Annotated in this window: 55 protein-coding genes (1 of these 55 running past the window's edge); 35 read left to right on the forward strand and 20 right to left on the reverse strand. The window is 59.8% G+C overall.

Annotated elements, in window-relative coordinates; translation table 11 throughout:
• From OIS53_RS19910 to OIS53_RS19920, 3 genes are all read right to left on the reverse strand, one after another.
• Positions 1–485, reverse strand: a 485-nt coding sequence (locus OIS53_RS19910) for a hypothetical protein (protein ID WP_264682443.1), incomplete at its 3' end; no start/stop codon positions are given.
• Positions 482–859, reverse strand: a complete 378-nt coding sequence (locus OIS53_RS19915; RefSeq protein ID WP_264682444.1) for a cupredoxin domain-containing protein — start codon at positions 857–859, stop codon at positions 482–484. The genes OIS53_RS19910 and OIS53_RS19915, both read right to left, overlap by 4 nt.
• A 12-nt stretch (positions 860–871) precedes the next feature.
• A complete protein-coding gene (locus tag OIS53_RS19920; protein WP_264682445.1) occupies positions 872–3,136 on the reverse strand; it encodes a heavy metal translocating P-type ATPase in 2,265 nt (754 codons plus the stop codon).
• A 234-nt stretch (positions 3,137–3,370) separates the two neighbouring features.
• Here OIS53_RS19920 and OIS53_RS19925 point away from each other — a divergent pair, with 234 nt between their 5' ends.
• From OIS53_RS19925 to OIS53_RS20010, 18 genes are all read left to right on the forward strand, one after another.
• Positions 3,371–4,129, forward strand: coding sequence for a hypothetical protein (locus OIS53_RS19925; protein ID WP_264682446.1), 759 nt, complete (start codon positions 3,371–3,373; stop codon positions 4,127–4,129).
• Between the two features lie 239 nt (positions 4,130–4,368).
• Positions 4,369–4,836: a hypothetical protein gene (locus OIS53_RS19930; RefSeq protein WP_264682447.1), complete on the forward strand. Its 468-nt coding sequence runs from the start codon at positions 4,369–4,371 to the stop codon at positions 4,834–4,836.
• Between the two features lie 126 nt (positions 4,837–4,962).
• Entirely contained in the window at positions 4,963–5,094 is a 132-nt protein-coding gene (locus OIS53_RS19935; RefSeq protein ID WP_264682448.1) for a hypothetical protein, read from the forward strand.
• 45 nt (positions 5,095–5,139) lie between these two features.
• Positions 5,140–6,081 carry a heavy metal-binding domain-containing protein gene (locus OIS53_RS19940; RefSeq protein WP_264682450.1) on the forward strand — a complete coding sequence of 314 codons (942 nt, stop codon included), beginning with the start codon at positions 5,140–5,142 and terminating at the stop codon, positions 6,079–6,081.
• A 47-nt stretch (positions 6,082–6,128) separates the two neighbouring features.
• Complete coding sequence (locus OIS53_RS19945) at positions 6,129–6,962, forward strand: DUF305 domain-containing protein (RefSeq protein WP_264682452.1); 834 nt, start codon at positions 6,129–6,131, stop codon at positions 6,960–6,962.
• A 40-nt stretch (positions 6,963–7,002) separates the two neighbouring features.
• Entirely contained in the window at positions 7,003–7,536 is a 534-nt protein-coding gene (locus tag OIS53_RS19950) for a heavy metal-binding domain-containing protein (protein ID WP_264682454.1), read from the forward strand.
• Positions 7,537–7,632: 96 nt separating this feature from the next.
• Positions 7,633–8,877 (forward strand): TolC family protein, encoded by a 1,245-nt coding sequence (locus OIS53_RS19955; RefSeq protein ID WP_264682456.1) that lies wholly within the window; start codon positions 7,633–7,635, stop codon positions 8,875–8,877.
• Entirely contained in the window at positions 8,877–9,488 is a 612-nt protein-coding gene (locus OIS53_RS19960; protein WP_264682458.1) for a hypothetical protein, read from the forward strand. The genes OIS53_RS19955 and OIS53_RS19960 overlap by 1 nt, the downstream gene beginning before the upstream one ends.
• On the forward strand, positions 9,472–10,620 hold the full coding sequence (locus OIS53_RS19965) for an efflux RND transporter periplasmic adaptor subunit (RefSeq protein WP_264682459.1): 1,149 nt from the start codon (positions 9,472–9,474) through the stop codon (positions 10,618–10,620). The genes OIS53_RS19960 and OIS53_RS19965 overlap by 17 nt, the downstream gene beginning before the upstream one ends.
• A gap of 3 nt (positions 10,621–10,623) precedes the next feature.
• Positions 10,624–13,845, forward strand: a complete 3,222-nt coding sequence (locus OIS53_RS19970; RefSeq protein ID WP_264682461.1) for an efflux RND transporter permease subunit — start codon at positions 10,624–10,626, stop codon at positions 13,843–13,845.
• Between the two features lie 7 nt (positions 13,846–13,852).
• Positions 13,853–14,473 carry a helix-turn-helix transcriptional regulator gene (locus tag OIS53_RS19975; protein ID WP_264682463.1) on the forward strand — a complete coding sequence of 207 codons (621 nt, stop codon included), beginning with the start codon at positions 13,853–13,855 and terminating at the stop codon, positions 14,471–14,473.
• A gap of 65 nt (positions 14,474–14,538) precedes the next feature.
• Entirely contained in the window at positions 14,539–15,603 is a 1,065-nt protein-coding gene (locus OIS53_RS19980; RefSeq protein ID WP_264682465.1) for an HNH endonuclease, read from the forward strand.
• A gap of 61 nt (positions 15,604–15,664) precedes the next feature.
• Positions 15,665–15,997, forward strand: coding sequence for a four-helix bundle copper-binding protein (locus tag OIS53_RS19985; RefSeq protein ID WP_125423349.1), 333 nt, complete (start codon positions 15,665–15,667; stop codon positions 15,995–15,997).
• A 142-nt stretch (positions 15,998–16,139) separates the two neighbouring features.
• Complete coding sequence (locus tag OIS53_RS19990; protein ID WP_264682468.1) at positions 16,140–16,349, forward strand: heavy-metal-associated domain-containing protein; 210 nt, start codon at positions 16,140–16,142, stop codon at positions 16,347–16,349.
• A 124-nt stretch (positions 16,350–16,473) separates the two neighbouring features.
• Positions 16,474–17,571, forward strand: a complete 1,098-nt coding sequence (locus OIS53_RS19995) for a DUF2231 domain-containing protein (protein WP_264682470.1) — start codon at positions 16,474–16,476, stop codon at positions 17,569–17,571.
• Between the two features lie 18 nt (positions 17,572–17,589).
• The gene (locus OIS53_RS20000) at positions 17,590–20,028 is read left to right on the forward strand and encodes a multicopper oxidase domain-containing protein (protein ID WP_264682472.1); all 2,439 of its coding nucleotides are present in this window, start codon (positions 17,590–17,592) and stop codon (positions 20,026–20,028) included.
• 26 nt (positions 20,029–20,054) lie between these two features.
• Complete coding sequence (locus OIS53_RS20005; protein WP_125423361.1) at positions 20,055–20,510, forward strand: DUF305 domain-containing protein; 456 nt, start codon at positions 20,055–20,057, stop codon at positions 20,508–20,510.
• 397 nt (positions 20,511–20,907) lie between these two features.
• Entirely contained in the window at positions 20,908–21,333 is a 426-nt protein-coding gene (locus OIS53_RS20010) for a DUF6122 family protein (protein WP_264682473.1), read from the forward strand.
• Positions 21,334–21,335: 2 nt separating this feature from the next.
• On the opposite strand, the gene OIS53_RS20015 is transcribed toward OIS53_RS20010, so the two are convergent.
• On the reverse strand, positions 21,336–22,208 hold the full coding sequence (locus tag OIS53_RS20015) for a toxin-antitoxin system YwqK family antitoxin (protein WP_264682474.1): 873 nt from the start codon (positions 22,206–22,208) through the stop codon (positions 21,336–21,338).
• Between the two features lie 318 nt (positions 22,209–22,526).
• Here OIS53_RS20015 and OIS53_RS20020 point away from each other — a divergent pair, with 318 nt between their 5' ends.
• The 7 genes from OIS53_RS20020 to OIS53_RS20050 all read left to right on the forward strand — a co-directional run bounded on the left by OIS53_RS20020 (position 22,527) and on the right by OIS53_RS20050 (position 28,801).
• A complete protein-coding gene (locus tag OIS53_RS20020) occupies positions 22,527–23,486 on the forward strand; it encodes a tyrosine-type recombinase/integrase (protein WP_264682475.1) in 960 nt (319 codons plus the stop codon).
• 15 nt (positions 23,487–23,501) lie between these two features.
• Positions 23,502–24,476, forward strand: a complete 975-nt coding sequence (locus OIS53_RS20025; RefSeq protein ID WP_264682476.1) for a hypothetical protein — start codon at positions 23,502–23,504, stop codon at positions 24,474–24,476.
• An 82-nt stretch (positions 24,477–24,558) separates the two neighbouring features.
• Positions 24,559–24,993, forward strand: a complete 435-nt coding sequence (locus OIS53_RS20030; RefSeq protein ID WP_264682478.1) for a hypothetical protein — start codon at positions 24,559–24,561, stop codon at positions 24,991–24,993.
• A 5-nt stretch (positions 24,994–24,998) separates the two neighbouring features.
• Entirely contained in the window at positions 24,999–25,370 is a 372-nt protein-coding gene (locus tag OIS53_RS20035) for a hypothetical protein (protein WP_264682480.1), read from the forward strand.
• 2 nt (positions 25,371–25,372) lie between these two features.
• Positions 25,373–25,753 (forward strand): hypothetical protein, encoded by a 381-nt coding sequence (locus OIS53_RS20040; protein WP_264682482.1) that lies wholly within the window; start codon positions 25,373–25,375, stop codon positions 25,751–25,753.
• A gap of 57 nt (positions 25,754–25,810) precedes the next feature.
• The gene (locus OIS53_RS20045; protein WP_264682483.1) at positions 25,811–26,152 is read left to right on the forward strand and encodes a hypothetical protein; all 342 of its coding nucleotides are present in this window, start codon (positions 25,811–25,813) and stop codon (positions 26,150–26,152) included.
• Positions 26,153–26,413: 261 nt separating this feature from the next.
• Positions 26,414–28,801, forward strand: coding sequence for an AAA family ATPase (locus OIS53_RS20050; protein WP_264682485.1), 2,388 nt, complete (start codon positions 26,414–26,416; stop codon positions 28,799–28,801).
• Here OIS53_RS20050 and OIS53_RS20055 read toward each other — a convergent pair.
• Both OIS53_RS20055 and OIS53_RS20060 read right to left on the reverse strand, forming a co-directional pair.
• Positions 28,798–30,981 (reverse strand): Mov34/MPN/PAD-1 family protein, encoded by a 2,184-nt coding sequence (locus OIS53_RS20055; protein WP_264682487.1) that lies wholly within the window; start codon positions 30,979–30,981, stop codon positions 28,798–28,800. The genes OIS53_RS20050 and OIS53_RS20055 overlap by 4 nt on opposite strands.
• 95 nt (positions 30,982–31,076) lie before the next feature.
• The gene (locus tag OIS53_RS20060) at positions 31,077–32,213 is read right to left on the reverse strand and encodes a ComEC/Rec2 family competence protein (RefSeq protein ID WP_264682489.1); all 1,137 of its coding nucleotides are present in this window, start codon (positions 32,211–32,213) and stop codon (positions 31,077–31,079) included.
• A gap of 376 nt (positions 32,214–32,589) precedes the next feature.
• On the opposite strand from OIS53_RS20060, the gene OIS53_RS20065 reads away from it, so the two are divergent.
• The 4 genes from OIS53_RS20065 (at position 32,590) to OIS53_RS20080 (ending at position 36,438) form a co-directional block, all read left to right on the forward strand.
• On the forward strand, positions 32,590–33,597 hold the full coding sequence (locus OIS53_RS20065) for a helix-turn-helix transcriptional regulator (RefSeq protein ID WP_264682491.1): 1,008 nt from the start codon (positions 32,590–32,592) through the stop codon (positions 33,595–33,597).
• A 238-nt stretch (positions 33,598–33,835) separates the two neighbouring features.
• Positions 33,836–34,195, forward strand: a complete 360-nt coding sequence (locus tag OIS53_RS20070; protein ID WP_264682492.1) for a hypothetical protein — start codon at positions 33,836–33,838, stop codon at positions 34,193–34,195.
• Positions 34,196–34,206: 11 nt separating this feature from the next.
• A complete protein-coding gene (locus OIS53_RS20075; RefSeq protein WP_264682493.1) occupies positions 34,207–35,061 on the forward strand; it encodes a phospholipase D-like domain-containing protein in 855 nt (284 codons plus the stop codon).
• 81 nt (positions 35,062–35,142) lie between these two features.
• Entirely contained in the window at positions 35,143–36,438 is a 1,296-nt protein-coding gene (locus OIS53_RS20080) for a patatin-like phospholipase family protein (RefSeq protein ID WP_264682494.1), read from the forward strand.
• A gap of 63 nt (positions 36,439–36,501) precedes the next feature.
• Here OIS53_RS20080 and OIS53_RS20085 read toward each other — a convergent pair whose 3' ends face one another.
• The 3 genes from OIS53_RS20085 to OIS53_RS20095 form a co-directional block, all read right to left on the reverse strand.
• A complete protein-coding gene (locus tag OIS53_RS20085; protein ID WP_264682496.1) occupies positions 36,502–37,587 on the reverse strand; it encodes a Fic/DOC family protein in 1,086 nt (361 codons plus the stop codon).
• Between the two features lie 68 nt (positions 37,588–37,655).
• On the reverse strand, positions 37,656–37,931 hold the full coding sequence (locus OIS53_RS20090; RefSeq protein WP_125423139.1) for an antitoxin VbhA family protein: 276 nt from the start codon (positions 37,929–37,931) through the stop codon (positions 37,656–37,658).
• A gap of 123 nt (positions 37,932–38,054) precedes the next feature.
• On the reverse strand, positions 38,055–38,411 hold the full coding sequence (locus tag OIS53_RS20095) for a hypothetical protein (protein WP_264682498.1): 357 nt from the start codon (positions 38,409–38,411) through the stop codon (positions 38,055–38,057).
• Positions 38,412–38,723: 312 nt separating this feature from the next.
• On the opposite strand from OIS53_RS20095, the gene OIS53_RS20100 reads away from it, so the two are divergent.
• Entirely contained in the window at positions 38,724–39,344 is a 621-nt protein-coding gene (locus tag OIS53_RS20100) for a hypothetical protein (protein WP_264682500.1), read from the forward strand.
• Positions 39,345–39,356: 12 nt separating this feature from the next.
• Here the strand turns inward: OIS53_RS20100 and OIS53_RS20105 are convergent, their stop codons facing one another.
• The 3 genes from OIS53_RS20105 to OIS53_RS20115 all read right to left on the reverse strand — a co-directional run bounded on the left by OIS53_RS20105 (position 39,357) and on the right by OIS53_RS20115 (position 40,446).
• Complete coding sequence (locus OIS53_RS20105; protein ID WP_264682502.1) at positions 39,357–39,689, reverse strand: hypothetical protein; 333 nt, start codon at positions 39,687–39,689, stop codon at positions 39,357–39,359.
• 104 nt (positions 39,690–39,793) lie between these two features.
• A complete protein-coding gene (locus tag OIS53_RS20110) occupies positions 39,794–40,084 on the reverse strand; it encodes a hypothetical protein (RefSeq protein ID WP_264682503.1) in 291 nt (96 codons plus the stop codon).
• 11 nt (positions 40,085–40,095) lie between these two features.
• Positions 40,096–40,446 (reverse strand): hypothetical protein, encoded by a 351-nt coding sequence (locus OIS53_RS20115; protein ID WP_264682505.1) that lies wholly within the window; start codon positions 40,444–40,446, stop codon positions 40,096–40,098.
• 1,267 nt (positions 40,447–41,713) lie between these two features.
• Between OIS53_RS20115 and OIS53_RS20120 the strand changes: the two genes are divergently transcribed.
• The gene (locus OIS53_RS20120; RefSeq protein ID WP_226271747.1) at positions 41,714–42,655 is read left to right on the forward strand and encodes a replication initiation protein; all 942 of its coding nucleotides are present in this window, start codon (positions 41,714–41,716) and stop codon (positions 42,653–42,655) included.
• Position 42,656: 1 nt separating this feature from the next.
• Here OIS53_RS20120 and arsB read toward each other — a convergent pair whose 3' ends face one another.
• The 8 genes from arsB to OIS53_RS20160 form a co-directional block, all read right to left on the reverse strand.
• Positions 42,657–43,751, reverse strand: a complete 1,095-nt coding sequence (gene arsB, locus OIS53_RS20125; protein WP_264682573.1) for an ACR3 family arsenite efflux transporter — start codon at positions 43,749–43,751, stop codon at positions 42,657–42,659.
• Positions 43,752–43,764: 13 nt separating this feature from the next.
• Positions 43,765–44,259, reverse strand: a complete 495-nt coding sequence (locus tag OIS53_RS20130; RefSeq protein ID WP_264682510.1) for a GNAT family N-acetyltransferase — start codon at positions 44,257–44,259, stop codon at positions 43,765–43,767.
• Between the two features lie 11 nt (positions 44,260–44,270).
• Positions 44,271–45,044, reverse strand: a complete 774-nt coding sequence (locus OIS53_RS20135; RefSeq protein ID WP_264682512.1) for a metallophosphoesterase family protein — start codon at positions 45,042–45,044, stop codon at positions 44,271–44,273.
• Positions 45,045–45,117: 73 nt separating this feature from the next.
• Entirely contained in the window at positions 45,118–45,576 is a 459-nt protein-coding gene (locus tag OIS53_RS20140; protein WP_264682513.1) for a DUF6428 family protein, read from the reverse strand.
• Between the two features lie 52 nt (positions 45,577–45,628).
• Positions 45,629–45,979 carry an ArsR/SmtB family transcription factor gene (locus OIS53_RS20145; protein WP_264682515.1) on the reverse strand — a complete coding sequence of 117 codons (351 nt, stop codon included), beginning with the start codon at positions 45,977–45,979 and terminating at the stop codon, positions 45,629–45,631.
• Between the two features lie 136 nt (positions 45,980–46,115).
• The gene (locus tag OIS53_RS20150) at positions 46,116–46,529 is read right to left on the reverse strand and encodes a hypothetical protein (RefSeq protein WP_264682517.1); all 414 of its coding nucleotides are present in this window, start codon (positions 46,527–46,529) and stop codon (positions 46,116–46,118) included.
• Between the two features lie 135 nt (positions 46,530–46,664).
• Positions 46,665–47,573, reverse strand: coding sequence for an ArdC family protein (locus OIS53_RS20155; protein ID WP_264682519.1), 909 nt, complete (start codon positions 47,571–47,573; stop codon positions 46,665–46,667).
• Positions 47,574–47,605: 32 nt separating this feature from the next.
• On the reverse strand, positions 47,606–47,833 hold the full coding sequence (locus OIS53_RS20160) for a hypothetical protein (RefSeq protein ID WP_264682521.1): 228 nt from the start codon (positions 47,831–47,833) through the stop codon (positions 47,606–47,608).
• A gap of 367 nt (positions 47,834–48,200) precedes the next feature.
• Here OIS53_RS20160 and OIS53_RS20165 point away from each other — a divergent pair, with 367 nt between their 5' ends.
• The 4 genes from OIS53_RS20165 to OIS53_RS20180 form a co-directional block, all read left to right on the forward strand.
• Entirely contained in the window at positions 48,201–48,530 is a 330-nt protein-coding gene (locus tag OIS53_RS20165) for a DUF6660 family protein (protein ID WP_264682523.1), read from the forward strand.
• Positions 48,531–48,707: 177 nt separating this feature from the next.
• On the forward strand, positions 48,708–53,102 hold the full coding sequence (locus tag OIS53_RS20170) for a CusA/CzcA family heavy metal efflux RND transporter (RefSeq protein ID WP_264682524.1): 4,395 nt from the start codon (positions 48,708–48,710) through the stop codon (positions 53,100–53,102).
• 24 nt (positions 53,103–53,126) lie between these two features.
• Positions 53,127–54,323 carry an efflux RND transporter periplasmic adaptor subunit gene (locus OIS53_RS20175; protein ID WP_264682526.1) on the forward strand — a complete coding sequence of 399 codons (1,197 nt, stop codon included), beginning with the start codon at positions 53,127–53,129 and terminating at the stop codon, positions 54,321–54,323.
• Positions 54,324–54,393: 70 nt separating this feature from the next.
• Positions 54,394–56,375, forward strand: partial view of a heavy metal translocating P-type ATPase gene (locus OIS53_RS20180; protein ID WP_264682528.1) — the 5' portion only. It continues 127 nt past the right edge of the window; only the first 1,982 of its 2,109 coding nucleotides appear in the window; its start codon is at positions 54,394–54,396; its stop codon lies off the right edge, out of view.

A 56,375-nucleotide genomic window follows, 5' to 3' on the forward strand; every position in this document is an offset into this window, starting at 1 on the left:
TCGCCGTAGCCAATCAGCTCTTTGGCCCGCTCCACCTTCTGGCGGATGATAAACTTCTCGATGGTGAGGCCCTCGGAAGCGGAGAACAAATGGGAAAGATAGTGGTAGTCCTTGCCCAGGTGCTCCACCAAATAATCCGAGTAATTCAACAGGCGCGGGCCCGGCGGCGGGTAATGAATTAGGGCCACCAGCAGGGTTTTGATGCGGTCCACGAGTTGGGCGCGGGGGTCTTCCAGCAGTTCGAAACCGGCCTCGTGCAGGCTGGTGCGGATGGCGGCGTAGTCGGGGGCCGCGCCGTCGGGCGTCGATACGTCGGCCTCGCCCAGGGCCACGCGGTGCACGTGCAGGCCCAGCGCCGCCAACTCTTCCTTGACCACCCGGATGCACTGCGGGCACACCATGTTCTTAATCAGCAGCCGCTGCGAATCGGGCAAGGGCAGTACGTGGGCAACGCTGATGTCCGCTTTCATGGGATGCGTACTCATTTCACGACTAGGCTGCCCCGCAGCATGCCCATGCCGCAGGTAAACTCGAACTTGCCCGTCTGCTGCGGCAGCAGTTCCACCAGGGTGGTTTTGAAGGCCGGCAGGTCGCGGCGAATGTTGAAATCGGGCATCAGCAACTCCTCCGAACAGCTGTTTTCTTCGTCGCGGTAGAAGCTCAGCTGCACGGGCTTGCCGTGCTCCACCTCGATGACATCGGGCGAGTAGCCGCCTTTTACGGTAATGGCGACTTCCTGCACGCCCCCCGAGGTGGACACAGCGCTGGCCGTTTGGCGGGCCGAAAAGAAAAAGTACCACAGCACGAAGGCAGCCAAGCCGACGCCGGCGATGGTCACGATGAGGGCAGTCGCATCCATGGCAAAGAAGAATTAGTGATGATTGAAGGCGCGCAAGCGCAGCGAGTTGGTCAGCACCGATACCGAGCTCAGGGCCATGGCCCCGGCGGCCAGCATGGGCGAGAGCAGAATGCCGAAGAAGGGGTAGAGCAGGCCGGCCGCAATGGGAATACCCAGCGTGTTGTAGATAAAGGCGAAGAACAGGTTCTGCTTGATGGTGCGGATGGTTTGCCGGCTCAGCTCAATGGCCGTCACGACCCCGCGCAGGTCGGAGCGCATGAGCGTGATGCCGGCGGCTTCCATGGCCACGTCCGTGCCCGAGCCGATGGCTAGTCCAATGTCGGCCTGGGCCAGCGCCGGGGCGTCGTTGATGCCGTCGCCTACCATGGCCACGGTGCGGCCCTCGCCCTGCAGCTCCTTTACCTTGCCGGCCTTGTCCTGAGGCAGCACCTCGGCGAAGTAGCGCCTGATGCCCACCTGACCGGCCACCTGGGCCGCCGTCTGCGGGTTGTCGCCCGTCATCATCACTACCTCGATACCCAGGGCTTGCAGCTGCTTGATGGCGGCAGCCGAGGAGTCGCGCACAGTATCGGCCACGCCGACCAAGCCAACGGCCTGCCCGGCCACGGCCACATAAAGCACGGTCTTGGCCTGGGCCAGCAGGTGCTCGGCCTGGGCGAGCAGTTCGGGTGAAAGTTGCACCCCTTCTTCGGTAAGCAGACGGCGGTTGCCGATAAGCACCGCCTGGCCGTCTACAGTAGCAGCGGCACCCTTGCCCTCCACAGCCCGGAAACTGGTGGCCGCTAGGCTGCCCGCGCCCTGCGCGTTGGCGTAGCGCACCACGGCTTCAGCCAGCGGGTGCTCACTCTGCCGCTCGACGGCGGCCACCAATTGCAGCAAGCGCGCTGGCTCCTGGTCCGGGGCGACGAAGTCGGTCACGGCCGGCTCGCCGCGGGTAATGGTGCCGGTTTTATCGAGCAGCACGGTGTTCACCTGATAGGCTTTTTCCAGCGCCTCGGCGTTGCGAATCAGCACGCCGTGCTCGGCACCTTTACCGGTGCTCACCATGATGGCCGTGGGCGTGGCCAGCCCCAGCGCGCAGGGGCAGGCAATGATGAGCACGGCCACAAAGTTGACCAAGGCTAGCGGCAGGCGGTGCTCTACGGGCGCGAGGTCAAACCAGAGCACGAAGGTGAGAATGGCAATGACCACCACCGTGGGCACGAAGATGGCACTGACCTTGTCGGCCAGGCGCTGAATAGGGGCGCGGCTACCCTGGGCGTCTTCCACCAGCTTCACAATCTGCGAGAGCATGGTATCGGCGCCTACTTTGGTCACCCGGAAGCGGAACGAGCCGGTCTTGTTGAGCGTGGCCCCGAAAACCGGGTCGCCGGTTTGCTTCTGCACCGGCAGGCTTTCGCCCGTGAGCATGGCCTCGTCGAGCGCCGAACTGCCTTCCGTAATCAGGCCGTCGGTGGCCACCTTCTCGCCCGGCCGCACCACCACGATGTCGCCCAGCTGCACCTGCTCAATGGGCACGTCCACTTCGGCCCCGTCGGGACGGACCACGCGGGCGGTCTTGGCCTGCAGGCCCATCAGGCTCCGAATGGCGGCCGAAGTTTGCGTTTTGGCGCGCATCTCCAGCACCTTACCCAGCAGAATCAGGGCGATGATGGTGGCCGTGGTGTCGTAGTACACCTCCGGCATCAGGCCCCGGCTCGTGAAAAAGCCGGGTACCACGGTGGCCGCCACGCTATACAGGAAAGCGGCTCCGGTGCCCACGGCAATCAGCGTGTCCATGTTGGCCGCGCGGTGCTTGAAGCCGTTCCAGGCCGACTCGTAGAACTCGCGCCCGCTGTAGAGCAGTACCGGCAGCGTGAGCATCAGCAAGGCGTAGTTGAGCCACTGCATGTTCACGCGCGCCATCATGGCCGGCCAAAGCATGAGCATGCTCAGGGGCATAATGATAACGGCCAAGCCCACGGCCACCCAGAAGCGGCGCTTGAGTTTCTGGTAGGCCAGGGCCTTTTGGCGGTCAATCTCGGCACTGCGCTCGGCGGCGCTGGTGTCGGGGGCACGCTCGGCCACGCCGTAGCCAGCGTTGATGACGGCTTGCTTCAGGGTGGCCGGCGAGGCTTGCGCGGGCTCATAGTCCACCGTGGCCTTCTCGGTGGCAAAGTTGACCATGGCCCGCTGCACGCCCGGCGTGCGGCTCAGCGACTTCTCCACGAACGCCGCGCACGAAGCGCAGGTCATGCCTTCAATGTCGAGGGTTTCGGTCTTGGTGGTCGGCTCCATAACTAGTAGGTTATTACGCAATTACTAGGACCAGCTACGCAGTAGCCAAGGCCCATAATCACCCTACAAAGGAACGGCCCTCTGTGAAGGAAGTTGGTACTAAATACCGCCTCAGATTTGCATAATTTGACGGCTGGCCGGGTCCGTGATATACGCTTTTGTTTCTAGGTAATTATTGAATACAGGATGAATACATTTGAGTATAGTTCCGCTCAACCATCTTACCCCCCTGTAATGCCCACCAGGAAGAAGTTACCCCAGTATGAGAGAAGAGTCGTTGCTTTCATCGACATTTTAGGATTTAAAAATTTTCTGGGCAAAGGAGGTGATGCCTCTTTTAACACCATCTACAATGCTTTAGCGGAGCTTCAAGACCGATTTGCCAAACCAATGCAAGGGTGGAGCACCGGAGCTAAGAAGGCGCTAAACATTAATACACAAGCACTACAAGTATCTGACTGTCTAATCATATCCCGGTTAGCTGAAGAGAAGGGAGGAGTACAGTCAATGCTTTTCGATTGCGCCTATGCCATACATACCCTGATACGTCATGGCTTTCTATGCCGTGGTGCCATCAAGGTCGGGGAGATGTACCATAACGGTAATATGTTGTTTGGTGAAGCCTATGTAAGGGCGTACCTGGCTGAGGAATCAGAACGTCTCCCTATTATCAAATTCGATTCTGAGCTATTTGATTTAGCCCGGCAATACCCAGCACCAAGCAATGAAGGGTTTGGGAGTTGGGAAGAGAATTTCGTCCGTCAGAATTGCAAGCAGTTGATGACTGATACTTACTATCTGGACTATTTCACGGATTATGATGACCGGTTTGGGCCTGGTGAGGGGGAAGCATCTGTGCACTATCATGCACTCAGGCAGATAATCGTCAATGGATTAGCATTGGGTAAAAATGCGAGTCCCTATGAGAAGTTCCGATGGGCCGCCGACCAGTTCAACTTGAGCGCAAACCGCTTTCAACTCCCTCCCATTTAAACATAACAACCCTTACAAAATCACGCAGGACACTTACATAATTTTGCGTTCGGGTGCTGTCTGCCGTTCACCCACGGCTTGAGCAAACCGCTCTGAGATGCTCATTAGCGGCATTTTATCCTGTTGCCCATACCCGCCGGTGCTGGCTTCCGGAACCATCCGGCAACTTTGGGGGTACAGTATCCGTCACGCTTCTTCCGTAGGATAATCCTAATTTTGCGGTTGCCTAGTGCCCTGTTATGTTCCGTAGCCTCTTCCCCTTCCGCCGTTTGCTGGCGACGAGCTTCCTGCTCGTCTTCGTCAACGTGTTCGTAGGGCAGTGCTGGTGCGCTACGATGAACCCCGGCCCAGCCGCACCGCAGCTGGCCCACCACTCGGCAGCCAAGAAGCCGACGCATCCGGGCTGCCACGGTCACGGCGCCCCGGCCGACAACCTCGCCAAGCACAAAGGGCATTCGCCCAAAGGCACCACCAGCCACGACTGCTGCAAAGACAAGTCGGCCTCGCTGCTTTCGTCCCTTACTTCCCCGGCGCAGAAGCAACTGCTTGTGCCCGCCCCGGCCGTGTTGCCCACGGCCATCGAGTTTCATTTCCGGCCGGCGGCCGGCAAGTGGGACCGCACCCGCGCGGTAACCTTGGTGCCTCGGGGGCACCTGCCGCCTAAAATACCCGACATCCGTATTTTCATTCGGTCCCTGACTGTCTGATTCTTCCGACGCGCTAAGGCTCGCGCCGGCATAGCTGTGCTATGTCCGGGGCGGGCCTTTTCGTTTGCTTGTCGGCGCGGCTAGGCCGCCCACTCCCTCCCTTTTCTGGTATTTCCCTCCCCAACGATGAAGAGTTGTTGCCAGGAGGCCGGTACACCGCCTCCCTCGGGGCCGGGCCGTCGCTGGCTCTCCTACCTACTCTACGCCGTGGTAGCTGCCGCGCTGGGCTTCGTGCTCTGGCAGCAGTGGCAGGCGTAGCCGCCGGGCGCTAACGCCCCTTTTCTTCCCATCACATTCTAGGTCATGAACCGCCTTCTCATCCCCGCGCTGGTCGCCGCCAGCCTGTTTACCGCCGTGAGCTGCTCCTCCGATTCCGCGAGCAGCAACGCCAACAATACCGTTACGACTTCTGCGGGCCCCGACTCCACGGCCGGGCACGCCGGGGGCCACACCTACGCCTGCCCCATGCACCCGGAGGTGACCAGCACCAAGCCCGGCGAGAAATGCCCCAAGTGCGGCATGGCGCTGGTGCACAACGACCAGGTCAGCAACGGCAAGAGCTATCAGATGAAGTTCGAGCCCCAGCCGATGCAGCTGGTAGCTGACCAGCCCGCTACGCTCACGTATACCCCGCAGGAAGTTGGCCACGAGGCGGCCCCGGTGCCGCTGGCCGTGGTCCACGAAAAGAAGATTCACCTCATCGTCGTCCGCAAAGACCTCTCGGCCTTCTATCACGAGCACCCCGAATTCACGGCCGACGGCAACTACAAAGTGCCGTTCACTTTCGCCAAGGGCGGCGACTACGTGCTGTTTCAGGATTACACGCCCGCCGGCGCCGGGCATCAGCTGGGCCGCCAGGTAGTGAGCGTGCAGGGGCCGAAATACACGCCCGTCAAGTTCAGCAAGGACCAGCTGCAGTGGCAGCAGGATGGCTACCAGGCTACGCTGGCCTTTGACAAGGAGCTGAAGGTAGGCCAGCTGCTGGGCATGAAAATCACGCTGAGCAAGAACGGCCAGCCCGTAACGGACCTCGACAACTACCTCGGGGCGCTGGGCCACGTGGTGGTCATCAGCGAGGACACGGAGAACTACCTGCACGTGCACCCCAACGAGCAAGCCGACAAGGGCCCGGTCATCGGCTTCAACACCAACTTCGAAAAGCCCGGCCTGTACCGCGTGTTCCTGCAGTTCAACCACGGCGGGCAGATTCACACCGGTGATTTTACCATCAACGTGAAGGCCTAACGCGCGCCACACCGCTCATTTTTCACTTTCAACCCAACCCAAACCCCATGAAAAAGTCTGCATTGTTCCTCGCCACTCTTTGTTCGAGCGCCCTGCTGCTGGGTAGCTGCAACTCCGATAAAAATGCCGATACCACGGCGGCAACCACCTCGGCCCCGGCCGATTCTGCGGCCGCCAGCGGCGAAATGGCCGGCATGGACCATGCCGGTATGAACCACGCCGGCACGGGTGCGGCCGCGGCTTCGCCCCTGATGGCTTCGATGGATGAGATGATGGCCAAGATGGACGCCATGAAGCCGAAAGGCAACACCGACCACGACTTTGCCCACATGATGATGGAGCACCACAAGGGCGCCGTTGCCATGGCCGACATCGAGTTGCGCGACGGTAAAGACGCCACCATGCGCCAGATGGCCGAGAAAATTAAAGCCGACCAGCAGAAGGAAATCGGGGAGCTGGAGCCCATTGCCGAGCGCCTCGACGCCGCCCCGACCAACTACAAGCCCCAGGACCCGGCCGACCCCTTCACCGCCCAGATGAAGACGTCCATGGACCACATGATGAAGAACATGCCCACGCTGGTGGCTGACCCGGACATGAACTTCAACATGCTCATGACGGTGCACCACCAAAGCGCGATGGACATGGCCGAAGCAGAGCTGGCCCACGGCAAGGACACCAAGCTTAAGGAGATGGCGCAGAAAATGATTGACGCCCAGAAGAAGGAAATCGAGCAGTTCAAAGCCTGGCACGCCAAGAATGCCGACAAGATGAAGCCTACCGCAGCCGTGTACGAGTGCCCGATGGGCTGCGAAGGCAGCCAAAGCACCAAGCCGGGCAAATGCCCGACCTGCGAAATGGAATTGGTTAAGAAAGCCTAACCCGCGGCCCTGCGCCCACTACCCTCAGTACCCCAGTACCATGCATGTTTTCCGCTCTCTCCTAGCCGGCCTGGTTTTCCTGGCCGCTGCTCCCCTGGCCGCGCACGCGCAGCAGCACGCCGAAATGGCGGCCGGCGAAACCCACGCCCACGTGGCCCCGCACGGGGGCGTGGTCCGCTCGGCCAGCCCCTACCACCTCGAACTAGTGGCCCAGCCCACCGAGCTGGCGTTTTACCTGCTAGGGGCCAAGATGAGCCCCGTGCCCAACAAGGGCATGAAAGGCTCGGTAATGGTGCAGCAAACCAACAACGCCACCGCCACGCTTCCGCTCGCCCTGGCCGGGGATGACCACCTCACGGCCAAGCTGCCCGCCGGGGCCAAGGTGCGCACGGCCATCGTCACCCTCACCACCGCCGACGGTAAGACGATGACGGTCCGCTTTGAAAAGCTGGACGAAGCCCGCGGACACCAGGCCGTGGGGGCGGCCTACACCTGCCCCATGCACCCAGACGTGGCCGCTGCGCAACCTGGCAAATGCCCCAAATGCGGCATGGCCCTGGTTAAAAAATCCTAGCCGTGGCGCGGCCAGCCCGGTCGCATTTCCTATCACGAGTTCCCGTCTGCCCACCGGCATGCGCCGGTGGGCCGCCTCGGAGCCCACCCCTTGCTCATGAATCACCTTCCCCTTTGCTTTCGCCTGCCCGGCCTGGCCGTGCTCCTGCTGCTGCTCGGGCTGCGGGCCCCCGCGCGGGCGCAGCAGGTAGTCGTACGGCTGGACAGTGCCGAACAGCAGGCCCTGCGCCAGCACCCGCGCCTACGCCAGTCGGCCCAGGAAATTGAGGAGCAGCGCGCCCTCAAGCGCGGCAGCTTTTCGCCCACCAACCCCGACTTCTTGTTTTCGGCGCCCACGGGCGAGCGGTGGGCCCCGGGGGTGGTGCAAACCATTGACCTGCCCACGGTGTATCGCCGGCAAGCCAAGGTTGCCCAGGCGGGCATCACCCTGGCCGAGCGGGGCCTAGACGTGAACCGCGCCACCGTGCGCCGCGACGTGCGCCAGGCGTACTTGCGCCTGCAGTTTGCCGAAGCGCAGGTGCGCCAGCTGACCTACCAGGACAGCCTGTTTCAGAACCTGCGGCAAGCCACGGAACGCCTGTTCAAAGCCGGTGAGGTAACGGCGCTGCAGCGGGTGAGCACCGACGCGGAAGCCCAGCAGGTGCGCAACCAGCTGGAGCAAGCCCGCGTGGACCAGCGCTCGGCCCAGCGGCGGCTGGGCCTGCTGCTGGGGCAGCCCGACGCCGACCTGGCCACCGAAACCGACCTGCGCCAAACCGGGCCGGAGCTGGCCCGCACCGGCGCCGAGCTGCTGGCCACGCTGCCCAGCCAGGACAGTGCGGCCGTGGCGCTGAGCCCCACGCTGGCCTACTACGGCCAGAACGTAGCCCTCAGCCAGTCGGGCATCAGCCTGGTGCGGGCCCGGCGCGCGCCGGCGCTGACGCTGGGCTATCAGAATCAGGCGTATGAGAACTCCGTGGTCAAGTACCGCTTTCAGTTCGGGGTGTCGGTGCCCATCTGGTTCTGGACCTACCGCTCGCAGCTGCAGGCCGCCACGGCCCGCAGCAAGGCCGCCCAGGCCCAGCTGCAGGTGCAGCGCCTCGACCTGAACACCCAGTACCAGCAGGCCCTGGCCGATACGCGCAAGTTTGCCGCCTCGCTCACGTACTACGAGCAGACCGGCCTGCCCCAGTCGCGGGCCATCATCAGCCAGTCGCAGCGCCTGTTCAAGGCCGGCGAAATCAGCTACCTGGTGCTGATTCAGAGCCTCAACCAGGCTTTCACCATCCAAAATACCTACCTGACTACCATCCGGGATTACAGTCAGGCCATCGTTGAACTTAACTACCTGCGGGGACAATAATGAAAAACATTCTCCTGCTGCTGCTGGCCCTGCTGCTGGCCACCGGGGCCCGCGCCCACGGCGGCGAAGACCACGGCGACGCGGCCAAGCCCTCGGCCGGCCCGGTGGCCACCACGTTCTCGGTAGCCGCGCTGTCCGAAAGCTTCGAGCTGCTGCTGCGCTACGAGCCCCTACAAAAGGGCCAGGACGCCGACATGCGTCTGTTCGTGTCGGACTACGCCACCAACGCCCCCATCAAAGGCGCCAAGCTGACCATCACCTGCCCGGAGGCGGCCGACTTGAAGTTCGTGGTCAGCGAAAAGTCCCCGGGGTCCTACTTGGTGGAAGGCCGGTTTCCAGCCAATCAGAAATACAGCCTGGCCGTCAACATTGTGGCCGGCGACAAAGCCGACCTGATGCTGCTCTCCGGTATCGAAGTGGGCAAGCTGCTGCCCGTGGCGGCGGCCCCGGCCCCGACGGCCGCGCCCCTCATTGGTTCCTGGAAAACCGTGCTGCTGCTGTTTGGCGCCTTCGCGCTGGGCATTGCGGCCACGGCTCTGGTGATGCGTCGCCGGCGCCCGGCGGTCCCCGTTTCCCCTTCAACTCCTGCCGTCTATGAAAACCACGCATAAGTTTCTCGCCGCTACGGCCGCTCTGGGTTTGGCCTTTTCTGTGCTGCTGCCCCCGCCCGTCGCGCTGTGGGCCCACGGGGGCGAGGACCACGGCGACGCCGCGCACGCCTCGACCGGCGTGGCCCTGACCGATGCCGTGGCCCTACCCAAGGAAAGCCAGTTTCTGTTCGGGGTGCGCACGGCCCTGGCCAGCTATTCAAATACGTATAATCGCCTTACCCTCTACGGTACCGTAGCGCCCGCAGCCGGGGGCGAGGGACGGGTGGTGGTGCCCCAAACCGGACGCATCGTCAGCTTGGCTGCGAGCGTAGGCCAGTCGGTGCGCGCCGGGCAGGCGCTGGCCGTCATCGACCAGACCCTCGATGCCACCCAGCAAATTGGCCTGAGCACCGAGCGCGCCAACGCCCAGGCCGAGCTGCGCGCCGCCCAGCAGGACTACGCCCGGTTGCAGACCATTGCCGACATCGCCGCCCGCAAGGACGTGGTGGCCGCCGAGCTGCGCCTGCGCCAGGCCCGCCAGAATGCCGCTATTCTCAACGGGCAGGCCCGCACCCGCCGCGTTACCATTACCTCGCCCATCAGCGGCACGGTGGACGTGTTCAACCTAGCCGTGGGCCAGCAAGTCACCCAGGGCGACGAGCTGTTTCGGGTACTCAACCCCGGCAAGCTGCGCGTGGAAGCCCAGGTATTTGCTCAGGACCTGGACAAGATTCCGGCCGGGGCCCAGTTCCGGGTAGAAGGCTTGCAGGGACAAACCGGTAGCGCCCCGGCCCGGCTGGTGGTGTTCAGCAACGTGGTGAACCCCGTGAACCAGGCCCGGCAGCTGGTGCTCGAACTCGACAACGCCGGCGGCAACCTCTTCCGCGCCGGCCAGGCCGTGAACGTGCAGGTGCTGGGGCGCAGCGACGGCGGCAAAAAGCAGCTGGTGGTGCCCACGTCGGCGCTGACCGATTTGAACGGCAAGCCGGTGGTCTTCGTGCACAGCGACCCGGAAACCTTTAACATCCGCTACGTGCAGCCCGGTCCGGCCAACGGCGAGCAGACGGTGCTGCTGGCCGGCGACGTGAACGAAAACGACCGGGTGGTGAGCGTGGGCACTTACCAGCTCAAATCCATCTACTTGAACCAATAAAGGATGCTGGATAGAATCATCCGTTTTGCCCTGCAAAACCGCCTGCTCATGCTGGCCTTCGCCGTGGGCCTGCTGGTGGCCGGCACCTTCACGGCGCGCCAGCTGCCGGTGGACGTGCTGCCCGACCTGGACCGCCCCCGCGTGACGGTGTTTCTGGAAGCGGCCGGCATGGCCCCCGAAGAAGTGGAGGCCCTGGTGACGCTGCCCGTGGAAACGGCCCTGAACGGGGCTACCGGCGTGGCAGCTGTGCGCTCCAACTCGGCCATCGGCCTGGGCATGGTGTTCGTGGAGTTCGACTATGGCACCGACATCTTCACCGCCCGGCAGATTGTGGCCGAGAAGCTGCAAACCGTGAGCGGGCAGCTGCCCACCGGCATCACGCCGGTGCTGGGCCCGATTTCCTCGGTGATGGGCCAGATAATGCTGGTGGGCCTCTCGGGCGGCCAACAAACCAACGCGGCCGACCTGCGCACGCTGGCCAACTACACCGTGCGCCAGCGCCTGCTCAGCATTCCCGGCGTGGCCCAGGTCATTCCCATCGGCGGCGACAACCTGCAGTACCAGGTGCTGCTGGACATGCCCCGGCTCAACGCCACGGGCCTGACCGTAACGCAGGTGGAGGAAGCGCTGCGCCGCTCCAACCTGAACACTACCGGCAACTTCTTCGACCGCAACGGCTCGGAAGTACTGATTCGCAACCTGGGCCGGCTGCGCTCGGTCGAGGACATCGAAAACATCATCGTCGGCTACCGCCAGGGCTCGCCCATCAGCATCAAGCAAATTGCCACCGTGAGCTTCGGGGCCCGCTTTAAGCGCGGCGACGGCAGCGTGAACGGCAAGCCGGCCGTGATTCTGAGCATCGAGAAGCAGCCCGGTACCGCCACCGTGGGCCTCACCGAGGCGGTGGAAAAGGCGCTGGTGGAGCTGCAGCCCTCGCTGCCCAAGGATGTGAAAGTGAATACGCGCCTGTTCAAGCAGGCCGATTTTATCGAGTCGTCGATTACCAACGTGGAAGAGGCCCTGCGCGATGGGGCCATCCTGGTGGTCATCGTGCTGTTTGCCTTCCTGCTGAACGTGCGCACCACGTTTATCTCGCTGGTGGCCATTCCGCTCTCGCTGCTGGTCACGGCGCTGGTGTTCCGCGCGGCCGGCATCAGCATCAACACCATGACGCTGGGAGGACTGGCCATTGCCATCGGCGAGCTGGTCGACGACGCCATCGTGGACGTGGAAAACGTGTTCCGCCGCCTGCGCGAAAACCAGCAGCTGGCCCAGCCCCGGCCGGCCCTGCAGGTGATTTACGCCGCCTCGTCGGAAGTGCGTAATTCCATCGTGTACGCCACCGTCATCGTGGTGCTGGTGTTCCTGCCGCTGTTTGCGCTGGAAGGCATGGAAGGGCGCATTTTCGCGCCGCTGGGCATTGCCTACATCACTAGCATCGTGGCCTCGCTGTTTGTGTCGCTGACGGTGACGCCCGTGCTCTGCTACTACCTGCTGCCCAAGATGAAGCAGATTCGGATGGCCGAGCAGGAGGGAGGCCTGGTGCGCTGGCTCAAGCGCAAAGACACCGGCTTGCTCAACTGGGGCCTTGGCCACCCGAAATTGGTGCTCACGGTGACGGGGCTGCTGTTTGCCGTGGCCCTGTCGCTGGTGCCCTTCTTCGGCACGGAGTTCCTGCCGCCCTTCAACGAAGGCTCGCTCACGGTCAACTTCTCGGCCCCCGCCGGCACCTCGCTTACCGAGTCGAACAAGCTGGGCACGCTGGGCGAGGAGCAGATTCTGCAGCTGCCCGAGGTGGCCTACACTGCCCGCCGCACCGGCCGCGCCGAGCTGGACGAGCACGCCGAATCGGTGAACAACTCGGAAATCGAAGTAGCCTTCAAGACTGAGGAGGAACTGGAACGAGAGGGAAAAAAGATGCGCAGCCGCGACGAGATTCTGGCCGACCTGCGCCAGCGCCTGGCGCTCATCACCGGTGTGAACGTCAACATCGGCCAGCCCATCTCGCACCGCCTCGACCACTTGCTCTCGGGGGTGCGGGCTCAGGTCGCCATCAAGGTATTCGGCAACGACCTGCTCGAATTGCGTCGGTATGCCAATGAGATTCGCACGGCGGCCGGCACGGTGCCGGGCGTGGTCGATTTGCAGGTGGAGAAGCAGGTACAAATTCCGCAGCTGCTGGTGCGCCCCCGCGACGCGGCCCTGCGCGCCTACGGCCTGGAGCGCGGGCAGGTGGTGGCCACGCTGGAGACCTTATTTCAGGGCGACGTGGTGTCGCAGATGCTCGATGGGCAGAAGCGCTTTGACTTGATTGTGAAGCTGCCCGAAGCCCAGCGCAACGACGTGGCCACCATTGCCAACACCCGCATCGAAACGCCCTCGGGGGCGCTAATTCCGGTGAGCCAGGTGGCCGACGTGAGCTACGAGCCCGGCCCCAACACCGTCAACCACGAAAACACCCAGCGCCGCATCACCGTCTCGCTCAACGTGGCGGGCCGCGACCTGGGCAGCACCGTTAAGGAAGTGCAGGCCCGCATCGCGCAGCAGGTGAAGCTGCCGGCGGGCTACTACCTGACCTACGGCGGGCAGTTTGAGAGCCAGCAGTCGGCCGCGCAAAAGATTCTCTGGCTGAGCCTGTTTTCGCTGGCCGGCATCTTCCTGGTGCTCTACTCGCACTTCAAGTCGGGGCTGATGGTGGGGCAGATTATGCTCAACATCCCACTGGCCCTCATCGGCTCGGTGGGCGCGGTACTACTTACCGGCGGCACGTTCAGCATCGCCTCGCTGGTGGGCTTCATCACGCTCACCGGCATTGCCTCGCGCAACGGCATCATGATGATTTCGCACTACATCCACCTCGTCGAGCACGAAGGCGAGCGGTTCAGCAAGGCGATGATTATCCGCGGCTCGCTGGAACGCTTGGTGCCGGTGCTGATGACGGCCCTGGTGGCGGCCCTGGCCCTGGTGCCGCTCACCCTGGCTAAGGATGCGCCCGGCAAGGAAATTCTCTACCCCGTAGCCACCGTCATCCTGGGCGGCCTGCTCTCGTCCACCTTCCTCGACATCGTGGTGACGCCCGTGGTGTTCTGGCTCGTGGGCGAAAAGGCCCTGGCCCAGTACCAGCGTGGCCACCGGGAAGTGGGGCTCGATGCCCATCCGCAGGAGCTGGACGCCCAGCCCCTCACGCCCCCCACTGACCTAAATCCGGTGCAGCCCAGCGCCTAGTTTGCCCATGCTCCCCAATTCATCCGTTACGCCTAACGCTGCCGGCTGTGTGCTGTACATCAAGCACATGGTCTGCGCGCGGGGTATTCGGATGGTGCGGCGGGAGCTGGAAGGCCTCGGCCTGCGGGTGCTTGACGTGCGCCTCGGCGCCGCCACGGTGGTCGGCCCAGCCGATATCTTGGACTGGGCGCGCATCCGGGAAGCGCTGGCAACCGCCGGCTTTGCTCTGCTCGAAAGCCCGGCGCAGCAGTTGGTAGCGCGGGTGAAACAGGCCGTGGACGAGTTGCTGCACCGGCCCGATACGCTCCGGCACCGCGACTTCATCCCCACCCTGGCCCAGGAGCTGGGCGTAAGCAGCCGCCAGCTGCACGCCTGCTTTGCCCAGGTGCCCGGCCACGAGAGCCTACTGGGCTACATCACCCACCGACGCCTGCACTACGCCCAGCAGCTGCTAGCCACGTCCCGGCTCGACATCGGGCGCATTGCCCGGCAGTTGGGCTACGGCAGTTTGGCCCATTTTTCGGGGCAGTTTCGGCGGTTTGCGCAGTGTTCACCCTCGGTGTATCGCCAGCAGCTGGAAGCGGGCATACTTCTCACAAAGGACATTGTGGCTCACTTGAATAACTAGCGCAGCAGAAACTTACCTGGTTTAGTACTGCGTTTCTTTCGTTCTCGTGCCCCCTTTTCCTTCTTATGAGCAGAATCACCAAAACGCTGAAGCTACCCATGCCTGCTGACGCCGTAAACCAGCAGCGCGCTAAGCAGTTTTTCGGAGCATACGATTGTGAAATGATGGTTGGACCATCAGACACGCCGTTTTACCTGGGTACTCCCACGCCTCGAATCTGTCGGTTTTGTGGGAAGAGCGAACCAGAAGTGTCATTCCGCAAAGATGCTCACGTGATGCCCGATTTTATGGGCAACCGCAACATACTCTCACATTTCGAGTGTGATACCTGCAATGCACTTTTTGCGAAGTACGAAGACTCTTTTGCCAACTACCTGGGGTTGGCTCGAACCTTCAATCAGATTAAAGGCAAAAACAGAAAGGTTCCCAAATTCAAAGACAACAAGACGGGCCTTGAAGTATCCATGGAGGCAGAAGGTCTGCACATCAAAACGATTCAAGGGCAAGACCCGCTCGTTATTGATGAGGCTACTAATTCTGCCCAATTGATAACTACTAGGCCCAGCTATGTCCCGATTCATTTGGTCAAGCTCCTGCTTAAAATGGCCCTTTGTCTGCTCGATGAATCGGAGGTAAACGATTACAGGTGGGCGCGTGAGTTCATCACCTCAGAGGTACATGATGAAGCAGCCCAAGGAATGGGTATCCTAAGCGTGATGTTACATTCCGTATCTGGTCCGCCGGTCTTTCCAGCTCCTTTCGCTCAACTCTACACCCGCAATGCTAGTGCGCCGGCCGAAATCCCAGAAAAGATGTTCGTGCTTTACTATGCCAACTACTATTTCCAACTAGCATTACCCTTTAGCCGCGTTGATAAAGTACGCTTCCTAGGCATCACACCGCCTTTGCAGAGTATTGACTTACCCGTTTTTCCTCTACTTATCGGAGAGACTTGGTTGGCGGAGTACGGTCCCGCTACTTTTAGACGGGTTGATTTCACTTCTAACCAGAAGAGGAAAGGGGAAGAGCATCGGTTTTCACTGGCCTTTGATAAAATGATAGAAGTACCTATCAAGCCGGAGCCTCCAAATGATGCAAGCCAGAGTGCAAATGATGTAAAACCAGCTTAGGCGCTGTAGGTATAAAGTGTAGCTGGAGCAACAACTCCTTCCACACTTAGCCTCCATAACCATGCACGCCCAAAACCAATCCCTCCTCGACGCCCTCAACGCCTGCATTGCCGCCTGCGAACATTGTGCTTCCGCCTGCCTGCAGGAAGACGATGTGAAGATGATGGCCCGCTGTATCAGCCTGGACCGTGACTGCGCCGACATCTGCGCGCTGACGGCCCGCTTCGTTGCCCGTGGCTCGGAACATGCCCAGCACCTGCTGAGCGAGTGCGCCGAAATCTGCAAGGCCTGCGGCGACGAGTGCGCCAAGCACACCCACATGCAACACTGCCAGGAATGCGCCGAGGCGTGCCGCCGCTGCGAGCAGGCCTGCCGCGCCGGCCTGGCCGCCTAAGTGCCGCGTTTTCTGACGGAGGGGCAACGGGAAATCATGCAAGTTGCCGACGCAATTCTGTATCCTTTTCGAGTCACTTTGGCCACAGCTTTGTGTGTTGTATTGTCACGGGCCCCGGTGGGGCCCTTCAACTCACATCGTCATGAAAACCCTGCATTTCAAAACCAACATCAACTGCGGCGGCTGCATTAAGGCCGTTACGCCGACCCTCAACGAGCAAGCCGGTGCCGGCAACTGGCAGGTGGATACAGCCAATCCTGATAAGATTTTGACCGTGACCACCGATAAGCTCACCCCCCAGCAGGTCGTACAAGCCGTCGAGCAGGCTGGCTTCCATATAGTGGCCGCCTAAGCAGCTACCGCTCTTGTCAAAAACGCCCGGCTTCGTTCGGGCGTTTTTATTGGGGCATAGGTAGCCAGAGGGCCGGCTGGCGGTTGTCCATCATCCTCTGTCTATCCCGCTTAACTGCCCTTCTATGTTTTCAGACTTTCCCAATCTTCACCCCCTGGTCGTGCACGTTCCCATCGTGCTCATTTTGCTGGGGGCGGCCACGCAGGCCCTGCTGGTCTTCAAAGACTGGCAGCAGGTTCGCTGGGGAACCCTGCTGATACTGGCCGGGGGCTTTGCCGGGGCCCTGGCAGCCAGTACCGTGTTTCATGCTGAGGCCACGGGCCTGGGCGCGCGGGCGGCGGCCGTATTCGCGGCCCACGAAAAGTACGCGAGCTACACGCTGTGGCTATCGGGCATCACCCTGTTGCTGCGCGGGATAGGGCAATTTTTCCACGTACAACGCCGCGCTTATGAAGTTTTGGTTCTGGCTTTCGCGCTGGCGGCCGCCGGCACGTTGTCCGTGGCGGGCCACCGGGGCGCGCAGCTGGTGTACGTGGAGGGCGTCGGCCCGCAGGGGCACCTCGTGTCGAAGCACCACGGCCACGACGACGAGGAGCAGATGCCCGGCATGACTGAGCAAGTCAGCCACCACGAGGAATCTTCCGGTACCGGTAGCCCCTCGACTGGCTCACCACCCACCGCTTCAAGTCAGCAGCCGCCCACCAGCAAGCCGGCACACCCGGCCGACATGCCGGGAATGGACATGGGCGCCCCGGCTTCTGCGCGGCCTCAACACGCGCCGGCCACGGGTCAGATGGGGGACATGCGAATGCCAGAAACGAAAGCGACCCACCGGACAAAACCTGCTGGCCACCCAACCGACATGGCCACCATGCCGGGCATGCACATGCCCGCGGCCAGCCGTACGCAGCCCATGCCCAAGGGCATGGTTATGCAGCCGACCAACAGTCCCAAGCAGCAGCATAAAATGGCCGGGATGGCTGAGATGCCGGGCATGAGCCGCCAACCAACCAAGCCGCAGCCGCCCGCGGCAGCCGCCGGGATGGCCGATATGGCAACCATGCCTGGCATGAAGCCGGCTCAACCAGCGCAGCCCGCGCCAGCCATGGAGGCCGCGCCGGGCACGCATGACATGCCCGGCATGACCATACCCAACCCGCTGGATAAGTTTCGCTTCAAGGACAATAACCCGGCGCGTACCCAATCAAGCCCTAAGAAGTAGCTGCTGATGCGATACATTATGTTACTCACGATGTTGGCTGCGGCCCTGCAGGCCCACGCGCAACACATGCCGGGCATGCCGATGCCGCAGGACAAGCAGCCCTACCTTACCCAATCGGCCCCGCCCGCGCAGCAAACCCAGGGCATTGTCGTCGTGCCCCGGACCAGCTACGTGGGCAAGCGGGTGGAGTACGACCTGTACGTGGAAGACCGGCTGGTCAATTTCACCGGCCGCATGCGCCACGCCATCGGCGTCAACGGTCAGATTCCAGCCCCCACGCTGCGCTTCAACGAAGGTGACACGGCCGTTATCCGGGTGCACAATCAGATGGCAATGGAAACCTCCGTGCACTGGCACGGCCTGCTGGTACCCAACCAGTATGATGGCGTGCCTTACCTGAATACTCCACCCATCAAGCCCGGCACCGTACACACCTACACGTTTCCGCTGCGGCAAAGCGGTACCTACTGGTACCACTCGCACACCATGCTGCAGGAGCAGGAGGGACTCTACGGCTCCATCGTGGTGCAACCCAAAGAAATCCAGTATCAGCTGAAAGAGTACGTGCTCGTGCTTTCCGACTGGACCGACCACCGACCCAAGGAAGTATTGCGCTACCTCAAGCGCGCCGGCGAGTGGTTTGCCGTGCAGAAAGGTGCCACCCAGAGCTACGGCGAGGCGCTGGCCGCCGGCTACTTCAAAGACAAGCTTAAGCAGGAGTGGCAGCGCATGCCGGCCATGGACGTGACGGACGTATTCTACAACAAGTTTCTCATGAACGGGCAAGAGCTCAACTATTTCCGGGACGCCAAGCCCGGCGAAGTAGTGCGCTTGCGCGTCATCAACGGCAGTGCCTCCTCCTACTTCAAGCTCCAGTACGCCGGCGGGCCGATGCAGGTCATTGCGGCCGACGGCATCAACGTGGAGCCCTTTCCGACCAGCAAACTGGAAATTGCCACCGCCGAAACGTACGACCTGCTCATCACCGTGCCCTCGATGGGCGCGGCCGAACTGCGGGCTACCTCGTCCGACGTCACGGGCTACACCTCCGGGTACTTCGGTCAGGGTGAGCCCATGCGTGCACCCGATTTGCCCAAGCTCAACTACTTCCAGATGACGCGGGAAATGAACAGCATGGGCAACATGAGCGGCATGCAAATGGGCGGCGCCGGCCAAATGGATACCAAGGACGCTTCCAACGGCCACGCTGGGCAGGAAATGAACATGGGCAACCACGCAGCGAGCGGTACACCCGCAAAACCGGGCAGCGGCAGTATGCCGGGCATGGACATGCGGCACGGCACGGCGCCGGCCAGCTCGACGGCACCGCCCCGCAACCGCCCGATGAACATGCAGGAAAAGGGTGACATGGGCATGGGCAGCCTCCAGGACTCGGGCGACATGGGCGGGATGAATATGGCCGGCATGCAGATGGGCAGCATGAGCATGGGCGGGGACTTCAACTACAACCAGCTGCGGGCCTTGAACCCTACCACCCTGGACTCGACAAAGCAGTGGCGCGAAATCCACCTGACGCTGACTGGCAATATGCTGCGCTACGTCTGGTCCTTCGACAATCGAACCCTCTCCGAGTCCGACAACATTCCTATTCGCAAGGGAGAAAACGTGCGCATGGTCTTTCAAAACATGACCATGATGCGCCACCCGCTGCACCTGCACGGCCACTTTTTCCGGCTGGTCAACGCGCAGGGCGCTTACTCGCCCATGAAGCACACGTTCGACATTCAATCCATGGGCAAGGTCACCATCGAGTTTGACGCCAACGAGGACCAGGACTGGTTTTTTCACTGCCACACCCTCTACCACATGATGTCGGGCATGGCCCGCGTCATCAGCTACGAGGGCAGCCCGCAAAACGAGTTTGCCCGTACCGGCTACCGCCACCTCAAGCGCGAGGACAACCGGCTCTACCCGTGGGCTGATGTGGCCGTGCACTCGCAGGGGGCGTTTCTCGAAGCCAACCTGTCCAACAATAAGAATGCCCTCGAATTCGAGGGCCGGCTCAACTACCAGGGCAACTACGAAACGGAAACCCACCTGCTGCGCTACCTCGACAAGCGGCAGTTTCTGGCCGCTTTCGTGGGCTATGACCTGCGCGACAACAAAACCCTGCGCTCGGCCAGCGACGCCGAAGGGGGGAACCGCCGCACCCCGGAAAACAACCGCAACTTCCGCCGCCAGGCCGAAGTGGGGGTGTACTACATGCTTCCCCTGCTCGTGCGCGCCGAGCTGCGCACCGACCTCACCGGCCAGGTTCGGGCGCAGCTGGAGCGGCGCGACTTGCCCTTGAGCAATAACCTCTTCTTAGACATCCGCGGCAATACCGACCGCGAGTTCACGCTGGGCGTCCGCTATATGGTCAGCAAGTACGCCTCGCTCAGCACCAACTATGATAACCAATACGGCTGGGGCGCGGGCCTCACGTTCCACTATTAACCCATTTTCCCTCTTTTTTTCTCGTCATGAACAAGGGCAGCTACTCCAAATTCTTTCTGATGCTCGCCGCATCATTTGTCGTGATGCATCTCATCACCTACCTGAACACCTACGAGTGGGACCATATCTACTTCAGCATCAACCGCTTTTACATGACCACGCTTATGGTAGCAGCTATGGGGCTGCTCATGCTGGCCTTCATGGCGCACATGTACCCCGACAAAGGCAAAAACCGCTTGATTGCCGTGGGCTGCGTGGCCGTGTTTGCCGCAGTGCTGGCCATGCTGCGCAACCAGGTGCTGGTGAACGACACACGCTTCATGCAATCCATGATTCCGCACCACTCCATTGCCATCCTGGTCAGCAAGCGGGCCACCATTAAGGACCCCGAAGTGCGCACCCTGGCCGACAGCATCATCAGCGCCCAGCAGCGCGAGATTGGCCAGATGAAACGCATGCTGCATCGCTTGCAGCAGCAGTAGCTCCGCGAAATCAAAGCTGGCAGCCTTGATACGCTCCTTACGGCATAGCCTTAATTTATTGGGTTGTCGCGCTATCCTATGCGCTGCTGGCCTGGCAATTACCTTGTCTGGTTGCCGGTCAACTGTCGTCATTCCCCGATTCGCAGCGGCTCCCGGGCATCGCTCATCGTGGCCGCCGTCGCAGTCTGACACGGCGACGGCTGCTGTCCGCTGCGATTCCTCCACGCTCCCTCGTAACCACCTACCTGCGGAAGGGCAGTCCCCGGCCGCTCAGCTGCGGGGCGAGGTGCCCCCCGGGCAACCGGCAACGCTGGCCAAGTTGGGTAGCAAGGAGGCAAAAATCGTTGCCGGAGACACGGCACACCGCGCCCCGCAGCCAGTAGCCCCGCGCAAGCCGTTGCCTAGCCCCGCGCGCAAGTTCCTAAGCGCCCAAACGCTGGTGCACTACGGCCTGCATTTCGTGTTCCCGGTTGTGTTGGCGCTGGTGCTTTTTCCGCTGGCGTGGCAGGCAGCCTACCTGATGATGGTGGCCACGATGCTCATTGACCTAGACCACCTGCTGGCCAAGCCCATCTTCGACCCGCTCCGCTGCAGCGTAGGGTTTCACCCGTTGCATTCATTCTACGCCATTCCGGTGTACGCCTTGCTGTTGCTGCTGCCGGCAGCGCAACCCGTCGCGGTGGGACTGCTCTTCCACCTGTTCACGGATACGGTGGATTGCGTGTGGAACTTCTCCCACTGCCACGCGTGCTACCTCAACTCTCGCTTGTACGCCCTGCACCATTGGATGCGGAAACTACTGCGCCGCTCGCCACCGGAGTAGCCTTACTTGCACGTCTGGACCAGCGCCGTTACGCTGAGGGTAGCCGTCGCGTCGGTCGTGTAGTTGTCGTTGTTTACGCACACGAACAGCTGCCGCGTGCCTGGGGGCAGCGTGATGGGCCGGGTTTCTTGCGGCGTGTTCACGGCTGCTCGCAAGCAGGCATTGCCGTTGGTGATAGTGCCTTTGGTGGCCAGGAACTGTTGCGCCGCGGCTGGGTCGGCGGTGATGTACCAGTGGCATTTGGTGCTGACCGTTGGCGGGGCATTGTTCCCCTGCTTGGTGAGGGCCGTAGCCGCGGTGCCCAGTAGGGCCGGGGCGGCCGTGCCGCCGCTGCTGGCTACGGCCGCTACCGCCAGCGCCGTCGACCAGGAAATGGGGGGCTGCCCCTCGTCGCGCACGTCAAGCTTATAGACCACGCCCACCGTCCCGTCCGGAATATCCACGGTGAACACGTTGCGGCTGCTATGCATGCAGTTGCTGCAGTGCAGCGTGGCGTTGCTCAGCGGCAACGCGTCCTGCACCACGGCCCGGCACTTGATTTCCCGCCCGTCCTCGCGCCAGCTGCGAAAATCCGCCTGTTGCACGCCATTCAGGTACGTACCCCGGAAGCTGACCAAGCCGTTCTCGTGCCAGCCGCAACACAGCCCATGCGGCTTGTCGGGCGTTTCGCCCGCGAGCTTGCCTTCCCATTGTTTTTTCCACGACGGGTAGAAGTAGTCACGCACCGTGCCCACCGGCTTGCCGGAAGCGTCGCGGTGCGCAATGCGCGCATAGGCTACTTCCTCCAGCGTTTCGGTTCGTTCCCAGTCGCGGTCAAAGTAGATGGTATCGGCGGGTGGTAGACTAACCGCTGCCGGCTTAGGTCGCTGGGCCAACGCGGCGACACTTATAATAAGGAGTAAAAAAAGCAGGGAGTAGCTTTTGGTCATAGAACGACAAACATTGAAAGCGCGGGAGTGCGACTTGTAAAAATAACGCGAAGTTTTGCCACGCTCATCATCTCATAACCGCGAAATTGTGTACACGAGGTGACCCGCCCTCTGTAACTATCAGCATAGAATCGACCTGACGGTTGGTAACACTTCTTTCACCATAAGGTATGATAAGGTTCACTTATCATACCTTATAATGTACCTTTGGCAAGCACTTTTTTTTCGGGCGTTTACTCCTTATATAATATATAATAAGCCACCATGAGCACCGTCCCCGTCGTCCTGCCTTCGCCCGCGTCCACCGGCCTTGCGCACCTGGCTGAGCAGACTGCCCGCTACGTCGAGGCCGGCCTGCAGGGCGCGCCCAATACGGCCCGGGCCTACGCGGGCGATTGGCGCCGCTTCTCGGCCTGGTGCACCGAGCACGGGCAGGTGGCACTGCCGGCGTCGGTAGATACGCTCGCCGGGTTTGTGACGCACCTAGCCGAAGCTGAGAAGAAGGTGGCCACCATCCAGCGCCACTGCGCGGCCATCAGCAAAGCCCACGCGCTACGGGACTTGGCCTCGCCCACGGACGACAAAAAATTTAAGGTGCTACTCGAAGGTATCAGCCGGGTGAAAGGCACCCGCCAGAAGCAGGCGCCGGCATTTTCGTTGGCCAGCTTCAAGCGCACCGTCAAGCACATCGACGCCTCGACGCCGGCGGGCCTGCGTGACCGGGTAATTTTGCTGCTGGGCTTCACGGGAGCATTTCGTCGTTCCGAACTGTCCGCCCTCGACTTGGAGGACCTTACATTTTCGGACGAAGGGCTGACCATCGACCTGAAGCGCAGCAAGACCAACCAATTGGGGGAAGCCGAGGAAAAGGCCATTTTCTACTCCCCGGACCCTTCGCTGTGTCCCATCCGCACGCTGCAGACCTGGCTACGGATGCTCGGCCGAACTACCGGGCCCGTGCTGGTCTCCCTGCGTAAGGGCGGGCGCCTGACTGAGCGCCGGCTGACGGATGTTCACTTAAATAAGATTGTGCAGCGGCACCTGGGCCCGAAGTTCACCGCTCATTCTTTGCGGGCTTCGTTCGTAACGGTGGCCAAGCTCAATGGCGCCGATGACTCAGAGGTGATGAACCAGACCAAGCATAAGACGAGCTCTATGATACGGCGCTATACCCGCCTCGATAATGTACGGCAGCACAACGCGGCTCAGAAATTGGGGCTGTAGGCTATTAATGCGCCAATGGGAAAATTCTTTACTAAGCAGGTCTGTGTTTACCTCGACCAGTTTGCCGTCAGCCATTGTGCTGACCCAAACTCTTCGGAAGACTGGCAGCAGCTGCGAACCATCATTGAGCAAGGCGTAGCCAATAAAACCTTGGTTGTTCCGTACTCCAACGAGCACTTGCTGGAATCGTCGGCTAGAGATGCTGAACGTGCGCAAACGCAAGATGCCTTTCTTTTCAGGCTCAGCGGGGGATTGTCCTTGATGTCAGAAGGAGATGTAACGGCGCGGCTGCTCCTCAACCACGCTCGTAAGCAAGCTCCTAGCAGAAGCAGTTTTTGCCAAAAGGTGCCGGTGATGGGCTTTGCCCTTCAAGATGGATTCCAGCAGTTTAGCGCGATAAAAAGGGGCTTTAATATCATGATTGAAGAGGCGGCGGTAGCAGTGAACCACACCCGCCAGCTGACTGCTCAAGGGCCACGCCCCAATGAGGCCCTGCGCAGAACTGCGCTCTTCCTAAAAGAAGAATACTACACGAAAGAGCTATTGTCGCAGCTAAAGAAGTTTGCCCGGTATGGATTTCTGGAACGGAAAACCGCTGTGTTTCCCTCGCAGACAATTCCGTTGTGGTCAGATGCTGTCATGGTTCTTCTGATTAACCGGTTGGGAATGACTCAACGGGAAGCGAGAAAAATCAAAGAAACGATTGAAAAACACGGCTTGCGAGTAGCTGCTGCCCCTCTATTTATTCGAGCACGACTAGAAGCGGCCATGGCTCTCAAGCACCAGCGAGAAACGCCCAACGACTACATGGATGTGCAACGCATGGCCGTAGCGTTGCCGTTCGCAGACATCGTGCTGACTGATAAGTCTAAATGTTTTGACATCAAAGAATACGCTCTTCATACCCTTTTCGACACGGAAGTCTATTCCGGCAGTCGCGAGGACCTAAAGCAGTTCGCAGTGCGGTTGAGAAAAATTGTGGAAGCGTAAGTCTCAGACCCTATCTGTTGCCGCAGTACATTAGATTTGATTTCATCCTTGCTTCCCCTTCACCTGCCGTATGCCGCTAGATATGCTTTATGACCTACCTGAGCTGCTACGCCGGGTTGAAAAGAAACTAGCCGACCCAACCGTGTTCTATATGCTCGCGGCTCATTACTACGACCGCGACAATCACCCGCGGCGTCGGCATTATCCGGCTGTCTTCACACTGCATCAGGGCGAGGTTGCAAATCTTACCGTGGGCTCCACGGACCTGGCCTTTGATACAGCATTGGTGCGTTTTCCGGAAGATGGCGAAGAACATGCGCCCGGTCCCTGGGCAGACCGGTTTCGGGCGACAATCCCCTTCGAGCAGCTGTACCACGTGATGCGCAAAGTAGTACCCGCCGGCCAGCCCACGGGCAAACAGCTTCATTTTTCCTCGGACGACTCGGTGTACTACAATGAGCGGGTATACCGTGACAACTACCCTTCGCCGTGGACCATCATGTCACCAGAAGCCTGAGTATGATGCCTTCCACACCGCACCCCTTACAAGGCGTTCTGCGCCAAATCCAAGCCGGCCTGGGCGATTCGCAGAACCACTACTTGGTCTGCACTAACTACTTTGAAACCGAGAACGGCCCTGTGCTGCTGGGGACCCTGCACCTGCAGCAGGATACCGTGTGGAACCTGGTTATCGATGCCGACAGCTTTCGTTGCGAAGTGCTGCTACACCCAGATGACCCACAGTATCGCTCTCTCGTCACTGTCAACTACGACCAGGTGTGGCAGGTGCTCCACGGCGACGGCCCGAACTTCAGTGGCGAGCGAGCGGAAAACATCCTCTACGAGAATACTGAAGGATTATCAACTTTTGCCCGCCAGGGCATAGCCGAATAGTTGTGGAAGAACTCTTACAGCCCCGCCACCCGATGGACAAGCACCATCAGGCCCAGCTGCAGACGCTGCAGCAGTTGCCTGAAAGCCAGCGCCACGAAATGGCCCGCTTATTTCGGCTGGGCAATGCCACGTATCGGTACCAACAACAAGCTGTTGGCGAAGTCACCGAAGAAGATTACCGGCATTGGCTGGAAGGCTTGCCCGAACGCATGCGGCGGGCTGTGGAGAGGGAAGGCTTCGAGAAGGCCAAGACAAGCCTAGGCTTGCGGCGGCATGCCTTGGAACGTCGGGATATGGGCTACTCCGCATTTATGCAGTCGATACTCTCCCCTGAAGATTGGGCGTTTGAGCAACAGCAAGTCCGGTCTAATGATAGAGCGTAGTAGGTACAGCCCTACACTATACTCAGATGCTACATATAGTAGTATTTATCGGGTAACATGTCGTCATCTTCTGCATACTGGATGATGAAGGTCATCAACGAGATTGCCAACCTGCCCAACATTGCCTTTTGGACCCGCAACCTCGAACGCGGCAAGGGCTTCGGCATCAACGGCTTTTTAAACCACTACCCCGACTTCATCATCCAGACCAAAAGCGGCAAAACACTGGTGGTCGAGACGAAGGGGGACCATCTCGATGCCGAGCAAAAGATTAAGCTGGGCGCCACGTGGGCCCAGAAAGCCGGCAATGCCTACCGTTATTACATGGTGTACGAGCGTCGTGTGGTAGATGGGGCTCACAAGCTGGATGACTTTTTGAATATTTTGAAGGATATTTAATGTGCCATTACCCGGCCTTGTTTCTCTCTGATACCTTTTAGAATGTATTGCGCATGCCACCATCGCAACCTGCTACCCCAGAATCACCTTCGGATGCAAATGCGGCGCTAGCTACCAAAATTGTGGCAGCGTTGCGAGCGGCTGATTTCATTGGGCCGACAGAAGAGAAGGCCGCAATGATGCTGCTCACTACTACACCGGCCAAGGCCGGTGATTGGCGGCGGCTGCTCGAAAAAAACCTAGCTTCTACGACTACCGACCATGCCGCAACGCATCACACAGCTTAGACTGACGAATTTTCGGGGTGCCACGCAGCCGGTCACTATCAAATTCACTCCTGAGAAAGGTGGGGTGAAAACCAATGTTGTTGTCATTTTCGGGGAGAATGGCACTGGTAAATCTACGATTGTGGATGCACTGGATGTAATCGGGAATACATCGTTTGGCTCCCTCATCCGGCCCGGTATTCAAGCGCCGCAAAAGTATGTGGCTTCGCTTACGCGGGATGCACAATCGGTCGAAGCGGAACTGACGACCCAGGCGGGGCATACCCGCAAGGCTACGCTAAGCGGCAAGACGGTGGTCATCTCATCTGGCACCGCTGATGCTATTATGCCCGAAATTCGGGTATTACGTCGGCGCGATTTACTTCAGCTCATCGAGGCTACGCCGGCGAAGCGTTACGAGGCCATTCAGAAGTTTATCGCCGTAGCGGGGGTAGACAGTGCGGAAGCCGCTTTGCGAGCAGACTGTAACGCCGTAGAAAAGCAGCTTGGCACCGCTGAAGCTACCCGAGCACAAGCAGCGGAATCATTGCAGGCACTCTGGGAGCAGGAAAGGCAGCCGGACGAACCAGCTCAGGACGCATTGACCTGGGCCACGTACCGCGCTGCTGAAAATGTAAGCGAGCTGCAAAGCCGGCTCGGTTTCCTGGCCAAAGGCCCTGCTGGAATACAGCAACTCGCAGGTATCGTGGGGCAATGGCAGCAGACCCAGGCCAAGTTCACCCTTGAACAAGATGGCCTAGATATCGCCAACGCTGCCCTGCAAAACCAGAATCAGGATGCCACTGCCAGAAGCACTGAGCTTATCAGCCTGCTGAGCTCTGCCGAGCGATATTTAGCGCCGCCAGTCGAGCCGAGCAGCTGCCCCTTGTGTGATAACAGCGTGCAGGCAGATGTACTTCGCTCACGTATTCAGACGCAACTCGCCCAACTGCAAACCTCTCGTCTGCTTCTACAAAAAGTAACTGAAGCTCAGGCCCGCTTCAAAACAGCAAGTGATGAAAAGACGCGCTGTAATCAGGAACTGGTGCGGGTAATCCAGGCTATGGGGGCGCACTTTACGAAGCACGAGCCAGCAGCTGTGCAGGAGTTGCGTATCGACTGGCCTGCGCAGGTCATAGAATTGGCCGTGGCCAATGATGACACTAGCATCAAGGTCGCGGCACTAAGCGAGAAGCTGGTTGCCGTTAAAGAAGCGGTGCAATCGGAGTGCGACACGCTACAAACCCGCCTTGCCGTTTACAACAACATCAAAACGCAGGCCCAGTCGTTAAGCAAGAGTATGGATGAGGTAACTCATCTGGAGGCCGTATTGGACCGCCTGCGCAAGGCCTGCACGCTGATAGTAGATAAGCGCCGCGACTTTGTACAGGCCATTCTGGATGAAATTATTGGGGAGGTGAATGCCCTTTATCAATTTATCCACCCCGGCGAAAAAATTGGCCTGCACCGGCTCGAAATGGATGATGCGAAGCGTGCTTCGCTCGACCAGCAAGCCACCTTTGAAGATAAAGACGGGGTGGTGCCCCAAGCCTATTTCAGCGAGTCGCACCTCGACACGTTTGGGTTCTGTCTATGGCTGGCCTTGGCCAAGCGCGACAACCCGAAGCAGTTGGTACTTGTACTCGACGACGTCTTTACGTCGGTTGATGCGCAGCACTTCCGTCGGATTTCGGATTTACTGGCGGCGCAAGCGGCTAATTTTCAGCAGGTCATTATCGCCACGCATAACCGGCTCTGGCACGACTATTACAAAATCAGCGGTGCCAGCGTGCATCTGCTCAAGCTCGAACGCTGGACGCTGGCTCGGGGCCTGCGGCCCCACGAGGACCAGATTCTGGCGACCGAGCTGGCCGCAGCTCTGGAGGCAGACATCTTTGACCGGCAGGCAGTAGCATCAAAGGCGGGCGTACTGCTGGAGAATGTCCTCGACAACCTGGCCGCTTACTACGAATGCAGCCTGAAGTACCGGCCGGGCCGTGGACATACGTTGGGTGATTTGCTGCGCACCACCAAAAAGCTGTTCCAGACGGCGAAAGTGCGGCGGGTGCGACGGGATACGCAGGGGCATCCCCTCGCACCGCACCTAGAAGAAAACTGGGTGGAAATCACTCTGAAGCAGCACCACGAAAAGCTTGACGCTATCAAGCTTATTCGCAACGAAGTGGGAGCACATTTTAACGCCCTGGGCAACGATTGGTCGGATAACGATGTGCGCGAGTTTGGGCAGGCAGCCTACGACCTGGCCGAGGCCCTGGCCTGCCAGCAGTGTGGCCACATTCCCAAGAACCTGCGCACCGACCACCGCGGCTGCGGCTGCGATGCCAAACACCAAACGCAGCTTTACCCGCTTAGCCTTAACTAAGCCTGGCTGCCCCGATGCGGTTCGTCCGCGTCAGCAGCCATAGTCGATACATGCCATCCCAGGGTACCATCTTCCCCCACAATAGCCATGACGGCCGGCAGACCTTCAGCCTGCCGCTCGCGCTGTAGGCGGGCAAACAGGTTCTTATCGTCTTCACTGGGCCGGATGCTGTACCCGTCCGGGTGAGAATGCCATTCGCCGACGTACACTACTTGTCGACCAGTGCATTCGCTAATGCGGGCTAGCTCAGCTGGCACACCCTTTATGCCGCGCACGTAGGCCGTGGGCGACTCCAGGCTGTCAGCTGGCGAGGGAATAAGGTCCACGATGTACAGCCGGCGCTGCTGGGTATCAAACACGCCCACCAGTATGCCCCCTGTTTCATTGGGCAGGCGAGCCTGACGTTGGGCGTGTAGCTCCCGTACTAGTTGCTGTGAAAGGCTTACCGTCCAGCCACTCATTGCCTTTTCTGTATAAGGAGACACCTCGATTTCATGGGCTGTTACCGTTAAATCGGGCTGAGCCTGCCAGATTTTGAGGCGGGCTTCCGGCTCGGCTACCGTCGTGCGTACTGCTCGGGCTCCAATAGCTGCGTGCAGAGCAACCTGGTCTTGGGGCAGTCGCACCGAAACATCGCGGCAGGCGTGGGAGTAGCGAATGGGCCGGCCGGCCAGGTGCAGGTGCGACTGTAGGGCGGGTTGGCGGAGCAGCGCCCGGTAATATTCCATCTCCAGCTGGTCGAGGCGCAGGGCGCGGTCTTGCGGCTCGGCCAGCAGCACCAGGTCTGTACCTGACGGATTCAGAAACAGCGACAAGCGGCGGCCCGGGCTTGTTATTCCCAAGGTTAGGTGCCGCGCTACGGCTACCGAAGCCGACATATCCAGTACGACCTCGGCCGCTTCGTAGGCAATCCGTACCGAGTCTGAAACTGGCTTCAGCACGTTGGCTGCAATAGCCTGCACCTCCGCTTGTTCATGCGTGGTCTGCAGGGTGGCTGCCATGGCTTCGGCCTTACCCATACCGACCGCACTGCCGGGCAAATAGTGGCGGGCCGTATTGTGAGGCTGATAGTAGTCCTCGTCCAGCCACACCCAGTTGCCCTGTCCGGCTCGTACCAGATTATTGACGACCTGCGAGCCTAAACTACCTGCCCCAATGGCCACAAAGCGGGTTGTGGTAGGGGACACGTCGTTATATGCCGCTGCTAATTCGCGCGTCAGGGCACACACCGGATTAAGCAACACTAAGGGGCTCTGCTGGCCGATGCGGCTTGCATCAGTATAAAACAGCTCGACCACCTTATTGGGCTGAGCTCGCCAAATTCCAACGTCCGTACCAATCTCAGCTAACGTGCCTACTGTGGCAAAAGCCCACACTTCCATGCCTTCGATAGGACCTTCTACGGTACGCTGTTTGGGCATTCGCACGATGAGCAACAGCTTATGGTCCCAGCTAAAGCCCGAACGGCCTTTGCTGGTAGCCAGGTGCTGGCGCAAGGCATCCAGAAAATCCGTGTTTTCCGTTGATAAATAGGTCTGCAATGCTCCCAAGGTGCGGGGCTGCTCATGAATTAGCCCGTGTACCTGGGGCGGAGTCGTGTATACAAAGCTGGCAAACTGTACCTGCCAGCCTGCTGTGGGCGGGCTGGCCGACAGTGGCAGCGCCACCAGTGTTGTCTGCCCTAGCACGTTGCTGACAATGCGGGCGCGCACGGGCTCCAAATCGGTTGCTTCAGCCGCAAAGTAAGCGGACGGTAGTACGAGCCGCTCAGCTGGCGCATAAAAGGCCTGTTCCAAGGCCTGGTCGGCAGCGTGCAGCTCACCGCGTGCCGTCTGAGTCAGCCAGTGCTGCAACTGCCGGAGCAGCGCGGCGGCGGTCCAGGTTGGCTTGAGGTCGGCGTAGGCGGTCTGGTACAAGCACAGGCTAAGCGGCATGTTTTCGCCACCAAAATGAAGATGGGGCACCAATGGAAAATCCTCCCGGAGTGCCAACACGACCTGGTGGTCAGTATCGGCTGGGGCGAAGCCAAAAGCAATGCGCTCGACCGTGCGCACATCGTGCACCGGATGCTGAGGCACTTCGGCCTCAATATCCACCACGACTATTTCGTATTCCGGTGTGCGTCGGCACTCTAGCAGCCGCACGTAGGGCAAGCCCTGACTTTGCAGGGCTTGCACCATTTCGACAGCCTTCGGCAGTAGCAGCGCGTCAGCGGCCACCGGCTCGCCCGCTACGGGATAATAGGCAATTTCAGGTAGTTCCATCATCTGCCTCCTTAATTGCCTTGGTAGCCAGCCCGTGGGGGAGGCGTGTTGCCGCTTGCGATGCTGGCGGCAGCCGCCGCCAACTTGCCAATGCTGGCCCCTAATTGGTCAATCTTGATGACGATGGGCTCAGGATACAAGATGCTCTTGTGCTCCATCGTGACCAGGAACTCGCCACCGAGGCGTGTTGCTTGGGCTTTATAATAAGCCGCGGCCTGGCGGTGCGGAGGCTGTTTGTCCTCGTCGTTGCTGGGAATTGGCTTACTGGTAGAGATGAGGCGGCCCCGGCTCTGCCCGTACGTTTCGAATAGCTTTTTCACGTGTGCATCCGGCACGGTCACGTCGGTACCTTTCTCGCTGCTGAGCGACAGGTAGCTACAGTGATGGGCAATCTTAAAGATGTCCCACTCCAGGCGCTCCGTCCGGCCATAGTACTCGGTCACCTTCACGATGGATTTGATGACTTCCCAGTCGATGTCGGAGAAGAAGTGCATACGAGTTTTGCGGCCGCCCTCCTCAAATGTTGCCTGGAAGGTAAGGGCGTCGCTGTTGCGGTCCATCAGGGCCAAGCCCCCACCGGCTGTACGGCCGGCAAACGGTGAATGCACGAAGAACTCCACCCCGTCGGTAGCCAGGTTGAACCCGGGAATTAGGGTGCCGGCGTTCGTAATGAGGTGCGCCCGGTCGGCAACCGTGAGGTTCTTCGAGGCCAGCCAATCGTCGAGTTGGCCCGGGCCGGAGAATACCCGAATTCCTTCACCTTTTAGCAGGCGGTAGCGAGCTTCCTGACGCAGAATGCGGGTTTCGTCCTCACAGCCCTCTTCTACGATGACGGCCGCAGGCACCCACAGTTCCTTGATTTTTACCCGGCCAGCGCCCTGGTATTTAGCAGCGTGCAGCAGCTCAAAAAAGTCTGAAGCGCCGCACGTGTGGTCGTTGTCGAGGTGCGTAAAGGCAACGACATCGTAATTGTCGCGCTTGGCATTGAGCAAGTCCGCGCGAAGCTCCACCGGCAGGTCAATGCGCTTGTCCTTGGGGTCGGTGGCGCACCGCATGTTGGCGTAGTCAATCAGCAGCTTTTTGCCGTTCGCGAGGTCAATCCGCGAGGTATCGGCGTTTCCGAGGTTAAAAATGGTTATCTGGTGCATGTAGCAAAGCAGTTACGGTATGGAAACCATTTGGCCGCAGGCTGCGACGTAGTGGGTTCAGTTAAACAACAGTTGGCAAGAAGTCAACCCCGCGCCCCGGTCGATGTCCGGCTACGACCACAAGCATGGGTTTTCCTTCATTGCCCCGGCAAAGCAAACGCTCAAGTGTGCAGTCTTTTTGCACACTAAGAACTTGCTTCATTGTTTTTTTGTCAATACCCCGTATTTTGCCATAATCACCTGATAATCAAATACAAAATTTCACCGATGAAATTTCTCTAATGTCCTTACTACCTTTTGTAATCCATGAAAAGACCGTTCTTCGCCAGGCTCTTTCACCTGCGCAGGTGGCGAGCGGCTATTTTCCCGTGTCCCGATGCCCATTAATAAAAACGCCTACAATCGTTACCTCATTATTGACCGCTGTTTACAGCAAGGCGGTCGTCCCTGGACTATTCAGGACTTGCTGAAAGCAGTGGAGGAGGATTATCTGGAAACTACACCTGATAAGAACGGCGTCTGCGAGCGGACACTGAAAGGCGACTTGCACAACATGAAGTTGCCAACCCATCATAATGCTCCTATTGCGTACAGCCGTCGGCGTGGGTATCACTATACAGACCCTGAGTACTCGATTCATAAGACGCCGCTCACGAGTGAAGACCTGCTCATACTTCATCAGAGCCTGCACACACTGAAGGCATTGCGCGGTCTGGGCTTGGCAGATGACTTAGATGAACTGATTCAGCGCCTGGAACGAAAACAACCCAGTGCCGGGGCCGCAACCAATTCTATTCTACAATTAGAAGCCGCACCCGAATACACTGGCACTGAGTATTTGAAACCGCTTTACAAGGCTATCCGGGAAAAGACACCACTAGTCATGCAGTATCAACCCTACCGGGAAGAGCAGGCTAGCTCAGAGGTAGTGCATCCCTATCTGCTTAAAACCTATAATGGCCGCTGGTATCTACTAGCTCGCAATGAAGCCAAAGGTCCTCACCTACAAAATTATGCACTCGACCGCATTAAGGGGCTTAGTGCAAGCTCCGTGGCTTTCCGGTCAACCGATGTTGATTTTAGCACTTACTTCGACCACCTTATTGGGGTAACGATACCGAAGAAAGATTCACAGGTTGAGACTATCCGCCTACACATCAGAGCAGGGCGGGCACCCTATGTGCTTACAAAGCCTTTGCATCCTAGCCAAGTAACAGTTAGTCAAGATACTAAAGGCATAGTGCTAGAGCTACGTCTGATTATCAATCAAGAGCTTAAATCCCGACTACTCAGTTTCGGGCCTGACCTGCAGGTGCTCGCTCCTGACTCACTTCGCGATTCTATGCAGAAACTGCTCAACAAGGCCGTCGCCCGCTATCACTAGGCTGTTGAAGGCATAAGCAGTAGCGGTAGTTTGGTCCCGCTGAAGGCACAACAGTAAGCGAGGTGGTTGAGGAAGAGTGCGGGGATGGTTAGCTTGTGAAAGCTTGTAAAAATCAGTTGCCAAAATCGCTGCTTTTAGCAGAGAGTTACTGTCGCACTATCTCGGCTTACATTTCTGCCTTCTAAGTATCTTAGCGTGCTTGCTTATCAAACTAGCATTTTCCTCATACCGCCCTTTAATGGAAGACTATACCTCCTCGATGTCTTATGAAATATTCATTCGCCGAGCTCACAGCTGCGACCGAGACCGAAAAGGAGCATCTCTGGACTACTTCCGCAACTTGCAGAATACCGAATCTGGTCGATTAAAAATTAGTGCCCTGGGCTCTGCCGCCAAGCAGCTGGCCGCGGTGAAGGGATATTTGGAAAAAGCCATAGCAGCCTTTATTAAGCCTCGCCGGGGACGCAAGCTTTCTCCCGTGGAAGTGCAGCAGCTAGAAGCCCTATTACCGCGCATTGCAGGCAGCAACAGCGCGGCCGAGCTACTGCCGTTGATTGAGCAAGGCTTAGCCGTTACGCAGCCCTACAAAGAAGCCTGACTTTCGACCCAGTGAAAATTCTACCTCCGCATAAAATCAGCGGCGCGTTGTTCGACCTCATACACGAGGCGCGGCAGGAACTCGTGCTGGTATCACCTTACGTCAACCTAACGCACTGGAAGCAACTGGCCACCGCTATCAAGGCTGCCCATGCCCGGGGCGTACGCATTACCTTCTTTACCCGGCACGAACCCAACGACCTAACCAGTAAAGAACAGGTAGAAGCACTGGGTATTACGCCACAACTCGTGCCCTGGCTGCACGCTAAGTTTTACTTCAACGAAACGAGTGGCCTTATCACATCACTGAATCTGCTGGGTTCTTCCAACAGCAATTCCATTGAGATAGGCTCGCAGCTTGAAACCGCTGAGGAGTTGAAAGTGCTGCGCCAGTTCGTGCAGCAATACCTTGCGCCGCAGCAACTCGGGCAGCCCGTGAAGAGCGAAGACAAGCGCTTCGACACACAGGATTTCAGCCAGGTTCTAATCGACTATTTGAAAGATGAAATTGATAAGGCCTGTGTGGTGACGTACGAGCCCGACAAGAGCTTGTCCATTCAGGCATTGCGTAATTCTTTCAGCGCTACTATCGAGGGCTTTCCCAATCAGTTTATGATGGATGGTATTATATCAGGCCGCGAAGCTGACCGCTTCAAGGCCAAGCAGAAGAAGCATTTTACTTCACCGGCGGTACGCTACAAACTGGAGCGTGGTAATGCCGGCTACTACGATGCAATCCAGGCAATTCTTATTCAACCTCTTTCCAACAAGAATTTCAACAGGCTCATGTCTGCCGAAAAAAAGCAGCTTTGCCTGCTCATAGCTGATTTTTTAAGAGCGGTACGAGCTTTCAAAGATGACTATTAGCCACTCGGCCTGCGGAAACATCAGTTGCAGAATAGCAGCCATAGTTCACAGCCAACACTCTACTTAACCACCCGTGCACGCATGTCATTTACTCGCCGCTTTGGGCTAGCCTTATCTGGTGGTGGCTACCGGGCTGCTGCCTTTCATTTGGGTACACTTCGTAAACTGCATGAGATGGGACGGCTGGCTTCCATTGATGTCATTTCTACCATCTCGGGTGGGTCTATCACCGGAGCCGCTTATTGCTTACACCAAGGGACTTTTAAGGAATTTTATGACCATATGACACAGGCGCTGCTGTGCTGCAACGTCATTCGCCGTGCCCTGCTGTCGTGGTCTTTTGTGCGGTTCTTATTGTTGGTTTTGGCCTTTCTAGTGCCAAGCGTGGCCTTGCTTTTTACTCACTGGGCACCCTTCTCGCTAGTGCCGCTAGTCGGCTTGGTACTTGTGGTGCTTCGCTACCAGTTTCGCTTGCTGCCGGTCAGTCGAGAGATTGAGCGAGCCTACGACACCTTTTTTTATCATGGCCAAACGTTACAACAACTACGCTCCACGCCTATTCTAGCCATTGGCACATCGAATCTGCAAACGGGACGGCCATTTACCTTCTCGCGGGAATGGATGGCAGACTCGACGTATGCTTACTACCAGCCCCCAGTGCATTTCGATGCAGCTGATTTCCCGGTGGCACGGGCTGTAGCTGCTTCCTCCTGCGTACCATTCGCTTTCACCCCCATTACCATTGCCCCGGCTTTTTTTCGAGAACCGACTGACGTAGACCGTGCCCATCCTCAGCTCATTGATGGAGGTGTTTACGACAATCAAGGTATCCAGAAACTTACACAGGCTAACAGCCGCTATGAGTGTAATACCATTGTCGTGTCGGATGCTGGGGCTGGATTGAGCCCCTTAGGTAGCCGCCCATATCCAAATACTGCGGCCCTACTACTGCGCACAGTGGATTTGTTCATGCACCGCATCAAGAATGCGCAGATGATGGCCAACCTTTTCCGGCGTGCAACGGAGCACAGTAAGTGTGTTGCTTATCTGTCATTAGGATGGCAATTAAAAAACAGCATTCCAGGCTTTATCGATAATCTAGCCCAAGGAAACATTTCCCCAGCGGTAATGGCAGCCCGACAATTACGTGCTGACTGGATAGCTAATCCAAAAGAGTATCGTTTTGCTCTCACAGAACATCTTGAACAACAGGTGGGCTATGCCGATTTGGCCGCTCGTGACCTAACTATAGATGAGTGGCAGGTGGTATGCCAAGTCGGTACTAATCTTACCCCATTGACACCTATTCAACTCGAACTCCTGACTCGTCATGCCGCAAACTTGACGGAAATACAAGTCAAGCTCTATTGGCCTTGAAACAGCTTAATGTATTAGGTTTCAGATTGGGATATGCTCGGCCTTGGCTAGCAAAGGGTAAACCTACAATCTTGGACCTCGGCGCTTAAGAGTTACTACTGTATCGTCAAAAGACTGGCTTTGCATTTTTTTCTGAGCAAGTCGTTCAAGCTGAACTAACTGCTGCACACTTTGGGCAAGGGCCACGGCCTGTTGCATCAGGGGAGGCTCCTGACACAAAATAGAATGCTTCGACACCTCTAAAGCAGCTTGTTGCAAGCTTGCACTCCGCTCTTCGACACGAATAGGTTCGTGTAACACTAGTGTCATCTGCTGCAACAGTTGGTTGCCTCGGGTGGTATCTCCCAGGTCAATGTCCCGCAAGGCCTCACCAATAATGTAGGCACTGGTTTGCATCACCCGTTGCGCTTCCATGCGCTGCATATCAGGCGTAGGAGCTGCTAATGGTCGGGCCTGACTGGCGTCACGCAGTTGCATGGCCTCCGCGCCGGCGAGGGGCGTGACGGCCGTACGCAGCAACAGTACGAGCGGCTCCAGATTCTTATCCGGCTGGGCGGGTCCGTAAGGACGAATGATGGCCAAGTCGCGGGCATTGTTGAGTTGAGCAGCCGCGGCCGGGCTCAGTTCGACCTGGTAGCCGGCTTGCCGACCCAGCAAGGTCATCACGCTCTGAATGGTGCGCCCGTTACCTTCCCGAAAAGCGTGCGCGTGGTTGTACTGGTCAAAATAGTAGGCTGCTCGCCGGGCAAATTGCTCGGGTGCCAGGCCACGCAGGTTGTTTTCCAGCTGCAGCTGGGCGCCGATGGCATCCAGACGCTGGTCGAGTTGCTGGTACGGGGCGTAGCGCATTGTATCACCCCGGGGATTGAGCACGTAAGCCGGCTTTTGCCCCTGAAACGGGCCATTTGGACCGTGGGCGCGGGTCTGCCCCGCCCATGCATACACGTCCTGAAATAGCTCCCGGTGGATGCGTTTGAGGTGCGCAGCGTCAAACTGGCCCGGCAGGTCGACGGCTCCCACCACGATGCGCAGCAGAGCCGGAATGGACAACGCCCCTTCCGCTTCGCGCAGCTGGTCTTGGTTGGTAATGCCTAACCGGTTATAGATGACCTGGTGGGCCGGGTCGTAAAATCCATCCTGAATAGCCACGGCAAGAAGGTTGCGTGATAAAAAACCCGTCCGGCCGAAGACCAGACGGGCTGTATGGGGCGGGGGCGTTAGTCCAGCAGCGGCTGCTCTGGGCGCATGGCCGCCGGCGGGCGGACAGCTGGTGCGTCGTTTGAAGCTTCGGCCTGGCCTGCGTAGAAGCTTTTTAGCTCGTCGGTGACACCCTGCAGCGTCAGCTCGCCCGCCACGTAGCGGGCGTACACCGCCTCAGCGGCCGGGCCGGGTACGGCCCCCTGGGCGACACTCCAGGCGCGGGCTTTGTCGATGAGTTCCTGCCGCTGGGCGGGGGTGGCTTCCCGCTCGGAAAAGGTGATGGGATGAGTCATCGGTTAGGGCTAGTGGTTCAGGTAAGACAACATATTTACCCCCTGAAAGGCTCCTCAAACCGGTAAGAAGCGCATTTCCGGGGCAGTATTGGCAACAAAAGGGAAAAAGACCAACTGGTGGCTTTACTGCTGAGCGGTCAGGAAATGGAGCTGGTCGCGAAACGTGGCCAGGGCCTCGGCATCCGGCAGCAGAAAGCACGGCGTCTTGCTGGCCAGCGGATAGTGCAGCAGCTCGGTGGGCACTGCTAGGCAACCCAGCAGCCGTTGGAGCAGGCGCGGTTCCTCGCGTTTGAGCTTGCCGTTTTTCAGGTTGATGATGTTGGGGTACGTAAGCTGATGCGCCGCGCAAAAAGGCTTCAAGCCACCGTTACCCAGCATTTTCAACCGCCCCTGCGCGTAGCGAAGCGCTTCGGCGTAGGTCACGGTCAGCTGTAAGTCGGGGAAGGGCAGCGGGGCTACTACCGGGCATTCAACTTCCATGCGGTATCAGGATTAAGCGGGTCAGGGTAGGCACCGCAGTAGCTCGTGCAGCAACCAAACCCAACCGACGGTCTACAATTTCTGGTGCCTTCGCGACCAGGTGGACACTGCGAAGCTACCAACTGCGGGCAGGCCCGGGGCGAAAAAAGGACGAATGGTAAAAAGTTAGCCGCGAAATGCACCACGACTACGCGAACGGTTCCGCATGCTCAGCTTCATAAGTAATAGCAGCTTGGTAAAAAAGGTTGATGAACTAATCCTAACTTGGTCGATTACCACACCTTTTGATAGTGCTAAAGAACATAATATAGTATGAGCTGGATAGAAGCTAAGCATAGAAGATCCGAAGAAAAAGCTCAAATGCTGCAGGAGTTGGAGATTAACAAAATCCGCAAGCAGCGAGAAGATCTGTTTGCCATCGTTGATAAGTTGAGCTATGACAATTTTGGTATTTCAAGAGACGTAGTTGAGGTTTCTCATTGCTATCTGTCAGACGATACAGACTGCTCCGATTACGGTACCGACACATACCGTTTAGCTAAGCAAGTCAAGTTACAAGGCCGGGTCATGCAATTAGATACTATCAGCCCGACGCTCCTTCGTAAGCACGATTTATACACACATCTTGCAAACGCTCCCGCTTCTCACAGATTTCCAGCCGCATGTTCAGGGTCGGCAGTATTGCGAGAGTCATTGGGCCTAACGCGTGAATACAACTACAAGACTTGCATAATAGATGAGCTTTCTCATGTCTCTGTCACATTTAGTCATGGAAACGCACACTGTATAGACCTTGGAAAATCAGTAATGCCAGATGATGTTCAGCGTTACCTTACCAAACGCTTATCAATCATCAGTGAAAAAGACTTTTCCGATGTCAGGGTACTATATCTTATCCTACCTGAAGTAGTCACAGCAGCACCAAATTCTTAGTTAAAAAGTAACTCAATGCTGCTGCTTGGGGCGCCCCAGCTGCGGCGCCGGCACGGCCACGGGGTGCTGCATCTGGTAGTAGGCCAGCTCAAACACCGTGGGCAGGTCGAGGCGGGCGAGCACGGCTAGGCGCTGCAGTTCCTCCAGGGTAGCGGTTTCGGGCTTCTGCATCCGCAGAGCCAGAGTGCGCGGCACCACTTTCCAGGCTTCGGCTACCTCTTTGCGGGTACCCAGCGAGTGAATCAGCTCGGCCAGTGAGCTACAGGCAACGGGAGCAACGGGCAGCTGCTCGCGCTCCAACGGCTGCACATGCACGCTAGGAGGGGTTAACTTCAGAGTTTTCATGCCGTAAAAAAAGGTTGCTAAATTGGCATTATTACGGCCCTGCGTAATTCATGACCAATTCGGCAGCGGCATACTAGCTCGCCCGTCAACTACGGCTGGCCCCGCTACAATAACAGCAAGGCAAACTGCCCCCCTTGCTCTTCCCGAGTGCAGCGCAGGGCTTCCAGGGCGATAGGGCGGACAGCTCGGACCAGCTTTTCGAGCACGGCGAAATCGTCCGGCGTGTCAATCGCAAGTCCGAGCCGCGGGGCTACCTCGCAGGCCAGGCCCTCGCAGTTCAGGCTCTTGTCCAGCTGCTGCATCTGCGCTTCCACGTCGGTCACGGCGGCAATTAACCGACTGCGAAACCGGTTCCAGTCCGGATGGCACATAGTGGGGGCTTCGGCGGCTTTCATGGGCTTGACCGTTACAGGTGGGTAGCGTAGCCGGTGACCGACGTAAACAGGCCCGTTAGGTCTTCGCCATATACCAGATCGAAGGTTTGCTTGCGGGTGATAACTGCCTCGCAATCGACGAGCTGCTGGTGGTAGAACTCGACCGTATAGGTATCGGTAGGCATGAGGGTAACCTTCAGCCTATTTACGCCCGCCTCGTTGCGGCGCAGGTTCATGCGCAACCAGGGGTTGGTGGGCGTGCGGCCGGCAGCCAGTAACTGGTCGGCTCCGGTCATGGCCAGAAATCGCCGGCCTCCTAACTGCAGCAGGATGATGTAGGCTTCTTCAACGATTTCAGGGCTATTGGAAGAGGGTTTGTCCATGGCCGACAGGTATTTATGAATGGGCTGGCTTATGATTAATAAACAGAATCCGAATTAATAAAGTTGCTTTTTTAGCTTATTTACAAGCGCTTTTATTGCATCTTAAAAGTGCCGCGCTCTTGTTTTCCCCCTTCGTTATTCGCTTATCAAAAGTGGTTTTTCCAGTGGCTTCGCTCTAAGCCGTGGCTCGGCCAGTCCTCTTGGAATGGCCATCAAAGGCAGTCGCTCAGTAGCAAGTGAACGGGCCTCGTGGGCACGGCTGGTGCCAGCGGAAGTAGCGGCCAGTTAGTTTCGGGTTAGTGAAAAGGATAGAAATGGTAAGTCATTAGTTACCTCTCGTCCCAGGCTGCTGAGCAGGGACAAAATCTTTTTAGCTGCTACCCGTTGATCAAGCCGCAAAGGATAATTACTTGGCGTTGGGCCGCTTATGGGCAACGGGCTATGTACCCAGTTGGGACTGGTATGGTCAGCAAGGGAAAGGATAGGTTTTGTAAGTCAACTTTGAAGGAACAGCCTGCGTAGGTTGCCCTCCCCAAAGGCAAAAACAGCCTCCAGGTGCTGGAAATGCTTACCATTTCTATCCTTTAGCTGCTGGCTAGCACCTGCTGACTTACCATTTCTATCCTTTTGGCTGCATCGGTCATGTCAGCTTATCATTTCTATCCTTTCGGGTCCAGAGCAGCTTCTAGTGATTTGCCAGTAGCGCGGGCAGCGGCTTGCAAACTTGGCAAAGCCTTACTCAATACAGCAGACTTTTAAGAAAGAATGTAGCTTGATAGAAAAGGGAATTGTAATCTTGTAAACCGCGATAAAGCCGTCCAAAAGGCCTATCGAGTAAATAAAAGTATATATTTTCTTGAAATAGTGCAAAACATTTTATGCCAATTTAGACTCCTTTTTTTGTTGCTTTTCTTGTCCCGCTCCAACGTTTTGTACCCACTAAAAGCCTATCGCTCGAACGTCATCAACAAATTTGTGAGTTTTTTTTATTTGTCAAGTATTTACTCTATTTGCAGGCGTCATAACTCATTGATTGTCCGTTTTTTATACCCCTAAAAGGATAGCAATGGTAAGCCAAAGGATAGTTTTTGTAAGCGCAGGGGATAGCTTTTGTATGCAAAAGGATAGCAACGGTAAGCCAAAGGATAGGAATGGTAAGTGCAAGGGATAGCTTTTGTAAGCGAAAGGATAGAGCTTTAAGGAAGACTTACCTTAATGTCTGTAAGTCTCTTATCTTTGACCGTACGCTCTATCTATCCCCACTAGCATGAGTACTCCCGTCACCGCCAGCGCCCCCACCACGGGGGTAGAAATCCGGCAGCACAATGCCATTACCACCGCGCGCTACGAAATGAGCGCCGTCGAGATGGATATTGTCTTCTCCCTGCTCTCGGTGCTGCGCAAAGAGGACAAGCCGGGCACTATCTACCGCATCCGGGTAAAGGAATTGGAGCAGATGACGGGACGCTCCTGGAACTACCAGCGCCTGCTGGAAGCAACCTCTAACCTGCGCAGCCGCGAGTACGTGATTGAGGACAACAAGCATGTGCTGCAGGTGGGCTTGCTGGCCTCGGCGCTGTACGTGAAGGGGGAAGGCATCATCGAGCTGGAAATCTCGGAGCGTATGCGGCGCTACCTGATTGACCTGAAAAACAACTTCACGTCCTATCGCCTGCAGTCGGTGTTCAGCTTGTCGAGCAAGTACGCCAAGCGCATCTACCAGATTGCTTCGCAGTGGAAGGATATCGGGGAAACGAAAACCTTCACGCTGGACGAGTTTAAAATCATGCTCTCGCTCAAGGACCCCAAGGGCCACGAGCCGGAGCAATACGAGAAGATTTCGGCCCTGCAGAAGTACGTGCTCGACGTGGCCACTACCCAAATCAACGAGCACACCGACCTGCGCATCAACTACGAGCTGATTAAGAAAGGACGCTCCTTCCACAGCATCCGCTTCTTCGTCAACGGCCAGGTACCCCAGCAGCTGCCCATTCCCTTCGAGGACGGGGCCGAGGAAGAAAAGCAGCGCCGGGCCCTGCAGAACCTGGAAGAGCTGGAAATCCGGGACCCCAAGCTAGTGAGCCAGATCCTGGGGGATGCTAAGAAACTAAACGCCCTCTTCTCCTTCTGCTACAAGCACAAAACCGGCAAAGTGAAGGCCGATAAGAACCCGGGCGGCCTGTTTCTCAAGATGGTGGGCCTGCGCTAAGCTACTGGACTCGGTGACTGTGGCTGTACCAGCGCCGACGGAACCAGAATGCCAGGTTGACCAGCGCAATCAGGGCGGGCACCTCGATGAGCGGTCCAACGACGCCAGCGAAAGCCTGGCCCGAGTTCAAGCCGAACACACCGATGGCCACCGCTATGGCCAGTTCGAAGTTGTTGCCCGTGGCTGTGAAGGCGATGCTGGCATTTTCCGCGTAGTCAGCCCCCAAGTACTTGCCCACCACGAAGCTGAGCACGAACATGATGCCGAAGTACAGGGCCAGCGGCACGGCGATGCGCAGCACGTCGAGCGGCACCTGTACGATGGTTTCGCCCTTGAGGCTGAACATGACCACGATGGTGAGCAGCAGCGCCACCAGAGTAATAGGGCTGATAGCTGGCAGGAAGACCTGCTCGTACCAGGCGTCGCCTTTCAACCGGCGCAGGAGGGTGCGCGAGAGAAAGCCCGCCGCGAATGGAACACCCAGGTAGATGAGCACGCTTTGGGCAATGTCGCCGATGCCGATGCTCACGGTGTAGCCTTTGAGTCCAAAGTAAGGTGGCAATATCGTAATGAACAGCCAGGCCAGCACCGAGTAAAACAGCACCTGGAAAAGGGAGTTCAGCGCCACCAGCCCGGCCGCGTACTCGCGCGAGCCATCAGCCAGGTCGTTCCACACCAGCACCATGGCAATGCAGCGGGCAATGCCGATAAGAATCAGACCCATCATGTACTCCGGCTTGTCAGGCAACAGCCAGATGGCCAGCAAAAACATGAGGAGCGGGCCCAGTATCCAGTTTAAAAACAGCGAGAGCCCGATAATGCGTGTGTTGCGGAATACCGCTGGCAGTTGCTCGTACTTGACTTTGGCCAGCGGCGGGTACATCATCAAAATCAGGCCAATGGCCAGCGGCATGTTCACCGCCCCCACCGAGAAGTAATTCACTACCCGGTTGATGCCGGGCACGAAGTAGCCCAGGGCCACGCCCAGCGCCATGGCCAGGAATATCCACAGCGTCAGGCCCCGGTCCAGACCAGAGAGCTTCTTTTCGGCTAGCACGGCGGGAACTGGCGGGGCAGAAGGGTTCAGCGTCGTCATCGTGTAGTAGTCGTTATGCAATCCCCACAGTCGGGCTGCGACGCTCCAGTTGCACCGTATTGCGCCATACGCCGTAGTGCCGGCCAATTCGCTCCCGGTAGCCAATGATGCGGAAGCCCGCCTGCGTGTGCAGGCCGATGCTGGCGCTGTTTTCCTCAAAGGTGCCTGCCTGCAGCGTCCAGATACCCTGGGCTTCCGACTCGGCAATAAGCGCCGCCAGCAATTGCCGGCCCACGCCCTGCCCCCGGGCGTCGGTGCCTATGTAAATGCTGCTTTCGGCCACCCCGCCGTACACGCAACGGCTCGACACGGGCGAGAGCGCCGCCCAGCCCAACACCACGCCCGTGTTGTCCACCGCCACCAAGCGGCTGTGGCTTAGGTGAGCGTTGTTCCAAGCTTCCCATTCCGGCGCCTGGGTTTCAAACGTAGCATTGCCGGTCGCCATGCCGGCTTCGTAAATGGCCTTCACCGCCGGCCAGTGGGCGTCCGTCATCGGGATAATCGTCATTACAGAAAGGGTTAGTAGGCCTTGCGCAGCATGTCCGCGTATTCGTTGGGCAGCGGCGAGGCCTCCACCGCCCGCGCGGCTTTCTCCACGTCGTATGCCACGCGCACCAGCTCCGAGCGCACGCTGCCGGGGTCCGTCAGGGTGGTGTGCTCGTCCAGGTGCAGCAGTTGATAGGCCGCGCGCGGGTCGCCATCCTTGGGCTTGCCCACCGAACCGATGTTGAGCGCGTGCCGGTAGCGGGTCTGGCCTTCGTGCTCGTAAGCAAAGGTGCGGTGGTAGGGCTTGTGGGTGTGCCCAAACAGCAGGATGTCGGCGTTGGCTTCCTGCAACACCCGCAGGAAACTGGCTTCGGGTCGGTCCTCGAACAGGTACTCGTTGATTTTGCGAGGCGAGCCGTGCACCATCAGCAAACTCAGCGTGCAGGGCTCTTCCTGAAAGTCCAGGCGCATGTGCTTGGGCAGGTAGCGCAGGTAGCGCCGTTCGTCGGCCCCGACGACCTGGTTGGTAAAGGCAATGCTTTGGGCGCCCAGGTCTTTTTCCGTATCCGTTTTGTAGGCACAACCGCAGTTCTCGCTGGCCAGGCCAATGCCCTGGTCGTAGTTGCCGGCCAGCGTGGGGATGCCCCGCCGGCGGACCTCATTGACCACTTCATTCGGCCAGGGGGCGTACCCCACTAAGTCACCCAGGCAGAAAATCATGTCGGGCCGGCGCTGCTCGATATTGGCCAGCACGGCTTCCAGGGCCGGTAAGTTGCCGTGCACGTCGGAGAAAAAGGCAATGGTCATGGAAGAGAGAAAAAAATGGGAAGAAGGGAACAGAGAAACGGCGCCGCCCGGGAGGGCTGCGCCGCTGAATCCGTTAGCAGCACCCGCCACCCGGCGTGCAACCGGCTACCTGCAGTTGGGGCAGGGCCAGGTCCTGGGCCGGAATGCCGCAGGCCTCCTGGGCCAGGCAGGCGGTGTGCTTAGGCGTGAGCACGAAATCGGTGCCATCGAAGGCCAGGCCGAACTTGCCGATGGTGGCTTGCTGGTATTCGACCTCGATGTCGAGGTCTTCGCGGCCGAGAATCTTTTCCGAGAGCTGCAGGATGTGCAGAAACTTCTGGGGTGCTAAGCGGTGGTCGTAGTCGCCGGCTTCCCAGAGCTGGAAGTTGGCTACGGTTTCGCGGCGCTCCACTCCGCCGCAGTCGATGAAATGCTTGCTCACGAGGCCCACTTCCGTCACGTGGAAGTGCGCCGGTAGGTAGGTGCCGTCGGGCAGGCGGAAATTCACGGCGTCGAGTCCGGCGAGGGACTGCTTCATGTCGGCGATGTTCATGGGTACAGGGGTTGGGTTATGGGGTGAAGAAAAGGTGGTAGCAGCGGCGGAATCAGCAGCTGCACGCATCCGCGGGCCCGCAGGCCGGGCTGGCAGTAGCTTCAATGAAGAAGGCAGTGAACTGCTGCTGCACCTGCTGTAGCAGCTCGGTGTTGAGGCAGTAGCACACGGTCAGCCCGTCGATTTCCCCGCGGATGAGGCCCAGGGCTTTGAGCTCCTGTAAGTGTTGCGAGACGGTGGTGCGCGAGAGCGGCAGCTCGGCGGCGATGTCGCCGGAGATGCACGTCTGCTTAGAGGCCAGCAGTTGAATGATGGCCACGCGGGCCGGGTGCGCCAACGCCTTCGCCACGCGGGCCAGTTGCTGTTGTTCTTCGGTAAAGGCGGCAGTTTTGGCGTAGGTCATGGCAGGACGTGAAGTATGTCGCAAATATACGACATAATATGACGCATGTTTACGGCATAAGTTATTTTTTTGCGCTATCTCCATTGAATGAGCTATCCATTGTAGCAGCTAGGCCTGCATACTAGCCATAGCTAGGCTACTCGCTTTTATCCGTCAGCGGGTAATCGGGTATCCAATCTTCCGGACTGCCAACAACCGGCGCTGGCGTGGGCTGGTAGGGTTCTAATTCCCGGCCGAAGCAGTGGCCTAGCGTAACACCGGGGCACTGCCGCTGAAACCAGGCGGGTAGCACCTCAGGGGCGCACACCACGCCCAGGAAGCCCTCGGCGTGAAAGTAGGCTTTCACCTCGGCCGGCCCGAAGCCGTTCAGGTAGATATGCACGCGGGCACCGATGGCCGGCACCTCGCCGCGGCCAGACCAGTGCAGCCCAGCTGGCAGGCCCGCTAGGCTGGGAAACCCGACCCACGCCGGGCAGGCTTGCGGCTCACCCACCCAGGCGGCGGGGCTAAGAGTAGGCTGACGGGCGGCAGAAGCGGCTGGAATTGACATAACAGGGCAGTAACGGGTAAATGGTGAAACGGCGGAGTCCTTGACGGCTAACTCCGGGCCGGACATTTTCCTTTTGTTGGCGCGCTGGGGAGCCGGCTAACCATTGCCAGCCGGCTCCCTCTCCCCTACTCCCTACTAGGCCGCTTCGGGCAGAGCATCTAGGCTGTCGGCTCCGTAGCTGGGCACAATGCCCAGAATATGATTGGCGGCTTTCTGGGCCTGGCTGGCGGCGGAGATAATCAGGCGCTTATCGTTGCGCAGGGCCTGCAGCCAGTTGGCCAGGTAAGCGGCGGTACTGGGTTCGGTTACAGCCAGGTTCAGGCCGGCGGCGTTGCTCAGGAAGGCGGCGCCCAACTCGGCCACCAGTTCTTCCTTGGCGTAGGTTTCGCTGCCAAAAGCCGCCTTTTCCGTGAGCGTGGCCCGGTCGAGACGCTTGGCGTGACCAGTGGAATGTGCCAGCTCGTGAAACAGGGTCGTATAAAAATCCTCGGGCGTGTGGAAGTTCGCCGGCTCGGGCACGGTCACGGTGTCGGTGCTGGTGCGGTAGTGGGGCTCACTGCCGGCGTAGCGAATGCGGGGGCCACCGGCGTAACCGGCCACAATCTGTTCGGCGGCCTGCTGAGGCGTGTGCTCGCGTTGCACCGGCTCGGGCAGTTTCCACTCCACGCCGTCAATCTGGGCGATGTTGAACACGGTGGAATACTGCAGGATGGCCACTTTTTTCTCCTTGCCCTGGGCATCTTCTTTCTTCGACACCTTGAAGAATACCACGGGCATACCCTTCTCGCCCTTGCGCACCTGGCCGCCCAGCTCGCGGGCCTGGTTGTAGGTCAGGTAATAGGGCTGCTCGTGCTGGAGCATGGCCAGCAGCAAGGCATTGATGCCCTGATACACGTGCTTGCTGCGGTAGTTACGGGGCGCGCCGTGGGCAGCGTTCCACGACTGTTTCCACGGGGCAACGCCGCTTTCCAGGGCCAGAATAATCCGGTTGGTGATGATGTCATACACATCGGTGCGGGGGGCGGCAGCGGGGGCATTTTTCATAAACCAAAGGCGGGTAAGTGGTTGAAAAGGCGTTAGTAGAGGTAATCGGGGTGGGCGGCCGGACCTAGCTCCTGCGCCTCGCGGGCCAGCTGGGCATCTTCCCAGGCCTCGCTTTCTTGCAGGGCCAGCAGCTTCCAGCGCAGCAGCTGGGCCGCATCGGTGCAGGCACTCAGCAGCGGCTCAGCCTTCTGGCGGCGCTCCGCGCTGAAGGCGGGATGATTGAGCACTTCGCGCAGGTTCCGGCGAGCCGAGGAAACCAAGAGCGCGCAAGCAGGGGAAAGGGGCGTTGACACCATGATTACCAAGCTGTTTTAGGTGCGTTGCTTATACTTATTAAACGCAAGAGCATTCGTTAAAGTTGCTTTTTTAGCTTATTTATTAATGCTTTTTTAGCTTATTTATGGCATAAAGATTGGCTTTTCCCCTCTTGTTCGCTTTCATGGGACGACTCCATCTCTCGTTCACGGTAAGCGGCCTGTACCTTTCCGCGCGCAGGGTATCTTGTGCGGCTGAACTTTAGTCAAAGAAGCTTGGATGCTGCTTGCCTTGTACCTGCGAGAAAACCATTCCGTGCGTCGGGCGGTAATAGCGGTGTTGCCTAAGTAGAATTAGTACCTTTGTCAGCAAATGCGCCTGCTAGCCCTGTTTTTTGCCTTCTACTTCTCGTGCCTGTCGATAATGACTTGCTCCGACGAAGCCTCCGTGGGCAAAAACCCGCAGCAGACGACCATGGCTGCCACTTCTCACTCCAGCGACGGCACCAATGCCCTGGGTGATTGGTGCTCCCCCCTTTGCCAGTGCCACTGCTGCCCCGGCGTGGTTATGCCGGGGCCGGCAACGATGCCCCTGGTGCAAGCGCCCTTGCCGGACTGGAACAAGGCCCAGCGCCACGCTTTTTTCGTGGTAGCCGCTCCGACGCGGGCATCGGGGGCCGTGTGGCAGCCGCCCCAGGCCTAGCCTTTCCCTATTCTTCCTGCTGACTTCCTTCAGGTAGCCTGAGCACGTGCGCGTATTCAGACTGCCGGCATATGCTCGTGGCGGCCATCTGCCGCGAGAGTGCCGCGTGCCCCGCCGCCCTAGGCATGGGCCAGCAGGTCGTAACCGAAGTGTTAGACCTAACCCCCACAGCAACGGATGTTTGACCGGCTGATTCATTTTTCCATTCACAACAAGCTCCTCATTGGGCTGCTGACGCTGGCGCTGGTCGTCTGGGGCGGCTACTCGCTGAGTCGGCTGCCGATTGACGCGGTGCCCGACATCACCACCAACCAGGTCGTCGTCTACACGGTGGCCCCGTCGCTGGCCGCCGGCGACATCGAGCGCCTGGTGTCCTTTCCCGTCGAGCAGAGCGTGGCCACCATTCCCGGCCGCGAGGAAGTGCGCTCGTTTTCGCGCTTCGGCCTGTCGGTGGTCACCATCGTCTTCGAGGACCAGATTGACATTTACTGGGCCCGCCAGCAGGTGGCCGAGCGCCTGCGCGAGGCGGAAAGCCAGATTCCGCCCAGCGTCGGCCGGCCGGAGCTGGCGCCCGTCAGCACCGGCCTGGGCGAGGTGTACCAGTACCTGGTGCGGGCCAAGCCCGGCTACGAGCAGCGCTACGACGCCCGCGAGCTGCGCACCATTCAGGACTGGATAGTGCGGCGCCAGCTGCTGGGCACGCCCGGCGTGGCCGACGTGGCCAGCTTCGGCGGCCAGCTCAAGCAGTACGAAGTCCGGTTGGACCCGGCGCGCCTGCGCGCGTTGAACGTCACCACCGAGCAGGTGTACCAGGCCGTGGCCGCCAACAACCAGAACGCCGGCGGGGCCTACCTGGACCAGAAGCCCACGGCCTACTTTATCCGCACCGAGGGCTTGGCCGAGAATGCCGCCGACCTGGGCAACATCGTCGTGCGCACCACCCAGGGCGGGCTGCCCGTGCTCGTGCGCGACGTGGCCGACGTGCGCGTGGGCTCGGCGGTGCGCTACGGGGCCATGACCCGCAACGACGAGGGGGAGGTCACCGGCGGCATCGTGCTCATGCTCAAAGGGGCCAACGCCAACGAGGTCATCCAGGCCGTGAAGCAGCGGATGCAGACCGTGCGCAAGTCCTTGCCCGAAGGAGTCACCATCGACGTGTACCTGGACCGTTCCGACCTGGTGGGCCGTGCCATCGGTACCGTGAAAACCAACCTGGTGGAGGGCGCGCTCATCGTCATCTTCGTGCTGGTGCTCTTCCTCGGCAACTGGCGGGCTGGCCTGGTGGTGGCCTCAGTCATTCCGCTGGCCATGCTCTTTGCCATCGGCCTGATGCGCTTGTTCGGCGTGTCGGGCAACCTGCTCTCGCTCGGCGCCATCGACTTCGGCTTGGTGGTGGACGGGGCCGTTATCATCGTCGAAGCCATTGTGCACCGCCTGCACGGCGGGCAGCTGCAGGTGCCGGCGGGCCGCCTGAATGCCGCCCAGATGGACGAGGAAACCTACCACGCGGCCAGCAAGATTCGTTCCTCCGCCGCCTTTGGGGAAATCATCATCCTGATTGTGTACCTGCCCCTGTTGGCCTTGGCCGGCATTGAAGGCAAGATGTTTCGCCCCATGGCTGAAACCGTGGCTTTTGCCATCATCGGCGCCTTTATCCTCTCCCTGACCTACGTACCGATGATGTCGGCGCTGGTGCTGAGCCGCTCCACGGCCAGCACGCGCACGTTCTCCGACCGCATGATGCGCTGGCTCGAAGCCCGCTACCGCCCGGTACTGGCGTGGGCGCTGCGCCGCCAGGCCCTGGTGCTGGGCTCGGCCGCCGTACTCTTTGCCGGGGCGCTGCTGCTGTTTCGCACCCTGGGCGGGGAGTTCATCCCGCAGCTCTCGGAAGGCGACTTTGCTGTGGAGATGCGCACGCTCACCGGCTCCTCACTGAGCTATACCATCGATAAAAGCCAGCAGGCCGCCGCCATTCTGCAGCGGCAGTTTCCCGAAGTCAAGGAGGTGGTCACCAAAATCGGCGCCGCCGAAATTCCCACCGACCCCATGCCGGTGGAAGGCGGTGACCTGATGGTTATCCTGGAGAAAGACCCGCGCAAGTGGACCTCGGCCCGCACCCAGGAAGAGTTGGCCGAGCGGATGGCCGAGGCGCTGCGCGTGATTCCGGGCATGACCTTCGGCTTCCAGCAGCCCATCCAGATGCGTTTCAACGAGCTTATCAGCGGCGCCAAGCAGGACGTGGTGCTCAAAATCTACGGCGAAGACCTGCAGCTGCTGGGAGCCTACGCCCAACGCGCGGCCCGCCTGGTCCGGCAGGTGGAAGGGGCCGAAGACGTGTACGTGGAGCAGGTCACCGGCCTGCCGCAAATCGTGGTCAAGCTCGACCGCAACCGCCTGGCCCGCTTCGGCCTGAATGCCGATGACGTGAACCGCACCGTGCAAACCGCCTTCGCCGGCCAGACCGCCGGCCAGCTCTTCGAGCAGGAGCGCCGGTTCGACGTGGTGCTGCGCCTGGCCCCGGAGCTGCGCCAGAACATCAACAACGTGCGGCAGCTGCTGGTGGCCACGCCCCGCGGCGAGCAGATACCGCTGGAACAGGTGGCCACGGTGGACCTGCAGGAGGGCCCCAACCAAATCCAGCGCGACGACGCCAAGCGCCGCATCACGGTGGCCTTCAACGTGCGGGGCCGCGACGTGGAAAGCGTCGTGCGGGAGCTGCAGGGCAAGGTCGATGCGCAGCTGCCGCTGGCCCCGGGCTACTACACCACTTATGGCGGGCAGTTCGAGAACCTGCGCCAGGCCACCGAGCGCTTGGGCATCGCCGTGCCCGTGGCCCTGTTGTTGATTTTTGTGCTCCTGTTCTTCACGTTCCGGTCGCTGAAGCAGTCGGTGCTGATTTTTACGGCCATTCCGCTCTCGGCCATCGGCGGGGTGCTGGCCCTGTGGCTGCGGGGCATGCCCTTCAGCATTTCCGCCGGGGTCGGCTTCATTGCCCTGTTCGGGGTGGCCGTGCTCAACGGCATCGTGCTCATCGGCTATTTCAACCAGCTCAAAGCTGAAGGCCGCCAAAACCTCTACCAGCGCATTCTGGAAGGCACGCAGGTGCGCCTGCGCCCGGTGCTGATGACGGCCACGGTGGCCTCGCTGGGTTTTCTGCCCATGGCCCTGTCGCAATCGGCGGGGGCCGAAGTGCAACGGCCGCTGGCCACCGTCGTGATTGGCGGCTTAGTCACGGCCACCCTGCTGACCTTGCTGGTGCTGCCGGTGCTCTACGCGTGGTCCGAGCGCATCGCCCAGCCGGCCGAAAAGCCAACGCCGGCCCCGGTCCTGCCGGCTTCCCTGGTCCTGTTCCTGGGCTTGCTTGGCGGGGTGCTGACGGGCTCGCCGGCGCGGGCCCAGGGTCCTCTGTCGGCCACCCAGGCCGTCAGGCAAGCCCTGCAAGCTAACGGCACGGTGCAGGCTGCGCAACGCGCGTTGGAAGCCCAGCAGGCCCTGCGCCGCACGGCCTACGACGTGGGCCGCACCACTCTTGTCGGCACGTACGGCTCCATCAATTCGCCCCAGCCCGACAACGTGGTGAGCATTGGGCAGTCGCTGGCGCTGCCCGGGTACTACCGCGCGCAGGCCGGCCTGAGCCAGGCGCAGGTTGCGGGGCGGGAGCAGCAGTTGGCACAGGTACAGGCCGAGTTGCGCCGGCAAGTGCGCCGCAGCTACGAGCAGGCGGTCTACGCCCGCCACCGCCTGCGCACCCTGCGCGGGCAGGACAGCATCTATTCCGAGTTTCTGCGGGCAGCGCAGTTGCGGTTTAAAACCGGCGAGGTGAACCGACTGGAACCGGCCAACGCCATCATCCAGCAGGGCGAAACCCAGAACCTGCTGGCCCAGAGTCGCGCCGACCTGGTGGTGGCCCAACGGCAACTGCAGGCGCTGCTGCAGGCCCCGCAGGCCATTACCGTCGCCGACAGCACCCTGCAGTTATTGCCCCCTCCCCCCGCCGACACCGCCCGCTTGGCGGCCACGCCCCAGGCCCGAGCCCTGCAGCAGCAGATAGCCGAGCGACGGGCTGAAACGCGGCTGGAACGGGCCCGGGGCCTACCCGAAGTAAGCGTGGGCTATACGAACCAGTCGCTGCGCGGCGTCTACGAGGAAGGCGGCCGCCCTGTGACCTACGGGCCCGGTGACCGGTTCCACAGCGTGCAGGCTGGGGTGGCCCTTCCGTTGGTGCGGGGGCCGCAGCGCGCCCGCGTGCAGGCAGCCCAGCTGCAGGAGCAGGTGGCCGCGGCCACCTACCAGCGCTACCGGGCCGAAGCGGCGGCCCAGCTGGACGAGCTCCGCACGCGCCTGCAGGAGCAGCAGCGGCGCGTGCGGTTTTACGAGCAAACGGCCTTGCCCCAGGCCGCCGCGATTGTCCGGCTAAGCCAGCTCTCCTACAAAGCCGGCGAAACCACCTATTCCGAGTTGCTGCTCAACCTGGAGCGCGCCCTGAGCGTGCGCACGGCCTACCTCGATGCCGTGCTGCAGCACAACCAGACCGTCATTGACCTGGATTACCTGCTCGGCGCCGCCCAGTAATCCGTATCCTTCGGACTTTTTCTCATGAATAAAATAGCATCCCTGTTGCTGCTGCTGAGCCTGTCGCTGGCCGGCTGCAGCAAAGAAAAACCTGAGTCCGCCGACGCGGAAAGCACCGACGCCCGGAAAACAGAAGCGGGCGAGGCCTCGGCCGGAAACGCCGACGAAGCAGCCGAAGCCTCGGACGTAGTGACGCTCTCGCCGGCAGAGCAACAGGCCGGCGGCCTGAAAACCGGGCGCCTGAGCACCCGGGCGATGGGCGCGGGCTTGGCCGTGAACGGCACGCTGGACGTGCCGCCGGAAAGCGCCGTGTCCATTACGGCGCCGCTGGGCGGCTACGTGCAAAGCACCGAGCTGCTGCAGGGTACCCGCGTGCGCAAGGGCGAAGCCCTGGCCGTGCTGCGCAACCCCGAATTTGTCACCCTGCAGAAGGAGTACCTGGAGCTGCGCAGCCGCCTGAAGTTTGCCAACGCCGAGCTGGCCCGCCAGCGCGAGCTCTACCAGCAGGAAGTGGCACCGCTCAAAAACTACCAGCGGGCCCAGGCCGAAGCGGAAGCCCTGCAGGTGCAAACGGCCGCGCAGGCCGCGCAGCTGCGCATCGCCGGGCTGCCGGTAGGCGGACCCATCACCACCACGGCCACGCTACGGGCGCCCAGGGCGGGCTTCGTGCGGGCCGTGAACGTGACGGTGGGCCAGAGCGTGACGGCCACCGAGCCGCTGTTTGAAATCGTGGACCCCGAGCACCTGCACGTGGAATTGGTCGTTTTCGAGAAGGACGTGGCCCGGGTGCAGAAAGGACAGCTGATACGCTTCACGCTGGCCAGTGACTCCGCCGGCTCCCGCCGCGAGCGAACCGCCCGGGTATACTTGGTGGGCAAGGCCATCGGCGAGGACCGCACCGTGCGCGTGCACGGCCACCTCGACCAGGAAAACGACCCCGCCCTGCTACCGGGCCTGTACGTGCGGGCCACCATCGAAACCGGCCGCTCCGACGCCACCGCCCTGCCCAATGCCGCCCTGGTGCGCTTTGAGGGCAACAACTACGCCTTTGCCGTAGAGGCGCCCGGCCGCTACCGGATGGTGCCCGTGACGCTGGGCCGTAGCGAAGACGACTACACTGAAGTCACCCTGCCGGAAACCGTGCCGGCGACAACCACCTTCGTTACGGACGGGGCCTACTCGCTGCTGGCCAAACTGAAAAACGCCGAAGAGGAAGAGTAGCCGCTTCGCCTGGCGCACGGCCCCTCCCGGCCACCGTTCTTGTTTATTCATCCCATGCGCGTATTCTCCAATGCCTGACCCTACTTCCCCCGATACCAACGACGAGCTCAACACCGCCAAGCAGGCGAAACTCGAAAACGTGGGCGCGCTCAGCCGCGACCAGCTTACCCCCGACGCGGCCGCCGAGCCCGAAGGCCACGATGTGCCCGGTCACGACCACCGCGCCCCGCACCGCCCCCCCGGCAAGCGGGTGGTGAACCTGGCCGGCCAGCCCGTCATCGCCTCCCCCGCACCTGCCCCCACCCGGGACGGTGATGACGCCGGCGTTAACCCGTACCTGCTGCCGGGTATCAGCCTGCTGCTGCTGTTAACCGGCCTTGCCCTGGACTATTACCGGGTGGGGTTCTTCGCCGGCTACGTGCGGCTGGCCTGGTACGCCGTGGCCTTTCTGCTGGTGGGCTGGAAAGTCATTCGCTCGGCGCTGCAAAGCATTCCGTCGGGCAATGTCTTCAACGAGTTTCTGCTCATGAGCCTGGCCACGCTCGGCGCCTTTGCCATCGGGGAGTACCCGGAAGGCGTGGCCGTGATGCTGTTCTACACCGTGGGCGAGCTGTTCCAGGACGCGGCCGTGAACCGGGCCAAGCGCAGCATCCGGGCATTGCTGGAAATTCAAGCCACCGAAGTCACGGTCCTGCGCGACGGGCAGGCCGTGGTGCTCGACCCCAAGCAGGTGGCGGTGGGCGATACCATTGAGGTGAAGCCCGGCGAGAAAGTGGCCCTCGACGGTACGTTGGTCCAAGGTCCGGCCTCGCTGAACACTGCCGCCCTAACCGGCGAATCGGTTCCCCAGACCAAGCAGGCGGGCGAGCCGGTGCTCGCGGGCATGGTCAACCTCGAATCGTTGATTCAGGTCGCCGTAACGGCTGGCTACCAGGACACCAAGCTGGCCAAAATCCTGGCCCTGGTGCAGGACGCGGTGGGGCGCAAGGCCAAGACCCAGCAGTTCATCACCAAGTTTGCCAAGACCTACACGCCCATCGTGGTGCTGCTGGCCGCGCTGCTCGTGGCCGTTCCCTACTTCGTGGTCGAGGATTACGTGTTTCGCGACTGGCTTTACCGAGCCCTGGTGTTCCTGGTTATTTCCTGCCCCTGTGCGCTGGTGGTGAGCATCCCACTGGGCTACTTCGGCGGCATCGGCGCTGCTTCCAGAACGGGCATTCTCTTCAAGGGCTCTAACTTTCTGGACGCGATGCGCGAGCTCGACACCGTGGTCATGGACAAAACGGGTACCCTCACCCAGGGCGTGTTTGCTGTGCAGCAGGTGCAGCCCGCGCCCGGCACGGCACCCGAGCAGCTGCTGCGCCTGCTGGGGGCGCTGGAAACCAAGTCGACCCACCCCATTGCCAAGGCGGTGGTCACGCACGTGGGCGCCGCCGCGGCTGGCGTGGCGGTGGAAAACGTGGAAGAAATTGCCGGCCATGGCCTGCGCGGCCGGGTGGACGGGCGCGACGTACTGGCCGGCAACACCAAGCTGCTCGCCAAGTTCCGCGTGGCCTATCCGCCCGAGGTGGACCAGGTGGTGGACAGCATCGTGGTGGCCGCCGTCAACGGGCAGTACGCCGGCTACCTGACCGTGGCCGACGCCCCGAAGGAGGACGCGGCCCGCGCCGTGCAGGAGTTGAAAGCCGATGGCATCACGAAGCTGGTCATGCTCTCCGGCGACAAGGACAGCATCGTGCAGCGGGTGGCCACCGCGTTGGGCATCACCGAAGCCCACGGCGGGCTGCTGCCCGAAGACAAGGCCCGCTACGTGCAGCAGTACAAGGACGCGGGCCATAAACTGGCCTTCGTGGGCGATGGGGTGAACGATGCCCCCGTGGTAGCCCTGGCCGACGTGGGCATTGCCATGGGCGGCCTGGGCTCGGACGCCACCATTGAAACGGCCGACGTGGTGATTCAGACCGACCATCCCAGCAAGATTGCCACGGCCCGGCGCATTGCCCGCGCAACGCATACGGTGGTGTGGCAGAACATCTGGCTGGCCTTTGCCGT

The organism is Hymenobacter sp. YIM 151500-1 (assembly GCF_025979885.1).
Lineage (GTDB): Bacteria > Bacteroidota > Bacteroidia > Cytophagales > Hymenobacteraceae > Hymenobacter.

Excerpts from the sequence above, each read along its gene's own strand:
- OIS53_RS19915 (WP_264682444.1), bottom strand. The coding sequence starts at position 859 with ATGGATGCGACTGCCCTCATCGTGACCATCGCCGGCGTCGGCTTGGCT.
- OIS53_RS19920 (WP_264682445.1), bottom strand. The coding sequence starts at position 3,136 with ATGGAGCCGACCACCAAGACCGAAACCCTCGACATTGAAGGCATGACC.
- OIS53_RS19925 (WP_264682446.1), top strand. The coding sequence starts at position 3,371 with ATGCCCACCAGGAAGAAGTTACCCCAGTATGAGAGAAGAGTCGTTGCT.
- OIS53_RS19930 (WP_264682447.1), top strand. The coding sequence starts at position 4,369 with ATGTTCCGTAGCCTCTTCCCCTTCCGCCGTTTGCTGGCGACGAGCTTC.
- OIS53_RS19935 (WP_264682448.1), top strand. The coding sequence starts at position 4,963 with ATGAAGAGTTGTTGCCAGGAGGCCGGTACACCGCCTCCCTCGGGGCCG.
- OIS53_RS19940 (WP_264682450.1), top strand. The coding sequence starts at position 5,140 with ATGAACCGCCTTCTCATCCCCGCGCTGGTCGCCGCCAGCCTGTTTACC.
- OIS53_RS19945 (WP_264682452.1), top strand. The coding sequence starts at position 6,129 with ATGAAAAAGTCTGCATTGTTCCTCGCCACTCTTTGTTCGAGCGCCCTG.
- OIS53_RS19950 (WP_264682454.1), top strand. The coding sequence starts at position 7,003 with ATGCATGTTTTCCGCTCTCTCCTAGCCGGCCTGGTTTTCCTGGCCGCT.
- OIS53_RS19955 (WP_264682456.1), top strand. The coding sequence starts at position 7,633 with ATGAATCACCTTCCCCTTTGCTTTCGCCTGCCCGGCCTGGCCGTGCTC.
- OIS53_RS19960 (WP_264682458.1), top strand. The coding sequence starts at position 8,877 with ATGAAAAACATTCTCCTGCTGCTGCTGGCCCTGCTGCTGGCCACCGGG.
- OIS53_RS19965 (WP_264682459.1), top strand. The coding sequence starts at position 9,472 with ATGAAAACCACGCATAAGTTTCTCGCCGCTACGGCCGCTCTGGGTTTG.
- OIS53_RS19970 (WP_264682461.1), top strand. The coding sequence starts at position 10,624 with ATGCTGGATAGAATCATCCGTTTTGCCCTGCAAAACCGCCTGCTCATG.
- OIS53_RS19975 (WP_264682463.1), top strand. The coding sequence starts at position 13,853 with ATGCTCCCCAATTCATCCGTTACGCCTAACGCTGCCGGCTGTGTGCTG.
- OIS53_RS19980 (WP_264682465.1), top strand. The coding sequence starts at position 14,539 with ATGAGCAGAATCACCAAAACGCTGAAGCTACCCATGCCTGCTGACGCC.
- OIS53_RS19985 (WP_125423349.1), top strand. The coding sequence starts at position 15,665 with ATGCACGCCCAAAACCAATCCCTCCTCGACGCCCTCAACGCCTGCATT.
- OIS53_RS19990 (WP_264682468.1), top strand. The coding sequence starts at position 16,140 with ATGAAAACCCTGCATTTCAAAACCAACATCAACTGCGGCGGCTGCATT.
- OIS53_RS19995 (WP_264682470.1), top strand. The coding sequence starts at position 16,474 with ATGTTTTCAGACTTTCCCAATCTTCACCCCCTGGTCGTGCACGTTCCC.
- OIS53_RS20000 (WP_264682472.1), top strand. The coding sequence starts at position 17,590 with ATGTTACTCACGATGTTGGCTGCGGCCCTGCAGGCCCACGCGCAACAC.
- OIS53_RS20005 (WP_125423361.1), top strand. The coding sequence starts at position 20,055 with ATGAACAAGGGCAGCTACTCCAAATTCTTTCTGATGCTCGCCGCATCA.
- OIS53_RS20020 (WP_264682475.1), top strand. The coding sequence starts at position 22,527 with ATGAGCACCGTCCCCGTCGTCCTGCCTTCGCCCGCGTCCACCGGCCTT.
- OIS53_RS20025 (WP_264682476.1), top strand. The coding sequence starts at position 23,502 with ATGGGAAAATTCTTTACTAAGCAGGTCTGTGTTTACCTCGACCAGTTT.
- OIS53_RS20030 (WP_264682478.1), top strand. The coding sequence starts at position 24,559 with ATGCTTTATGACCTACCTGAGCTGCTACGCCGGGTTGAAAAGAAACTA.
- OIS53_RS20035 (WP_264682480.1), top strand. The coding sequence starts at position 24,999 with ATGCCTTCCACACCGCACCCCTTACAAGGCGTTCTGCGCCAAATCCAA.
- OIS53_RS20045 (WP_264682483.1), top strand. The coding sequence starts at position 25,811 with ATGTCGTCATCTTCTGCATACTGGATGATGAAGGTCATCAACGAGATT.
- OIS53_RS20050 (WP_264682485.1), top strand. The coding sequence starts at position 26,414 with ATGCCGCAACGCATCACACAGCTTAGACTGACGAATTTTCGGGGTGCC.
- OIS53_RS20055 (WP_264682487.1), bottom strand. The coding sequence starts at position 30,981 with ATGGTGCAAGCCCTGCAAAGTCAGGGCTTGCCCTACGTGCGGCTGCTA.
- OIS53_RS20060 (WP_264682489.1), bottom strand. The coding sequence starts at position 32,213 with ATGCACCAGATAACCATTTTTAACCTCGGAAACGCCGATACCTCGCGG.
- OIS53_RS20065 (WP_264682491.1), top strand. The coding sequence starts at position 32,590 with ATGCCCATTAATAAAAACGCCTACAATCGTTACCTCATTATTGACCGC.
- OIS53_RS20070 (WP_264682492.1), top strand. The coding sequence starts at position 33,836 with ATGGAAGACTATACCTCCTCGATGTCTTATGAAATATTCATTCGCCGA.
- OIS53_RS20080 (WP_264682494.1), top strand. The coding sequence starts at position 35,143 with ATGTCATTTACTCGCCGCTTTGGGCTAGCCTTATCTGGTGGTGGCTAC.
- OIS53_RS20090 (WP_125423139.1), bottom strand. The coding sequence starts at position 37,931 with ATGACTCATCCCATCACCTTTTCCGAGCGGGAAGCCACCCCCGCCCAG.
- OIS53_RS20095 (WP_264682498.1), bottom strand. The coding sequence starts at position 38,411 with ATGGAAGTTGAATGCCCGGTAGTAGCCCCGCTGCCCTTCCCCGACTTA.
- OIS53_RS20100 (WP_264682500.1), top strand. The coding sequence starts at position 38,724 with ATGAGCTGGATAGAAGCTAAGCATAGAAGATCCGAAGAAAAAGCTCAA.
- OIS53_RS20105 (WP_264682502.1), bottom strand. The coding sequence starts at position 39,689 with ATGAAAACTCTGAAGTTAACCCCTCCTAGCGTGCATGTGCAGCCGTTG.
- OIS53_RS20110 (WP_264682503.1), bottom strand. The coding sequence starts at position 40,084 with ATGAAAGCCGCCGAAGCCCCCACTATGTGCCATCCGGACTGGAACCGG.
- OIS53_RS20115 (WP_264682505.1), bottom strand. The coding sequence starts at position 40,446 with ATGGACAAACCCTCTTCCAATAGCCCTGAAATCGTTGAAGAAGCCTAC.
- OIS53_RS20120 (WP_226271747.1), top strand. The coding sequence starts at position 41,714 with ATGAGTACTCCCGTCACCGCCAGCGCCCCCACCACGGGGGTAGAAATC.
- arsB (WP_264682573.1), bottom strand. The coding sequence starts at position 43,751 with ATGACGACGCTGAACCCTTCTGCCCCGCCAGTTCCCGCCGTGCTAGCC.
- OIS53_RS20130 (WP_264682510.1), bottom strand. The coding sequence starts at position 44,259 with ATGACGATTATCCCGATGACGGACGCCCACTGGCCGGCGGTGAAGGCC.
- OIS53_RS20135 (WP_264682512.1), bottom strand. The coding sequence starts at position 45,044 with ATGACCATTGCCTTTTTCTCCGACGTGCACGGCAACTTACCGGCCCTG.
- OIS53_RS20140 (WP_264682513.1), bottom strand. The coding sequence starts at position 45,576 with ATGAACATCGCCGACATGAAGCAGTCCCTCGCCGGACTCGACGCCGTG.
- OIS53_RS20145 (WP_264682515.1), bottom strand. The coding sequence starts at position 45,979 with ATGACCTACGCCAAAACTGCCGCCTTTACCGAAGAACAACAGCAACTG.
- OIS53_RS20150 (WP_264682517.1), bottom strand. The coding sequence starts at position 46,529 with ATGTCAATTCCAGCCGCTTCTGCCGCCCGTCAGCCTACTCTTAGCCCC.
- OIS53_RS20155 (WP_264682519.1), bottom strand. The coding sequence starts at position 47,573 with ATGAAAAATGCCCCCGCTGCCGCCCCCCGCACCGATGTGTATGACATC.
- OIS53_RS20165 (WP_264682523.1), top strand. The coding sequence starts at position 48,201 with ATGCGCCTGCTAGCCCTGTTTTTTGCCTTCTACTTCTCGTGCCTGTCG.
- OIS53_RS20170 (WP_264682524.1), top strand. The coding sequence starts at position 48,708 with ATGTTTGACCGGCTGATTCATTTTTCCATTCACAACAAGCTCCTCATT.
- OIS53_RS20175 (WP_264682526.1), top strand. The coding sequence starts at position 53,127 with ATGAATAAAATAGCATCCCTGTTGCTGCTGCTGAGCCTGTCGCTGGCC.